The sequence below is a fragment of the Novosphingobium lentum NBRC 107847 genome, from assembly GCF_001590965.1.
In the GTDB taxonomy this organism is placed as follows: Bacteria; Pseudomonadota; Alphaproteobacteria; order Sphingomonadales; family Sphingomonadaceae; genus Novosphingobium; species Novosphingobium lentum.
Genome location: NZ_BCTW01000008.1, coordinates 165,172 through 210,624, shown reverse-complemented (window position 1 = coordinate 210,624; position 45,453 = coordinate 165,172). Strand labels below are relative to the sequence as shown.

Sequence of the window (45,453 nt, the reverse complement as noted above, 5' to 3'; positions counted from 1 at the left end):
TCCCCGCCGGTGGCCGACGGAACCGGAGCCGCCGTGGCGGGCGGAACGGCGGCACCCACGGCGGGCGGCGGCACGTTCGCTGGCCCGGGCACGGTCTGGCTGACCGGCGGCGCGTGCTGCAACTGCTGCGGCGGCGCGGTCACGGGACGGTCGGTCTCGTCGGCCATGCCTTCCTTGAAGCTTTTCACGCCCTTGCCGAAATCGCCCATCATTTCGGAAATGCGACCACGGCCGAACAGCACCAGCACGACAAGCGCGACGATGATGAGGTGCGGCAGGGAAAGGCTACCCATGTCAAACTCCTGAATGTCCCGTCGCCGCCCGCTCCTCTGTCAGACCACTTTCCGGCTGCTGCGCGTCATCGCGTGAAAGCCAGGATGCAGTCCGTCGACAGGCTCGGGACAGGCGTAATAGTTTACCAATGTAGGAGATAACCGGCGCGATGGCCAGTCAATCGCTCTCGTCATCCGTCATGGCCGCTTCGGCTAACCCTTCAGGGCCAGCCGCGTGGCCTTCGGTGTCGTTCGGGCTCAGTTCGGTGCCGGTCAGCGTGGCATAGGCCTCGTCCACCGGATCGAGCAATCCGGCGGCGCGCAGCTCGTCGATACCCGGCAGGTCGCGGCGCGAGGCGAGGCCGAAATGGCTGAGAAATTCGGGCGTGGTGGCATAGATCACCGGCCGACCCGGCGCCTCGCGCCGCCCCGCCACGCGCACCCAGCCCGCCTCGAGCAACACGTCGAGCGTGCCCTTGGCGGTCTGCACGCCGCGGATCGCCTCGATTTCGGCGCGGCTGACGGGTTCGTGGTAGGCGATGATCGCCAGCGCCTCGGTCCCCGCGCGCGACAGGCGGCGCGTGTCGTCGCGTGTCCGCCGCAGCAGGTGCGACAGGTCGGGCGCGGTCTGGAAGTGCCAGCGCCCGCCACGTTCCACCAGCTCGATCCCGCGCCCGGTATACGTTGCCGCAAGCTCGGCCAGAGCATCTGTCACCAGCGCACCGCCGAGGTGGGCCGAAAGCGCCTGCGCGGTCATCGGCACTTCGGCGGCAAACAGCGTCGCCTCGACCGCGCGGACGAGGTCGTCCGGTGTACTCACCGCTTGATCCCGCGCAGCATCAGCGGGCCGAACACATCGTCCTGCGACAGTTCGGCGCGGCCCTGCTTGGCCAGTTCGAGCGCGGCGACGAAACTCGACGCCAGCGCCGAGCGGCGCAGCTTGGGATCGTCCCACCCCGCATCCTCGCGCGATGGCACGAAACTGCGCAGTTCCAGCCAATCGAGCGAGACGCCCAGCATCGCCGAAACCCGCGCCAGCGCCGATTCGAGCGTCATCACCGCGCGATCGCGTACCATGTGCACCACCGGGCGGGTGCGCGCCTTGACCTGGCCATAGGCGTGCACCAGCGCGAACCAGTCGCACTGCCAGGCGTTGCGCCGGTCCACCCGCAAGCCCTCGGGCGCACCGCGCAGGAACACGTCGCGGCCCACGCGATCGCGCGCCATCAGCCGCGCGCCCGCCTCGCGCATCGCGCCCAGCCGCTGCAGCCGCAACTGCAGCCGCAGCGCCAGTTCCTCGGGGCTGGGTTCCACCCCTTCCTCGCGCGGAAGCAGCAGCAGCGATTTGAGGTACGCCAGCCACGCCGCCATCACGAGGTAGTCCGCCGCCAGTTCCAGCTTCAGCGCGCCCGCCCGGTCGATATAGCCGAGGTACTGGTCGACCAGTTCGAGGATCGAGATCGTGCGCAAGTCGACCTTCTGCCGCCGCGCAAGATCGAGCAGCAGGTCGAGCGGCCCCTCCCAGCCGTCGAGCTCGAGATAGAGCGCGGCATCGTCGGTGACTGCCGTGGCGACGCCATCCCAGCCGTCGTCGCCCGAAAACAGCGCGGCGGCGGCGGCGGCATGATCCATCAGGCGCGCGCCACGTGCGCCAGCAGCGCGTCGCGCGTGGCGAACAGCGCGGCCTGCCGCTCGATCGGCGCGGGTTGCGTAAAATCGCTGGTGAGCGCCAGCGCGCGGTCCAGCCGTTCGTGCGCCTTGGCGGTCATCGCCGGGAGGGCCCTGGCCATATCGACCATGTCGCGCATCTCGGCCCAGCAGTTCAGCGCGATGTCGCAGCCTGCCGAAATGGCGCGCAGCGCGCGTTGCGGCACCGATCCCGACAGCGCGTCCATGTCGAGATCGTCGGTCAGCAGCAGCCCGTCGAACCCGATGGCCTTGCGGATGACCTCGCGAATGACCTTCGACGACAGCGTCGCCGGGTTGCGTGCATCCCACGCGGTGAACAGCAAGTGCCCGGTCATCGCGATCGGCGCGTCGGCGAGCCGGCGAAACGGCGCGAGATCGATCTCCAGTTCGGCAGCAGAGGCGGTCACCGTAGGCATCGCCTTGTGCGTATCGGTGTTGGTGCGGCCATGGCCGGGCATGTGCTTGACCACGCCAGCCACCCCGGCGCGCGCCAGCCCGTCGAGCGTGGCGCGGCCCAGCGCGGCGACACGCAACGGTTCGGAACCGAGCGCGCGATCGCCGATCACGTTGTGTGCGCCGGGCTGACGCACATCGAGCAGCGGCAGGCAATCGACCGTGATCCCCGCTTCGGCCAGATCGAGCCCCAGCGCCTCGGCATTGGCACGCGCGGCCTCGATCGCGCTGGCAGGCGCAATGTCATAGAGCCGGTCGAACACTTCGCCCGGCGGATAGGCGGCCCACACCGGCGGCTTCATCCGCGCGACGCGGCCGCCTTCCTGGTCGATGCAGATGAACGTGCGGTTCCGCCCGTGAAGGCCTCGCAGGTCATCGGTCAGCGCGCGCAGCTGTGCGCGGCTTTCCACGTTGCGCCCGAACAGGATGTAGCCCGCAGGATCTGCATCGCGGAAGAACGCGCGCTCGTCGGCAGTCAGCGTGTGGCCCGAAAGCCCGAAGATGGCGGGAAGCATGGCGCGAATCTGGCGAATTCAGCGCGGCGGGGCAAGTCCGCAGGTCCACGGACGTGTGGATAGGGCGATGCGCGCAGGGCTGGAACGCGATCACCTTTCCCCAAACCCGACTGTGCTGAGCCTGTCGAAGCACTGCCCTTTTCTGCTAACGAAGCTGAAGGGAAGGACATTCCTTCGACAAGCTCAGGACGAAGGGGATTTGAAGCAATCCCAAACCATCAAATCAGCGCTTTACCTGGCACTTGAGCCCGGCGCCCTGCAGCTTGCCGCACAGCGCATCCGCCGCCGCGCCATCGGGTGCCAGCGCCTGGAGCCGGAACACGGTGCCGATGTCGGCCTTGCCCTCGACCACGCGGTGGCTCACGCCTTTCAATGCATCGTAGTGGCCCGAAAGCTTGGACCAGGCGGTCTGCGCCGCGCCCTCGCTCGAGAACGCACCGACTTGCACGCCGACGCCACCGCCAGAAGCAGGCGCGGCCGCTGCCGGAGCCGCATGGCCCGAAGCCGCCGCCGCGTTGGCGGCTGCCGCTGCTGCCGCGCCCGAGGCAGACGCTGCCGTCGACGACTTGCCATCGTGTGCTGCCGCAGTGCCGCTGCCCGCAGCGCCCGCGCCAGCCGCCGAAGATGCCGTGCCTTCGCCAACTTTGCCGGTGGGGTGCTGGCCTTCGCTGACCTTGAAGCTGGAATCGCCGGTGCCTTCGAAGGTCTTGCCGCCGGGATTGGCGGGCGCGACCTTGTAGGGTTCGTTGCTCGCTTCGATCAGACTGCCGTCGGCGTCGCGCCCCAGGCTGCCGCGATGGGTGAACCAGTACAGGCCGCCGACCAGCAGCGCCAACGCGACCAGGCCGAGCACGACGAAGCCGACGATGCGGCCCGAATCGACGCCGTCATCCTCGCTATCGACATCGTCGGCGGATTCGAGCCACGGCAGTCGTTCCTCGTCACCCAGCGCAAGACGATCGGTTTCAGCCGCGACATGATCATGCGCCACGTCGAACGGCGTCGTTTCCAGCGGCTCGCCACCGGCGGCGTGCTCGACTTGTTCGGCGGGTGTTTCCGGCTGATCGCCGTTTTCCCATTCCTCGCGACCATCTCCGCCGCCGACCCCGTTTATCATTTTTACAGCTCCTGTGCCGCGATCACCCCCAACAGGGCGAGCCCGTTTGCCGCAACCTGCCCGATGCGCGCGGCAAGATAAAGCCTCGCGCCGCTGAGTTTACCATCCTGTGCCACGATGAACCGCTTTTCCGGGCGATCGTTGCCGACATTCCAGTAACCATGGAACGCAGCAGCCAGATCGTCGAGAAACGTGGCGATGCGATGCGGCTCGCGCGCGGCGGCAGCGCTTTCGACCACGCGCGGGAACTGCGCGGCAATGCGGATCAACGCCAGTTCTTCTTCGCCCAGCAGCTCCAATGCTCCGGCATCGGGGGCAAAACCCTCGACCGCACCCTTGCGCAATGTCGAACAGATCCGCGCGTGGGCGTACTGCACGTAAAACACCGGGTTCTCCTTGGACGCTTCCACCACTTTGGCGAAATCGAAGTCCATCTGCGCATCGGGCTTGCGCGTGAGCATGGTGAAGCGGACCACGTCCTTGCCCACTTCATGCACCACGTCAGCCAGCGTCACGAAATTGCCCGACCGCTTCGACATCTTCACCGGCTCGCCATCGCGCAGCAGCTGGACCATCTGCACCAGCTTGATCTCGAATGGCTTGGGCTTGTGCCCGTCCGCCCCGGTCAGCGCGGCGACCGCCGCCTTGATCCGCTTGACCGTGCCGGCATGGTCCGCGCCCCAGATGTCGACCAGCGCATCGGCGCTTGCGGCTTTCTGGAAGTGATAGGCGAGGTCAGCGCCAAAATACGTCCAGTTGCCGTCCGACTTCCTGATCGGGCGATCCTGATCGTCGCCGAACTTCGTCGAACGGAACAGCGGCAGTTCCACCGCCTCCCAATCCTCGAGCGTCTTGCCCTTGGGCGCCTCGAGCACACCGTCATACACCAGATCGTGCGCGCGCAGCCATTTCTCCGCCGCCTCGGGCTTGCCCGCTGCCTGCAGTTCCGCCTCGGAGCTGAACAGATCGTGGTGAATGTCGAGCAGGGCGAGGTCGGCGCGGATCATCACCAGCATCGCGGCGACGGCGCGGGTGCGGAACAGGACGAGCCAGTCGCCTTCCGGCGCGGCGGCGTATGCGTCACCGAACTCGGCAGCGAGCGCCTGCCCGACCGGCACCAGATAGTCGCCGGGGTAGAGGCCTTCGGGGATTTCGCCGACCGCCTCGCCCAGCGCCTCGCGATACCGGATGTGGACCGAGCGCGCGAGCACGTCGACCTGGGCGCCGGCATCGTTGACGTAGTACTCGCGGATCACTTTGTGTCCGGCGAATTCGAGCAGGCTCGCCAGCGCATCGCCCACCACCGCGCCGCGGCAGTGCCCCATGTGCATCGGCCCGGTCGGGTTGGCCGAGACATATTCGACGTTCACGACCATGCCGCCGCCCATCGCCGAGCGGCCATAGTCCGCACCCGCCGCCTCGATCGCGCGCAGCTCGGCGAGCCATGCCGCATCGTCGAGCCGCAAGTTGATGAAGCCGGGACCGGCGATGTCGGCCGAAACGACCTGCGGCGCGGTGCGCAACTGCTGCGCCAGCGCCTCTGCCAGCGTGCGCGGGTTGGTGCCGGCGGGCTTGGCCAGCACCATCGCGGCATTGGTGGAAAGATCGCCATGGCTGGGATCGCGCGGCGGTTCGCACGTGACCGCGCCGCGCGGCAGGCCTGCGGGCAGCGTGCCGGCAGCGACGAGCGCATCGAGCGCGCCGTCGATCACCTTGGCGAACGCGGCGTGAAGGTTGGCGGGAACTTCGGACAGGGCGGTTTCGGACATGGATCGCTCGCAGAAACGGGTGCGTCCCCGCGCAAGCGGGGAAGAAGTTGGCGGCGCTCCCGCGAAGGCGGGAGCCTCAGGCCTGGGGTCCCCGCCTTCCGGCTTCAAGCCGGGAGTTTACCCCGTGCTGGTCGAGGGGCGGGGACGCAAGGACTATACCTAGCGCGTGGCGTTGTAAGCCAGCTGCTTGTCATCGAGCTGGAAGCCGACGAGCAGTTCGAAGCTGGCCTTGGCGATCGCGGTGCGCACCTCGGGCTGGGCCAACGGATCGATCGCCGCATCGGCATCGCCCGCGCGTCGCTTGCGCGAGAGCTTCTGGCGGATTTCCTCGGGCAGCGTGGCTTCGGCGCGATCGACATAGGCGGCGGCCTCGGCCTTGCCGGTCGCGCGCGCCTGGCCGTCGGCGAAATCGATCGCCACGGTGCCCACGCGCTTGGAAATCACGGCCGAGCCGCCACGGATGACCGACGAGAAGAACGGCAGCTCGACATGGCGCGCGCCGCGCGTATCGGCGCGGCGAGCCAGCACATCGAACGTGGCGACGGTATAGAGCTTGTCGGTGGTGTCCGAACACGTGCTGCGCAAGTGCGTCATCGCCGCCACCACGTCGATCGCGGCGGCGTCGGTGCTGCCGGGCACGGTGAACGTGGTGATGTCGCCGGTATAGTCGGGAATGCCCACGGTCGGGCACGGATTGCGCAGCGCGGTCACGCCGACGCTGTCATCGACCACGAGATCGCCCTTCTTGTTCGCGCAACCGGCCAGGGCCGCAGCGAGCAGCGGAACCCCGATCAGGGCCCCGATCAGGGCAGGACGGCGATGGCGTGCGATCATCGAAAGAAATCCTCCAAGCGGCGGTGCGCAAAGCTGGCCACCCTCTAGCCAGCGCGCACTACCTGTAGCAAGGCCGTTCGGCAATGGTTCCAAGCCGCGCCGGTCGCTGCTAAGGGCTGGGCGATGAACCCCAGCTTTCCAGACTCCGCCCCAGCCCCTGCAGCAGACTCCGCCGAGTCTGCCCACCCCGCCGCGTTGCCCGCGCTGCGCCTGCTGATCGCCGCCCCGCGCGGTTTCTGCGCCGGCGTCGATCGCGCGATCGAGATCGTGGAGCGGTCGATCGACCGGTTCAAGGCCCCGGTCTATGTCCGCCACGAAATCGTGCACAATCGCTTCGTGGTCGATGCGCTGAAGGCCAAGGGCGCAGTTTTCGTGGAAGAACTCGATGAAGTGCCCGACGGCGCGCCCGTGGTGTTTTCCGCGCATGGCGTGCCCAAGGCGATCCCGGCCGAGGCGACCAAACGCGGGCTGGACTGGCTCGACGCCACGTGTCCACTGGTGAGCAAGGTGCACCGCCAGGCCGAACGGCAGGTCGAGGCGGGCCGCCACATCATCTTCATCGGCCACGAAGGCCACCCCGAAGTGATCGGCACGTTCGGTCAGGTTCCCGCCGGATCGATGACGCTGGTCGAGACGATCGATCAGGTCGAATCGATCGAATTCGCCGATGACCTGCCGCTGGCGTTCCTGACCCAGACCACGCTATCGGTCGATGACACCGCCGAGATTGTGAAGGCGCTGCAGGCGAAGTTCCCGCGCATCGTCGCGCCGCGCGCCGAGGACATCTGCTATGCCACGTCCAACCGCCAGGCGGCGGTCAAAGCCATCGCGGCGGATTGCGACCTGCTGCTGGTGATCGGCGCGCCCAACAGTTCCAACTCGCTGCGGCTGGTCGAGGTGTCCGAACGCAACGGCACGCCGTCGCGGCTGATCCAGCGGGCGAGCGAAATCGACCCGGCCTGGCTCGACGGGATCTCCACGCTGGGGCTGACCGCAGGCGCTTCGGCCCCCGAAGTGCTGGTGCGCGAGGTGATCGACCGCATCGCGCTGTGGCGCAGCGTCACCGAGGAAACCGTGACCACCACCGAAGAACACATGACCTTCAAGCTGCCGCGCCAGCTGGCCGGCTAGGACTTCGTTCAGGCCATGGCGGTGTATACGCAGATCGGCGCGGAGGAGATGGCCGCGCTCGTCGCCGAATTCGGCGTGGGCACGCTGGTGTCCGCCAAGGGCATTGCCGAGGGAGTATCCAACAGCAACTGGCTGATCGAGACCACCGGAAGTCCCGCGCAGACCGGAGCGGCGCATGCGGGCGGCTCGCGCTTCATCCTGACGATGTACGAATTCCGCATCGAGATCGAGGACCTGCCGTTCTTCCTCTCGCTGCTCGATCATCTCGCCGCGCGCGGCTGCCCCGTGCCGCGCACGATCCACGATACCGCAGGGCGTCTGTTCCGCCTGCGCGGGGAAAAAGCGCTGGCGCTGATCGAATTCCTGCCCGGCGTCTCGGTCAGCCAGCCGTCACCCGCGCAGGCCCACGCAGTCGGCGCGGCGCTGGCGCAGATGCATCAGGCCACGCGGGATTTCGCAGGGACGCGCGCCAATGCGATGGGCCTTGCCGAATGGCGGCGGCTGGCAGAAGCCTGCGGGCACGACGGGCTGGAACGCATCGATCCGACGCTGGCCGGACTGGTCGAGCGCGAACTGCCGCTGCTTTCCGCCGCATGGCCGCAAAACCTGCCGGCGTGCGTGATCCACGCCGACCTGTTTCCCGACAACGTGCTGATGCTGGCCGACCGCGTGACCGGGCTGATCGACTTCTACTTCGCCTGCACCGATCTGGCCGCTTACGATGTGGCCGTAACGCACGCCGCGTGGTGCTTCGATGCCGATGGCCGCAACTTCCGCCGCGACTTGTCCGACGCGCTGATCGCAGGGTACGAAAGCGGGCGACCGCTTGATCCGCAAGAGCGCGCTGCCCTGCCGCTGCTGGCGCGCGGCGCGGCGCTGCGCTTTACCATGACCCGCGCCTACGACTGGCTCAACACGCCGCCCGGCGCGCTGGTCACGCGCAAGGATCCGATGGCGTTTGCCCGGCGGATCGATTTTTACGCCGATCCGGCCAACGCAGATTGTTTTTCATGACCGACGCAGCGACCACCGTGCTCAAGCATGTCGAAATCTTCACCGACGGCGCGTGCAAGGGCAACCCCGGCCCCGGTGGCTGGGGCGCGATCCTGCGCATGGGCGAAAACGAGCGTGAGTTGACCGGTTCGGATCGCGCCACCACCAACAACCGCATGGAGCTGATGGGCGCGATCCGCGCGCTGCAGGCGCTGAAGGCACCATGCCGGGTCTCGCTGCACACCGACAGCAAGTACGTAATCGACGGCATCACCAAATGGGTGTTCGGCTGGCAGAAGAACGGCTGGCGCACCGCCGATCGCAAGCCGGTCAAGAACGACGACCTGTGGCGCGAACTGGTGACGGCGGTGCGGCCGCACAAAGTCGAATGGATCTGGGTGCGCGGCCACGACGGCCACCCCGAGAACGAACGCGCCGACAAGCTGGCAAGCGACGCCGCACTGGCCGTGGCATGAAACGGCGTTGCACGGTCTCGTCGTTCCGGACTTGATCCGGGACCGCAGGCGAGAAAGCGCCGGCCGGCCAGCGGTCCCGGATCAAGTCCGGGACGACGCCGACTTCGACAGGTGGCGGGCCTACTCGGCCGACTTGTCGACCACTTCGGCGCCGGGGCCGTTCTTCAGGATCGATTCGATCGCGCTCTTCGCGCTGGCCTTGCTGGAGTAGCCTTCGGTCCAGAAAATTGATTCCGCATTGTAGCAGAAATAGGCGACGAACTCGCCCTTCTTGTTTTTCCTGATTTCAAAACGATGCGCCATCGGACGATCCCCTTTCTGTGTGTTCCAAGAAGCCGCAGAATAGCAGCCGCGTGGCTGGATGGTAGAGGGAAATCAGGGCTGCCGGGGCATCAAACGAACCGGTTCGGTGCATAAGTCGCCGCATCGAGCGGTGCGGTCATGGCATCGCGCGGGGCGCTCAGCAGCAGCTGTGCCGCCAGTCTCGCCGCTGCCGGAGCCGTCTGGATGCCGAAGCCCCCCTGGCCTGCAAACCAGAACAGGCCTTCGCGATCCGGATCGAAGCCATAGACCGGCAAACGGTCCGGGGCGAAGCTGCGCAAGCCCGCCCAGCGCCGCTCGACCGCCTCGATCCGCCAGTCGACCACCTGTTCCATCCGCGCGATCGCGGTGGCGACGTCCCATTCCTCGGGTGCGGCATCGCGCGGCACGTCGGGGGTTTCATCGTGGGGCGACAGCCACAGCCGCGCGCCTTGCGGCTTGAAGTAGAAGTCTTCGTTGATCCCCAGCGTCAGCGGCAGGGTCGATGGCGGCGCCGGATCGCAGCGCAACTGCACCACGGTGCGGCGCAAAGGTGCGATACCCAGCGGCCGTGCGCCTGCCAGTTTCGCCACCGGATCGGCCCACGCGCCTGCCGCGTTGACCAGCAGCGCCGCGCGCACGGCGCCCTCACCGGCAGCGCCGCCGTTCCAGCCCAGCCGCCACATGGCGCCTTCGCGGTTCGTTTCCGTTACGCGGGCGCGCGTCTGCAGGGTGACGCCAAGGCGGCGGCATTGCGCAAGGTAGTGCTGGTGCAGCCCCGCCACGTCGATGTCGGCGCAGCCCGGCTCCCACGCCGCACACGTCCATTCGGGCCGCAGCCCCGGCACCCGCGCTTCCATTTCGGCGCGAGACAGCAGCCGGATGTCCGCACCCACGGCGGCAAAGCGCGCGACGAACGCCTCGACCTTGGCCCGGTCGTCCGCGCGTCCGATGTTGAGCGCGCCGCGCGGACTGAGAAAGCCGTTGTCGGCCAGCCACGGGCCCGAAGCCATCGTCAGCGGGAAGACGCCGGGGCCGCCGTAGCTTTCCTCCCAGAACGCCGCCGATCGTCCGGTGGTGTGATAACCAGGCGCATCCTCGGCTTCGAGCAGCACGATCCGCGCCGTCTGGCCAAGGTCGGAGGAAATACCGGCGATTTCCGCAGCGATGCTCGCCCCGGCAATCCCCGCCCCGACGATCGCGATGTCGCAGGTTTCGGCCACGCGCCGGATCAGCGGGGCGTAGCCGGTTGCGCGGCCCGCTTGCGTGCCGGCTTCTTGCGGCCCGACGTCTGTGCCAGGGCACCGGATGTCACTGCAGCGGCCGTTGATCCGGAATCCGGCGCTGATGCCAGACGATCGAAGAAATCGTCGATCGTGTGCAGCACGCGGTCGCGCACCTCATCGACTTCGCGCAGCAGTTCGTGGCGCGCTTCCTTGCCCCATATGACCAGCTGTGCGCGCGGCAGACGGCGCGCCGCACGCTTGATCGCGGAAAACCCGACCAGCCCGTCGTTGCGCGTGGCCAGCATCAGCACCGGCGTTTCGACCGCTTCGAGCACGCCGGGCGCGTCCAGCCCGCGCATCGAGGCATAGGCCCGCTCGACCCAGCGCCAGCTACCGGGGCCCATCGCCAGCTCGGGCCGCGCCGCGCGCCAGGCGATCTCATCGGCATAGCGATCGGCATCATGCGTCAACAGCGCATGGCGCCGCGACGGATCGGCACCGGGCTTTTCGCTCGATTTCCAAGCCACGCGTTCGGGATTGCCCAGCCGCGCCATCATGCGCGCCACGCCGTGAAGCAGCGCTGCGGGGCCAGGCGTCAGGAACCCCAGCATCGGCGCCACGAGCACGGCCACCATCGGATCGATGCGTTTTTCGGCCAGCGCGCGCAGCACCAAGTGTCCGCCCATGGAATGACCGACAATCACTTGCGGGCCGGGCGCCGTGGCGGACCATTCCGCCCAGAACGCCGCCAGATCGGCGATCCACACCGAAAAGTCTGGGACATGGCCCGTCAGCGGATCATCGATGAAGCGGCCCGAACCGGCTTGTCCGCGCCAGTCGAGCGCGGTCACCCGCCAGCCGGCGCGATGCCAGTGATCGAGCGTTTCGAGGTACTTCTCATAGAAATCCCCGCGCCCAGGCACGAACAGCAACGATCCGCGCGTGCCACCCGAAACGGGCGCATCGTCCGCCCCCAGCGATGCCATGGCCGATGCGGCGCGCGCAGGCACCCCCGGCCAGTCGATCCGTCGGATGAGCTCGCCATCGGGGGCGACCCATCGCGTCTCGCTCGCCTCGGCGGGAATGGCCCGACGGTCGAATATGCCTTTCATGCCCTTGCGCGTCCCCGTGGCTGTTGCGCCTTAGATGCCTTGGTTACCGTTTGGTAAGTCATCATCGCTATTGCGTCCCCATGCATGGGGGAAATCTCGTTTACGGGTTGGTCTGTGGCTTGGCAATCGCGCTGCTGATTGCTGCCTTCACCGACTTGCGTCGCCGCCAGATAGACAACTGGCTGAACCTCGCTGTCGCGCTGGGTGCGCCGCTATTCTGGTGGGCCACCGGGTTGTCGTTATGGCCCGGGGTCGCGTTCCAGGTCGGCATCGCCTTCCTCGTGTTCCTCGCGCTCGCAGCCATGTTCGCGCTGCGCGTGATGGGTGGCGGCGACGTCAAGCTGCTGACTGCGCTGGCGCTGTGGCTGCCGTGGCAGCCTTACGTGAAATTACTGGTGCTCATGTCGCTGCTCGGCGGCGCGCTGACCATCATCCTGGCGGCCTGGCACCTGATGCACCGCCGCACCGACAAGCTGAAGATCCCCTACGGCGTGGCGATTGCCACAGCCGGGCTGTGGATTCTGGGCACGACGGACTGGACCGCGCTGCATTCTGTAGTCGGCTCGGTTGGGTAAACGCTAATTTAACCATTTTGCCCGAAGGATGCGGGCTGTTCTTCAAGGGGCGGGAAGTTAAGCCATGGACAAGAAAAAGCTGATGCTGCTGTTGGGGGCGCTGATCATCGCGATCGGGACCGGCATTGCTGCACGTAGCCTGTTTCTGGGTGCATCGTCGCCGCAGGCGGAAGCCGCGGCGAAGGCAGCCAAGGGACCCAAGGTCATGGTGGCGCAACGTGCGCTGCCGGTGGGCACCATCATCACTGCGGACGCCATCGGCTTCCAGGAGTGGCCGAAGGAAATGGTCCAGGACGCCTACTTCATCGAAGGCCAGGCCGACATGTCGAAAATGCTCGGCACGGTTGTACGCTTCCCGATCACCGCCGGTGAGCCGGTAACGCAAGGCTCGCTGGTCGCGCCGGGCGACAGGGGCTTCCTGGCCGCTGCGCTGTCACCGGGCATGCGGGCCGTGACCATCCCGGTTTCGGCGCGCACCGGCGTCGCCGGGTTCGTGTTTCCGGGTGACCATATCGACCTCGTGCTCACACAGTCGGTCAAGGCGACCGATTCGGGCATGCCGCTCAAGGCATCGGAAACGATCCTCAAGAACCTGCGCGTCCTCGCCACCGATCAGTCGACCGAACAGGAAACCGTCGAAGGCAAGACCCGCGTCCGCACCTTCAGCACGGTGACCGTCGAAGTCACGCCCAAGATCGCGGAAAAGATCGCGGTGGCCCAGACCATCGGCACGATCAGCCTGTCGCTGCGCTCGATCTCCGACAATTCGGCCGAACTGGAACAGGCGCTCGCCACCGGCGAGGTCAAGATCCCGGCCGGCACGAGCAAGGCCGACGAAGAAAAGCTGCTCAAGGCCGCGATGAACAAGCCGATCGACAAGAGCACCACGTTTGTCACCGGTGGCGATGTGTCGCGCTTCCAGCGCAGCTCGGTGCCCACGATCGTCCCGGCGGCGGCACCTGCGACTTTCTCGCCGCCCACCAACTACCCGACGCCATCGTTCCGTGGCGGCGCTGGCCCGGTCACGGTCGCTCGTGGACCCATCGTCCACGTCACCCGCGGCAAGACCACCGAAGACGTCGCGGTCGGGGGAAACTGAGATGACTGACCACAGCAACGCGCTTGCAGGGGGCAAGACAATGAAACGCCGACTGACCCATACGATGCTCACTGCGGCCCTGGTCGCAGCGCCCCTGGCGCTGCTGCCCGCCCTGGCTCCGGCCAGCGCCCAGACCGTGCAACGCCCGGCCCGCGACATCGTCCTTTCGATCGGACGCGGCGAACTGGTGACGGTGCCCGGCAAGATGAGCGACGTGTTTGTCGCCAACGAGCAGATCGCCGACGTCCAGGTGAAGTCCACCAACCAGCTCTACGTGTTCGGCAAGGCCGGTGGCGAAACCACCGTCTATGCCAGCAACAGCCACGGCGATGTGGTGTGGTCGGCCAACGTCCGCGTCGGCTCGAACATCGACAGCGTGGACCAGATGCTGCACCTGGCGATGCCCGACGCGAAGATCAACGTCGCCACGATGAACGGCACCGTCCTGCTGACCGGCATCGTTGCCGCGCCCGAAGACGCTGCCGAAGCCGAACGCCTGACCAAGGCTTTCGTCGGCGACAAGACCAACGTCATCAGCCGCCTGAAGATGGCGACGCCGCTGCAGGTCAACCTGCAGGTGCGCTTCGCCGAAGTCAGCCGCTCGCTGGTGCGCGATCTCGGCGCCAACCTGGCGACGCGCGATACCTCCGGCGGCTTCCTGTTCGGCGTATCTCGCGGAACCCGGGCGCCCACCATCACCGGTGGCAACACCGCCGGCCTGCCGCTGCTCGATCCGTCGAAGACGCTGGGTTATCCCGCCGGTACGTTGCCGTTGACCCCGTTCAACCCGGCGACCGGGCAGTTCATCGATCCGCGCACGACGTTTGGCTTCACCGGCAACTCGGCTGGCACCACCGCGCTCAACCTGGCGGGTCACCTGCTGGGCATGGACGTGGCGACCGCGCTCGACATCGGTGAGAAGATCGGCCTGGTGACCACGTTGTCGCAGCCCAACCTGACCGCGCTTTCGGGCGAGACCGCCGATTTCCTCGCGGGCGGTGAATATCCGATCCCGATCAGCCAGGGCCTTGGCACCACCGCGATCGAATACAAGCGGTACGGCGTCAGCCTGTCCTACACGCCGACCGTGCTGGCCAACGGCCGCATCTCGATCCGCGTGCGGCCCGAAGTGTCCGAACTGTCGAGCCAAGGGGCGGTCACGCTCAACGGCTTCCAGGTTCCGGCGCTGACCATCCGCCGCGCCGAGACGACCGTGGAGCTGGGTTCCGGCCAGAGCTTCATGATCGCGGGCCTGATGTCGAACAGCGCACAGCACACCATCGAAAAGGCGCCCGGTCTTGGCGACATGCCGATCCTGGGCACGCTGTTCCGCTCGACCAACTTCCAGAAGGGCGAAACCGAACTGGTGATCGTGGTGACCCCGTACCTGGTCAACCCGGTCAACGCGAACGACATCAAGCTGCCGACCGACGGCTACCAGTCGCCCAACGAGATCCAGCAGGTTCTCGGCGGAATGGACAGTGACGGCAAGTCCGGCAGCGATCGGCCCAAGCCGACGCAAAAGGAAGGCACCGTGCAGGGCGGCCCCAAGGTCGGCGTGCTCGATACGCCGCCTTCGCCCAGCACGCCGCAGCAGTCGGCCGATGCCAAGCCCGATACCAAGAAGGGCAAGCGCTCGCGCGGGTCCGATCGCCAGGCCAGCGCCGCCGATGCCGCCGCGCCCGGCTTCAGCCTGAACTGAGAAAGGGAAAGACCATGCCCAAGACCTTCCTCAACACCGCCAAGACGGCGACATTGGCCAAGCCACTCGGCGCCGCGCTGCTGCTGTCGCTGGGCCTGTCGCTCGGCGGCTGCGGCGGATTGCCGCAGAACCGCACGCTCGAAAGCGTCCACCAGCCGGTGGTCCAGCGCGACAGCTACGTGTTCGACGTGAACACCCTGCCCGGCGGTGGTGTGTCCGGCCCCGAGCAGGGCCGCCTCGCCGGCTGGTTCGATGCGATGGACTTGCGCTACGGCGATCATGTTACCGTCGATGACCCGATGCAGTCGGCCGTCACGCGTGCCGCGATCGAAGCGGTGGCCTCGCGCCACGGCATCCTGCTCGGTGATACCGCGCCGGTCACTGCAGGTTACGTCAACGCCGGCAGCGTCCGCGTCGTCGTCTCGCGCCTGACCGCCGAAGTGCCGCACTGCCCCGACTGGTCGGGCAAGAGCGACACCAACTTCAACAACGCGACGTATGGCAACTACGGCTGCGCGTCCAACAGCAACCTGGCCGCGATGGTCGCCGACAAGGAGCACCTGATCCGTGGCGCCACCGGTAACGGCGAAACCTCGATCATGAGCTCGACCAAGGCGATCGATTCCTACCGGACGGCCAAGCCGACCGGCGAAGGTGGCCTGAAGGCGCAATCCAGCCAGAGCGGGGGTAACTAAGTCATGAGTGCGCACTGGAAAAATGGTGGCAACCGCGACACGTTCGCCGCCTTCATCTGCGACGAGGCATCGCTCGATACTCTGCGCCCGGTCGTTGTCGACATGGGCTGGCAGCCGGAAAAGTGCAACAAGGGCGGATTGCGCAACGCGATCCAGTCCCTGTCGATCGCGGCCAGCCCCAACATCCTGCTGGTCGATCTTTCGGAAAGCGGCGATCCGCTGAACGACATCAACGCGCTGGCCGAAGTCTGTGAGCCGGGCACCGTGGTGATCGCGGTGGGCCAGGTCAACGACGTGCGGCTGTATCGCGACCTGATCGGTTCGGGCATCCACGATTACCTGCTCAAGCCGCTTTCGGCCGGGCAGATCCGCGACACGCTGGTCCAGGCCCAGGCGATCTTCGCCGCGCCCAAGAGCCATGATGCCGGCGTGGCCAAGCGCCACATCTCGACCGCCGTGGTCGGAACGCGCGGTGGCTGCGGTGCCTCGACACTGGCGACCTCGCTCGCCTGGCTGTTCAGCACCGAACACAAGCTGCCAACCGCGCTGCTCGATCTCGACGTACATTTCGGCACCGGCGCGCTGGCGCTCGACCTCGAGCCGGGCCGCGGCCTGACCGACGCGATCGAGAACCCCAGCCGCATCGACGGGCTGTTCATCGAACGCGCGATGATCCGCGCCAACGACCATCTGGCGATCCTGTCGGCCGAAGCGCCGATCAGCTCGCCGCTGATGACCGACGGCAGCGCGTTCATCCAGCTGGAGGAAGAATTCCGCCACGCGTTCGAGATGACGATGATCGACCTGCCGCGCAACATGCTGATCAACTTCCCGCATCTGCTGGCCGATGTGAACGTCGTGGTGCTCAGCACCGAGATGACGCTGGCCGGCGCGCGCGATGCGATCCGCCTGCTGTCGTGGCTCAAGGCCAACGCCGGCCATGCGCGCGCCATCGTGGTCGCCAACAAGGTCCACGCGGGCATCGCCGAAATCAGCAAGTCCGATTTCGAGGCCTCGATCGAGCGCAAGATCAACTTCACCGTGCCTTATGACATCAAGGCAGCGGCCAATGCGGCCAAGCTGGGGCAGACGTTTGCCGAAGCCAACCGCGGCGCGAAGTCGGCGCAGGCCATCCGCGATGTGGCGCAGGCCGTGCTCGGTTCGGTCGATGCCGAAGGCGCGACCGTGATCGACAAGGCAGGTACGGGACGCAAGTCGTTGCTGGGCAAGTTCGATCTCAAGAAGATGATGCCGAGCAAGGGCAAGGCTGCGGCAACGGCCCAGTGACGGGACCCGTGGCCTCTGACGGAACCGAGCGCGCCGCCTTGCGGCCTGCCCGGCCCGATGGTGAACCGGTAACAAGGCAGGACCACCGATGAGCATTATCCAACTGCCGCTGATGATGGCCGGCATCTTCGCGATGCTGATCATGGGCTACCTGGCTTTCGCCGGACCGTCGGTGAAAAAGGAAGGCAACCGGCGCCTGCAGGCGGTACGCTTCCGGCATTCGGACAGCGCGACCGACAAAGTCGAGGCGCAGTATCGCAAGGCCATCGCCTCGCGCAAGCCGAGCGCCTACCGCATTGCGGGCTCGGGCAGCCGGATGGAGGCGCTTGAACTGCGCCTGCACCGGACGGGCAAAGGCTGGACGGTGTCGCAGTACATGTACGTCTCGGGCGGCATCGCCACCGCGCTTACGGCCATCATCTACCTGAAGACCGGCGCGCCGCTCCTCGGTCTTGGCGCAGGCTTGCTGGTGGGCCTTGGCCTGCCGCATTTCATCGTCAACAAGGCGATCGCCCGGCGCATCAACCAATTCAACGTGCGCTTCCCCGATGCGCTGGAGCTGCTGGTACGCGGCTTGCGCTCGGGTCTGCCGGTGACCGAGACGCTAAACGTCGTCGCCTCCGAACTGCCCGGCCCGGTGGGCCAGGAGTTCAAGCTGGTGACCGAACGCATCCGCATCGGCAAGACGATGGAAGAAGCGCTGCAGAACACCGCCGACCGGCTCAACACCGCGGAATTCAACTTCTTCTGCATCACCCTTGCGATCCAGCGCGAGACGGGCGGCAACCTGGCCGAAACGCTCTCGAACCTGGCCGATGTGTTGCGCAAGCGCGCGCAGATGAAGCTGAAGATCAAGGCGATGAGCTCTGAATCCAAGGCTTCGGCCTATATCGTCGGCTCGCTGCCGTTCATCGTCTTCGGGCTGATCTATTCGATCAACCCGGTCTACCTCGGCAAGTTCTTCATCGATGACCGGCTGATCATTGCCGGCTGTGGTGGACTGACGTGGCTGGCGATCGGCGCATTCATCATGGCCAAGATGGTCAGCTTCGAAATCTGATCGACAGGGAACGTTCGAAATGGTGCAGACTCCGCCCCATCCCACGCTGCTAGGCGTCGACGTGATCCTGGTGGGCACGTTCCTGGTCGCGATCGCTGCCCTGGCCGTGATGCTCGCGGTCTATGCCGCGGTCACCGTGCGCGATCCGATGACCAAGCGCGTCAAGGCGCTCAACGACCGCCGCGAACAGCTGAAGGCGGGCATCGTCACCGCCAACGCCCGCAAGCGCGCGAGCCTGGTTCGCAAGAACCAGACCACCGACGCGATGAAGGACTTCCTGTCCAGGCTGCGCGTGCTGCAGGACAGTCAGGTAACAACCGTCACGCAGCGGCTGGCGCAAGCCGGCATCCGCAAGAAGGAATACGCCGTCGCGGTCATCTTCGGCCGCCTGATCGGACCGATCGTGCTCGGCATCCTGGCGGGCACCATGCTCTACTGGGTGCACTTGTTCCCCACCTGGGGTGCATTCAAGCGCTTCATGGCGTTCGCTGTCATGGTCATCGCCGGATACAAGGCGCCCGACTTGTTCGTGACCAACCTGGTCAACAAGCGCACCGGCATGATCCGCAAGGGCCTTCCCGACGCGCTCGACCTGCTGGTCATCTGCGCCGAGGCCGGCCTGACCGTCGATGCCGCGTTCGGGCGCGTTGCCCGCGAACTGGGGCGCGCCTATCCCGAACTGGGCGACGAATTCGCCCTGACCGCGATCGAGCTGGCCTTCCTGACCGAGCGGCGCTCGGCGTTCGAAAACCTCGCCTATCGCGTCAACCTCGATTCGGTGAAGGGCGTGGTCACCACCATGATCCAGACCGAACGCTACGGCACGCCGCTCGCCTCTGCGTTGCGCGTCCTCTCGGCCGAATTCCGCAACGAACGCATGATGCGCGCCGAGGAAAAGGCCGCGCGCCTGCCGGCGATCATGACGATCCCGCTGATCCTGTTCATCTTGCCGGTGCTGTTCATCGTGATCCTTGGCCCTGCGGCCTGCGCGATCAGCGATCAGTTCATCAACCGCAAGGTGTGAGGAACGGGTTGGAGCCGAACCCCTGCCGCGACGATGTCGTGGCGGGGGGACAGCCTTACTCCCCACCGTCGTCCCGGATCAGGTTCGGGACACGTCATCCGGCATAGCCCGGCCCAAACTCACCCCTTCACGACTTTCTGCTCGATCGCGCCAAACAGGCTGTGGCCCTTGGCATCGCGCATCTCGATGCGCACCGTGTCGCCCCAGTGGAGGAACGGCGTGGTCGCCGCTCCGCCCGCGATCTGTTCGACCGTGCGCAGTTCGGCGATGCAGCTGTAGCCCCGCCCGCCTAGCGCCACCGGCCGTCCGGGCGATCCATCGGGATCGCGGTTCGACACCGTGCCCGATCCGATCAGAGAGCCCGCACCGATCCGGCGCGTCCTGGCCAGATGCGCGATCAGCGTGCCGAAATCGAACGTCACGTCCTCGCCTGCCTCGGCCCGGCCGAACGGCTTGTCGTTGAGATCGACACTGAGGGGCAGGCTGAGCTTGCCGTCGGCCCAGGCGTCGCCCAGCACATCCGGGGTGACGAACACCGGCGAGAAATGGCTGGCGGGCTTGGACTGGACGAAGCCGAAACCCTTGGCGAGTTCGCCCGGGATCAGGTTGCGCAAGCTGATGTCGTTGACCAGCCCGACCAGCCGGACCGCGCCAAGCGCCTCGTCGCGGCCGGCGCTCTGCGGCACGTCGCCGGTCACCACCACGATCTCGGCCTCGAAATCGCAACCCCACGCTTCATCGGCCAGCACGATCGGATCGCGTCCGCCGCGCAAGTCGTCACTGCCGCCCTGGTACATCAGCGGATCGGTCCAGAAACTGTCCGGCAGTTCCGCCCCGCGTGCCTTGCGCACCAGTTCGACATGATTGACGTAGGCGCTGCCGTCGGCCCACTGATAGGCGCGCGGCAGCGGCGCGGCCGCCTCGCGTTCGTGGAACCGCCGCATCGGGATCGCCTCGTGCGCAAGGTCCACAGCCAACGCTTCGACCGCGGGCGCAAAGCGCTCCCACTCGTCGAGCAGGCCCTGCAGCGTGGGAACGATGTGATCCGCGTCGGCGTACCAGGCCAGGTCGTCGGATACTACGATGAGCCGGCCGTCGCGCCCCTGGGGCAACGAGGCCAGCCTCACTTCGACGGGCCTTCGATCGACCGCACCGATTCAAGAAGTTTGTCGAGCATGGTTCGCAACTTTTCCTTCTCCCGCTGGCTCAGGCAGGCGAAGATGCGTTCTTCCATCTCCACTGCCTGCGGCCAGATCTTGCCGTGCATATCCTTGCCGGCAATTGTCAATTCGAGGTGGTGCGAGCGCCCGTCGGCATCGTTGGGACTGCGCTGCAGCAGGCCCCGATCCTCCAGCACCTTGGACGCGCGGTTGACCGCCACTTTGTCCATCAGCGTGGCGCGCACCAGCTGGCGCTGGGTCAATGGCCCGGCATCGCCCAGCACCGCCATGATTCGCCATTCGGGAATCTTGAGGCCGAACTGCAGTCGATAATCATCGGCGATCAGGCCACTTACCGTGTTGGACGTGATCGCAAGTCGGTACGGAATGAAATCGGCGAGGCGGGTGTCGGTTCCGGGCATGGAATCGTTACTAGTGTAACTTTGTCCGAGCGCAAGTGTAACTTTGCCGTAGCGGAAACGCCTCGATGTGAAATTATGTTACCCCGGACGCACGGCCTCAGGCGTCGCTGCCGCGACCGCCGCGATCTGACGCATTTCGGCATCGATGCGGGTCAGCCGGGGATAAGGCTGAAGGTCCATCTCGAACCGCCGCGCATTGTACATCTGCGGCACTAGGCACACGTCGGTCAGGTCGGGCGCATCGCCACCGAACAGGCCGTCTTCCGGCGCCGCTACCTCCAGCGCCTCGAAACCCGCCGAAATCCAGTGGTGGATCCAGCGTTCGACCTGCTGCTCGCTCGCGCCGTAATCCTCGCGCAGCGAACGCAGTACGCGCATGTTGTTGATCGGGTGAACGTCGGCGGCGATCACCAGCGCCAGCGCCAGCGTGCGCGAACGGCGCAGCGGATCGGCCGGAACCATGTGCGGGCGCGGGAACTTCGCGTCGAGATAGTCGATGATCGCCAGGCTTTGCGTCAGGATCGCACCGTCGATCTCGAGCGCGGGCACCAGCCCTTGCGCATTGAGCGCGAGGTAATCGTCGCGCGCCTGCGCGCCTTGCGTCAGGTCGACCGGAGCAGCGCGGTAAGTCACGCCTTTCAGGTTCAGCACGATCCGCACGCGATAGCAGGCCGAACTGCGCCAATAGTCGTGCAACACCACGCCCGGATCGCCCTGAAGATCGTTCTGGTCGGTCATCGCAATACTCTTCCTGCCACCGCGTCGAGCATCGCCACCGCTTGCAGATCGCGTTGGGCCGGCGCGGTCATGATCGCACCGTCAAGCGCGCGGTCGATCGGGCTGGGATCGCGCGAAGCGGGCAGCATCGCGGCCAGCCGGGCCACCGTGGCGCGCGCCAGCGCCGCATTCGCCGCCATCACCTGCAGCACTTGCGCCACTTCGACATGGTCGCCCTCGCGCCAGCTGTCGTAGTCGGTGACCATGCCGAGCAGCGCATAAGGCAGCTCCGCCTCGCGCGCGAGGCGCGCCTCGGGCAGCGCGGTCATGCCGATGACATCGGCACCCCACTGGCGGTACATCCGGCTTTCGGCGCGGGTGGAAAACTGAGGCCCCTGCATCGCCAGGTAGCATCCGCCGCCATGGACCGTCGCGCCTGCGTCGCGCGCTGCCTCTGCCGCCAGTGCGGAAAGGCGCGGACAGGTCGGATCGGCCATGCTGACATGCGCGACCAGCCCGCTGCCGAAGAAGCTTTGCGCGCGGCCGTGGGTGCGGTCGATAAACTGGTCGACCGCAACGAAGCTGCCCGGCGCGAAATCCTCGCGCAGCGATCCGATCGCGGAAATGGCAACCACGTCGGTCACCCCGCAACGCTTCAGCACGTCGATGTTGGCGCGATGGGGAATGGCTTCGGGCGGAAGCCTGTGCCCGGCGCCATGACGCGGCAGGAACACACAGCGCACCCCTGCGATCGTGCCGATGGTGACCGGCCCCGACGGCGCGCCGAAAGCCGAGGACACCGCAATCTCCTGCGCGTCCTCGATCAGCGACAGGTCGTACAGCCCCGAGCCGCCGATCACGCCCAGGCACCAGCGTGCGGGATCAGGCTTTGCGGGCAAGGATCCCGGCCATGATGATGTCGATGGTGTGTTCGCGGTAGCGATCGCGCAATTCCTCGGTCAGCGTGTCCTGGTCGAAGCAGTGTTTGAGCACCAGCCGCGCCGAAAAGAAACGATCGATCGCGCCCGTCACGGTGAAGTAGAACAGTTGCGGGTCGATAGGGCGGAACACGCCGGCCTTGACCCCATCGGTGATGAGCCGTTCATAAGCATTGTACAGCGGAGTGAGATACCGTTCGGCAATCCGCCGCGCCTCGGCCTCGTCGCTGTCGCGTACCAGCCGCATCGTCAGCCGGTTGAGGTAAGGCACCGCGTAGAACGTATCGATGACCTTGGAGATGTGCCGCTTCAGCTTGGCCTCCGGGTCCATGTCGTCCTTGGCGACCAGCGCATCGACGCTGGTGACGATCGTTTCCATGTCGCGATCGAGCAGCGCTTTCAGCAGCCCGGCCTTGTTGCCGAAATAGTATTTCACCAGCGCCGAATTGAGTCCCGAGCGCAGCGACAGCTCGGACAGCGAGATATCGACCAGATCGCCTTCGCGCATGATCTGCGACGCGGTTTCGAGCAACATCGCGCGCGCGCCGGCAGGGACGCCAAGCTCATCGGTGGTGTTTGCGCCCGTGGTCATTTTTTTCGGTCTTGCTCTCGTTCCGGCCAGCTCATCCCCAGTCGGGTTCGTCCCACCACGGATAGAAATCGGGCATATCCGAGGAAACCTTGCCCGGATAGGTGGGCGCGCGCTTTTCCAGGAAGCTGGCCACACCTTCCTTGGCATCGACGCCCTTCGACAGGCGATAGATCGCGCGGCTGTCGATCCGGTGCGCGGCCATCGGATGGCCCTGCGCCGAAAGCCGCCACAGCATCGCGCGGGTCATCGCGACCGACACCGCGCTGGTGTTCTGGGCAATTTCGCGCGCCAGTGCGCGGGCCGCGCCGATCAGGTCTTCTGGCGCGTGGAGCGATCGCACCAATCCGCCGCGCAAGGCTTCCTCGGCATCGAACACGCGACCGGTCATGCACCATTCCAGCGCCTGCGGCATGCCGACGATGCGCGGCAGGAACCAGCTCGACGCGGCTTCGGGCACGATCCCGCGCCGCGCGAACACCAGCCCGAACCGGGCGGAGGTGGACGCCAGGCGGATGTCCATCGGCAGTTGCATGGTCACGCCGATGCCCACCGCCGCGCCGTTGATCGCACCGATCACCGGCTTGGCCGAACGGTAGATGCGCAAGGTGACGAGCCCGCCCGTATCTCGCACGCGGATGTCGGACAGGTCGGCCACCGCCTCGCTGCTCGCGAATGGATCGTGGCCGTCGTCGGGCGTGAGATCGGCGCCAGCGCAGAAGGCCCGCTCGCCCGATCCGGTGACGATGACCGCCCGCACCGCGTCGTCGGCATCGGCAAGATCGAACGCCGCGACCAGCTCGCGCTGCATCGTCCCGGTGAAGGCATTCATTTTCGCCGGGCGGTTCAGCGTGATCGTGGCGATGCCCTCGGTCACATCGTAGAGGATCTGGGTGAACTGGGTCATCAATGGTTCTCCCCCCTCCTCGTCAGAGAAGGGGCCGGGGGTGGTGCCTCACCGCAAACGCGGCATTGGGGAACGGCACCACCCCAACCCCTCCGCTGAAGAGGAGGGGCTGTTTTTCATCACCGTGGCGGCATGCGGATCGCGCCGTCAAGGCGGACGTCCTCGCCATTGAAATAGCCGCACTCGATCATGGTCAGCGCCAGCTGGGCGTATTCTTCCGGCTTGCCGAAGCGCTTGGGGAACGGCACCGACGCGGCGAGCACTTCCTTCACCTTTTCGGGCGCGCCCAGCATCAGCGGGGTGGCGAAAATGCCGGGCAGGATCGTGTTGACGCGCACGCCCTCGGTCATCAGGTCGCGCGCGATCGGCAGGGTCATGCCGACGATGCCGCCCTTCGACGCGGAGTACGCCGCCTGGCCGACCTGGCCGTCCTCTGCCGCAGCGCTGGCGGTGTTGACGATCGCGCCACGCTCTCCGTCGTCCAGCGGATCGAGGCTGAGCATCCCGGCCGCCGATTTGGCGATGCAGCGGAACGTGCCGACGAGGTTGACCTGGATCACGACATTGAACGTATCCAGGGGGAAGTGGCGGATCGATCCGTCCTCGCGGCTGCGGCTGGCGGTCTTGACCGCGCTGCCGATGCCCGCGCAGTTGACCAGCACGCGCTCCTGCCCGTGCGCCGCGCGCGCCTTGGCGAACCCGGCATCGACGCTGTCATCGCTGGTGACGTTGACTTCGCAGAACGTGCCGCCGACTTCGGCGGCCAGCGCCTCGCCCAGATCCTTGTTGAGATCGAAGATCGCCACTTTCGCGCCCTTGGCGGCCAGCGCGCGCACGGTGGCGGCGCCAAGGCCCGATGCGCCGCCGGTGACGACGGCGGAGACGGTGTTGTCGATGATCATGCCAGGTACTCCCTAGGTCGTCCCGCGTTCAAACCGGGACGACGGTGTTCTTACAGCGCTTCGACGTTGTTACAGCGCCTCGACGATGGTCACGTTGGCGACGCCGCCGCCTTCGCACATCGTCTGCAGACCGTACTTCAGGCCCCGCGCGCGCAGCGCATGGATCATCGTGGCCATCAGCTTGGTGCCCGATGCGCCGAGCGGGTGGCCCAGCGCGATCGCGCCGCCGTTGACGTTGAGCTTGGCCGGATCGGCGCCGGTGTGCTTGAGCCACGCCATCGGCACCGAAGCGAACGCCTCGTTCACTTCGAACAGGTCGATATCGCCCAGCTTCATGCCCGCGCGCTGCAGGGCGCGGTCGGTCGCGAACAGCGGTTCCTCCAGCATGATCACCGGATCGCCGGCGGTAACGGTCAGGTTGTGGATGCGTGCGATCGGAGTCAGGTTGTAGCGTTTCAGCGCGGCTTCGGACACGACCAACGCCGCGCTCGATCCGTCGCACATCTGGCTGGCGGACGCGGCGGTGAGCGATCCGTCGGGCATCATCAGCTTGACCCCGGCGATGCTGTCCAGCGTCGCGTCGAAGCGGATGCCTTCATCGACCATATGCTGTGCCGGGCCTTCGGGCGTTTCGATGGTGATCGGCACCAGTTCGCGGTCGAACGCATGGGCCTGCGTCGCCGCGATCGCCTTGTGGTGGCTGTTCAGCGCGAACCGGTCGAGATCGTCCTTGGAGAAGCCGTGCTTCTTGACGATCATCTCGGCGCCCACGAACTGCGACCACATGATCCCGGGATATTTGGCAGCGAGCCCTGGCGACATGTAGTTGCCCAGCCCTTCCTTCATGTGGAACGTGGCGTTGCTGCCCATCGGCACGCGGCTCATGCTTTCGATCCCGGCAGCGATGACCACGTCCTGCGTGCCCGACATCACTGCCTGCGCCGCGAACTGCACCGCCTGCTGCGATGAACCGCACTGGCGGTCGATCGATACGGCGGGGGTCGATTCGGGCAGATACTTCGACGCCAGCACCGCGTTGCGGGCGACCTGCGTGGCCTGCTCGCCCGCTTGCGTGACGCAGCCCATGATCACGTCTTCGACCGCGGCGGGGTCGAGCCCGGTGCGGCTGATGATCGCATCGAGGCTGGCCGCAGCCAGATCGACCGGATGGACGCCGGCCAGACGCCCGCCGCGCCGGCCACCAGCGGTACGCACCGCATCCACGATATAGGCTGTCGCCATGATTCCCGTCCTCTCGCTCGATTTAATCGACCGGTTAAAGCTCTGTCGGGGACGGGTCAAGCGCCGCCTCGGGCACCTGACAATTCGACCAGCGCCACGCGGCGGCGGCCACCAACGATCAGGCCGGCGCGATCTGCCGGTCGGACCGCGCGGTCATTTCGTGCCACAGGCCCTTGCCACCCATCCGCGCCACTTGCGCGCCCAGCCGTTCGGCCCAGAACGCGTCGCTGCCGTATTCGCTGTGCCAGCCCATCAGCCGCCGGGTAAAGCGGTTCAGCGCATACTCCATGGTGAAGCCGATCGCGCCGTGCAGGCGGTGGGCCACGGGCACGCCCGCGTCGATCGCGAGGTTGGCGCGCAGCTTGGCCGCCGCGATTTCGAAACCGGCCTCGCCGCAATCGAGCGCCGCTGCTGCGGCCTGCCCGGCCACGTTGACCGCCGCCGCTTCTTCCGAGAAACCCGCGAGTGCCTGCTGGACCGCTTGGAATTTCGCCAGCGGTTTGCCGAATTGCACGCGATCGTTGACGTGGCCGATGGTCAGCGCAAACGCCGCGTCGAGCGCCCCGGCGGCTTGCGCCACCCGCGCGAACGCACCCAGCGCCAGCAGATCGGCAGAGCATGGCGCACTGGCCACGGCCCCGCCGGTAAAGCGCACTGCGTCGCGCGGCTCGCCCGCCGGGGACACGCCCTCGTCGAACGCACAGGCATCCGCTGCATAAAGTGACAGAACGCCGCCGCTGACCGCTACGACGGCATCGGCATGGCGGCCCCATGGCACGCGCTGTCCCTCGGCGGCGATTGTCACCAGCCCATCGGGCGCCGCGATCCCAGCCTGAGCCAACAAGTGGTGCGCGATGATCGGCTCGGCCAGCGGAGCATCGAGCGCGAACAATCCGGCAAGCCTGAGCACCGCGAACAGATCGCCCCAGTCCCCGCCAAAGCCGCCCGCGTCTTCAGGCACGAGCAGCGCGGCAAAGCCCGCCTCGGCCACGCGTGGCCCGGCCATGGTAAAATCCTGCCCGGCCAGATCGCCGAACAGCCCCTCGGCCATCTCGGTCAACAGTTGGCGCGAAACGCTCATCGGGCTTTCCTCATCTCAGGCCCAATCCCTTGGCGATGATCCCGCGCAGCACTTCGGGCGTGCCGCCACGCAGCGAGAAGCTGGGGCTGGCCAGCAGCACCCATGTCAGCAGCCGCGACAGGTCGCTGTTTGCGGCAAGATCGGCATCGAGCGCGGCTTGCACCAGCCGGGGCATCGCCTGTTCGAACGCGTTGCCCAGATCCTTGACGATCGCCGCCTCGACCATCGGATCGTCGCCCGCAGCCAGCTTGGCGGCGGTGGACATCGACATCTGGCGCAAAGTCCACATCTCGGCGGTCAACCGCCCGATCAGCTGCGCGATGGCAGGCGCAGGATCGGGCCCAACCGCATCGATCAGCGCGACCAGCAGCGCATGACTCGACAGATAGCGTTCGGGGCCGGAACGTTCGAGCGCAAGTTCGGCGGTGACCTGTTTCCAGCCCTCGCCCTCGGTCCCGACCAGCGCGTCGAGCGGGATCAGCGCATCGTCGAAGAATATCTCGTTGAAATGGTGCGTGCCGGTCATGTCCACGATCGGGCGCACGGTCACGCCCGGGGTATCGAGGTCGATCATCAACTGGGAAAGCCCGGCGTTGCGCTGGCTGCCTTCCTCGGTGCGCAGCAGGGTCAGCGCGGCGTGGCTGCGGTGCGCGCCGCTGGTCCACACTTTCTGCCCGTTGACGCGCCAGCCCTCGGGCGTTTTCCTTGCGGAGGTGCGAACGCTGGCAAGATCGGACCCGGCGTTGGGTTCGGACAGGCCGATGCAGGCATAAATCTCGCCCGCCGCCATCCCCGGCAGGTATTTGCGCCGCTGGTTTTCGGTGCCGTAGCGCAGCAGCAGCGGCCCGGTCTGCCGATCGGCGATCCAGTGCAGCCCGACCGGCGCACCGCCCGCGAGCAGTTCCTCCATCACCACGTAGCGTTCGAGCGGGTGGCGTTCGTGCCCGCCATATCGCTTCGGCCAGGTCATGCCGAGCAACCCTTCCCGACCGAGCACGCGCGAAAACGCGGCGTCGAACGTGAACCAGTTGTTCGATCGGCCTTCCAGCGGCCAGCCGGCTTCATGCCCGGCAATCAGCGCGCGCACCCGGGCACGCAACGCGGGCACATCGCCGGGCGGATCGAACGGATGGATCGCGAATATTTGCATCGCCGTCCTCCCTATGGCAGCGCATGTCCTTCTGCAAATGCCGCATGGAGGATGCCGCCCGTGACCCCGTTTCTGTCCGTCGAACGCCGTGGCCGCATCGCCATCCTGACCATGGATCGCGCCGATTCCATGAACGCCATCGGCACGATCGAGGATTGCGACAACATCGTCGACACGTTCTTCGCGCTGGGCGACGATCGCACCTACAGCGCCATCGTGCTAACCGGCGCGGGCCGCGCGTTCTGCACCGGCGGCAACATCAAGGGCATCCGCGACCGGGTCGGCATCGGGCCGCTCGACCAGCCGGATTCGACGCGGCTCAATTATCGGCGCGGGGTGCAGCGTGCGACGCGCGCGATGCTCGATTGCGAAATCCCGATGATCGCCGCGATCAACGGCCACGCCATCGGGCTGGGGCTGGACCTCGCGTGCCTGTGCGACATCCGCGTGGCGGCGCAAGGCGCGAAGATGGCCGCCAGCTTCATCAAGGTGGGGATCGTGCCGGGCGATGGCGGCGCGTGGACGCTGCAGAAGATCGTCGGCTATTCCAAGGCGGCCGAACTGTTCCTGACCGGCGAGACGTTCGGCGCGGACTTTGCGCGCGAGATCGGGCTGGTCGGCAGCGTGGTGCCCGATGGCGAGGCGCTCGACGCCGCGCTGGCGATCGCTGAAAAGATCGCCGCCAACAGCCCGCGCGCGCTGCGGCTGACCAAGCGCCTGTTGCGTGAAGGCCAGCACGGCCGCGCGAATGACGTGCTCGAACTGTCGGCCGCCTATCAGGCGATCGTCCACGAAACGCAGGACCACAAGGAAGCCGTCAGCGCGCTGATCGAAAAGCGCGCGCCGGTGTTTACCGGAGACTGACGGGTGCCATGACCGGCGAACCCGGCTTCATCGCCGCCTTGCGCACCATGGCGCCGCACCCCGCGGCGCGCGGTCTGGCCGATGACGCGGCGGTGCTTGAACTGGGCGCCGTGGAACTCGTGCTGACCCACGACATGATGGTCGAAGGGGTGCACTGGCTGCGCGGTCAGGACATGACCGACATTGCGTTCAAGCTGGTCGCGGTCAACCTGTCCGACCTGGCCGCCAAAGGCGCGGAACCGCTGGGCGTGCTGCTGGGCTTCATGCTGGGAGAAAACGACGCGCAGTTCCTGCACGGGCTGGAACAGGCGCTGGCCGAATTCGGCGTGCCGCTGCTGGGCGGGGATACCGTGGGCGGCGGGGGCGGCGGCGCACGCGCCATCGGCCTCACCGCGATCGGCCGCGCCACCTGCCACCCGGTGCCGTCGCGCAGCGGCGCGCAACCGGGCGACGGCGTGTGGCTGACCGGTACGATCGGCGCAGCGATGCTGGGGTTCGAGGCGCTGCGCGATGCCGACGAATGGGGCGAAACCGCTGCGGCCGACACCCGCGCGTTTCGCCGCCCTTGCCCACGCCTGCGCGAAGGGCAGATGATCGCCCCGCTCGCCACCGCGATGATGGACGTATCGGACGGCCTGCTGCTTGACGCGTCGCGCATGGCCGACGCCAGCGGGGTGACCATCGCGCTCGACAGCATCGCGATTCCCTTTGCCGAGCGGCTCCCGCTAGATCGCCGCCGCGACGCGCTGGGCTGGGGCGACGATTACGAGCTGCTGTTCACCGCGCCGGAAACGTTCGCCCCGCCCTGCCCGGTCACACGCATCGGCACCGTCCTGCCACGGCGCGAAGTGCCTCTGCTGCTCGACGATGCGCCGGTCGAGGGCCGGTTGGGCTATCAGCACGGCGCTTAACCGCTATTTTGCAGGCCATGTGACGACTCTTGGGGTTGCAGCGCCCGATTTGTGCGCTAGCCTCTGCGCTTACCCGCACAAATGACGGGACCCGGCGCAAACGAGGCCCGGAAAAAAGGGGGACGATGTCGTGAATTTATTGATGATACCCATTCTATTCGGCCTGCTGGCCGTGGTCTACGGGTTCGTGACCAGCCGGCAGGTGCTCGGCGCAGACGCTGGCAATGCCCGCATGCAGGAAATCGCCGCCGCTATCCAGGAAGGCGCGCAAGCTTACCTCAAGCGCCAGTACACCACCATCGGCATCGTCGGCGTGGTCATGGCGATCATCGTCGCGCTGTTGCTCGGCCCCGTCTCCGCCACCGGCTTCGTCATCGGTGCGATCCTGTCGGGGCTGGCCGGGTTCGTCGGCATGAACATTTCGGTCCGCGCCAACGTGCGCACCGCTGCCGCCGCCCAAAAGGGCCTGCAGCAGGGCCTGACGCTGGCCTTCCGCGCCGGTGCGATCACCGGGCTGCTCGTGGCCGGGCTCGCGCTCCTCGCGATCTCGGTGTTCTTCTGGTATCTCACCGCCGTGGCCGGACACACGGTCGGCGGCACCGACCGGACCGTGGTTCAGGGCCTTGTCGCGCTGGCCTTCGGCGCCTCGCTGATCTCGATCTTTGCGCGGCTTGGCGGCGGCATCTTCACCAAGGCGGCCGACGTCGGCGCAGACCTTGTCGGCAAGGTCGAGGCCGGCATCCCCGAGGATGACCCACGCAACCCCGCCGTGATCGCCGACAACGTGGGTGACAATGTCGGCGATTGCGCCGGCATGGCCGCCGACTTGTTCGAGACGTACGTCGTCACCGTCGGCGCCACGATGGTGCTCACCGCGCTGCTGGTAAAGGGCATGGGCGATGGCTTGCTTGCGCTGATGACCATGCCGCTGCTGATCGGCGGCGTGTGTATCGTCACCTCGATCATAGGTACCTATTTCGTCCGTCTAGGTGGCGGCAAGAACATCATGGGTGCCATGTACAAGGGCTTCCTCGTCACCGCGATCCTGTCGGTCCCGGCGATCTGGTTTGCGATGACCATGGTCCTGAAAAACATGGGTGCGCCGATCGGCGATGGTGCCGCCAACGGCGGGATCACCGGCTATTCGCTGTTCCATTGCGCGCTGGTCGGCCTGGTCATCACCGGGCTGATCATCTGGATCACCGAATACTACACCGGCACCAACTACCGCCCGGTCCGCTCCATCGCCAAGGCTTCGGAAACCGGCCACGGCACCAACGTGATCCAGGGCCTGGCGATCAGCCTGGAATCGACCGCACTGCCTACGCTGGTGATCTGCGCGGGCATCATCATCGCCTATCAGCTCGCGGGCCTGATCGGCATTGCCTATGCCGCCACGGCGATGCTGGCGCTGGCCGGCATGGTCGTCGCGCTCGACGCCTATGGCCCGGTGACCGACAACGCGGGCGGCATTGCCGAAATGGCCGGCCTCGACGATGCGGTCCGTGAAAAGACCGACGCGCTCGATGCCGTGGGCAACACCACCAAGGCCGTGACCAAAGGCTATGCGATCGGATCGGCCGGGCTCGCCGCGCTGGTGCTGTTCGCCGCTTACACCAACGATCTCAAGGAGTTCTACCCGGACCTGTCGGTCAACTTCAGCCTTGAGAATCCTTACGTCATCGTCGGGCTGCTGCTCGGCGCACTGCTGCCGTACTTGTTCGGCGCAATGGGCATGACCGCCGTGGGCCGCGCTGCGGGCGACGTGGTCAAGGACGTGCGCGAGCAGTTCCGCGAGAATCCGGGCATCATGGCGGGCACATCGAAGCCCGACTATGCACGCACGGTCGATCTCGTCACCAAGGCGGCGATCAAGGAGATGATCATCCCGTCGCTGCTGCCGGTGCTTGCGCCGATCGTGGTGTACTTCGTGATCACCGCCGTTGCGGGACAGGCCAACGGCTTCGCCTCGCTCGGCGCGCTGCTTCTGGGCGTGATCGTCAGCGGCCTGTTCGTGGCGCTGTCGATGACCTCGGGCGGCGGCGCGTGGGACAACGCCAAGAAGTACATCGAAGACGGCAACCATGGCGGCAAGGGCTCCGAAGCCCACAAGGCCGCTGTCACGGGAGACACCGTGGGCGATCCCTACAAGGACACCGCCGGACCTGCCGTGAACCCGATGATCAAGATCACCAACATCGTCGCGCTGCTGCTGCTCGCGGCGCTGGCGGCACACGGCGCGGGGTAATTCCTGAGCCTCGCCGTCGGTGAAACGAACACCCCGTCCGGAGCAATCCGGGCGGGGTGTTCCGTATCCATCCCGTCGTCCCGGGCTCGACCCGGGACCGCTGGCAAGTATGCGCCCGCCCGCCAGCGGTCCCGGCTCAAGTCCGGGACGACGTTTTGCTTTCCAGCCTGACGGCTGGGGCGGCGGAGTCCTTTTTCCAGCCTCACGGCCGGCGCCGCACGGATCCGGCATTCGTTGGATCCGCAAACAACATTAACCGAACTTTCGCGCCTCGCCGCTACAAGCCGGTGACGTGACTGCCGAAGCCCTTCCCGACCGCCGCATCGAACGCCGGCTCCAGCCTGCTGCGGCGCGTGCCATGGCCGCTGGCGACTGTGCGCTGATCGCCAGCAGCTGGAAAAACTGGGCCGATGCCGAAAGCACCGCCCGCTGGGACATGCTGGCGCTGCACGCCGCGACGCCCAACCCGTTCTTCGAAAGCTGGTATCTGCTGCCCGCGCTGCGCCGCTTCGATCCCAAGGGCGAGGTCGAGATCCTGCGGCTGGAACACGGCGGCGAACTGGTCGCGCTGATGCCGCTGGCGCGGCGCTGGCGCTACACCCGCTGGCCGCTGCCGCATCTGGCCGCGTGGATGCACCCCAACTGCTTCCTCGGCGCACCGCTGGTCGCACCGGGGCATGAGCGTGCGTTCTGGCGCGCGTTCCTCGACTGGGCCGATGCCCACGGCGGACCTGCGCTGTTCGCGCATATCGCGCAGCTGCCGCTGGGCGGCGCACTGGCCGACAGCCTGTTTGCGCTGGGCAACGAGCAGGGTCGCACCGTGGCGCTGGTCCATCGCGAAGAGCGCGCGCTGCTGCAATCTGCGCTGTCGCCGCAGGACTATCTGCAACAGGCGGTCAACGGCAAGAAGCGCAAGGAATACCGCCGCCAGCACGCGCGCCTGTCCGAACAGGGCACGTTGCGCGTTGAACGCCATGCCGATTGCACCGGGCTGGCGGTGTGGATCGACCACTTCCTCGCGCTGGAAAAGGCGGGCTGGAAAGGCGAGGCCGGCAGCGCGATGGCCTGCGCTGACGAGACCGAACTGCTGTTCCGCGACGCGCTGCTCGCCGCCGGCAAGCGCAACCGGCTCGAACGGCTGAGCCTGACGCTCGACGGCCGGCCGATCGCGATGCTCGCCACGTTCGTGGCGGGTGTCGGCGCGTTTTCGTACAAGACCGCGTTCGACGAACGCTTTGCCCGCTTCTCGCCCGGCGTGCTGCTCCAGCTTGAAAACCTCGATCTGCTCAATCGCAACGGGCTCGACTGGTGCGACAGTTGCGCCGCCGCTGACCATCCGATGATCGATTCGCTGTGGACCGAACGCCGCGCCATCGGCCGCGTCTCGATCGCCATCGGCGGAGCCGCCCGGCGTGGCGCGTTCGAACGGCTGGTCGGGCTGGAACTGGCGCGCAACCCCACCGGGATCGCAGCACCGGCGACCTGACCACCGAGTTGACGCGTCCGGTCACGCGCCGCATGGACCGGCCATGACCGAACCTGCCGACACCCCCGCCCCCGCCATCACCCCGGAACGCCTGGTCTCGGGCCTGCTCCACCTGCTCGATGTGCAGGACCTCGGCGGTGACCGCTTCGAAGGGCGGCGCAAGCCCGGCGGGGTGGGCCGCGTGTTCGGCGGACAAGTCGTCGGCCAGGCGCTGGCCGCCGCCGAGCGTACCGTGGCGGCCGACCGCTCGGTCCATTCGCTCCACGCCTATTTCCTGCGCGGCGGCGATGAGGATCACCCGATCGACTTCCGGGTGGAGCGCGATCTCGACGGCGGCAGCTTTTCCAACCGCCGCGTGGTGGCAAGCCAGCTGGGCAAGCCGATCCTCAACCTCACCGCCTCGTTCCACCGCGTCGAGGACGGCGTCGCGCACCAGGACGCGATGCCGCACGTCCCCCCGCCCGAAGACCTGCCGAGCGAGGACGCGCTGCTCCGCCAGTACATCCACCTGATCCCGGAAGCGCGCCGCGAGATGCTGCTGCGCCCGCGCGCGATCGAGATCCGCCCTGCCGAGGCGCGCCACTGGATGGGCGCCGAGCCCGCCGCGCCGGTCTCGCACAGCTGGTTCCGCGCGGTCGCCCCGCTGCCCGACGATCCCAAGATCCACCGCGCGATCCTGGCCTATGCCAGCGATTTCAACCTGCTCGGCACCTGCACGCTGCCGCACGGCTTGAGCTGGACATTGGGCAACGTGATGGGCGTCAGCCTTGACCACGCGCTGTGGTTCCACGAACCGTTCCGCGCCGACGACTGGCTGCTCTACACCACCGACAGCCCGTGGGCCGGCCACGCCCGGGGCTTCAACCGCGGCAAGATCTTCACCCGCGACGGGCGGCTGATTGCCGACGTGGCGCAGGAAGGGCTGATCCGGCGGCTGCGCGGGTCCTAGAGGCCCGGCGATCGGGGTTCGCTATCTTCTCTATCTTTGCCCAAGTGGGTCTCGAATGATTCGTCGGGCGAGTCGCTTCGACCGGCACGATTGCCCATGCTAATCAAAGGGTTACGACAATGTCAAAGATCGCGCCGAGTCTAGGCGCGGCCGGGGCGTGTAGGACAGGGAAAACCGTGCCGCCGTCGCGGATCGCCAGCGCGCGACGAACCGCCCCTGACCCGCATCGGCGAAGCGACAAGCGGGCCAATCGCGATCGGAGCCAGCCGAACAAAAATGGTTAACCATTCCGCAATTCGATGCTGTTAGATCGAAAATCAGCTTCCACCCCTGGCTATTTTACGGACTGCTGCACCATATGGTCAACCTCACGACGATCCGAACAACGCGCATGCCATGGGTTGAAGTCGCTCGGTCGATCACGCCTCCTGTCATCTGGAGTTGGTTGTTCAGCCGCCTTGTCGTTCGCGATATTCCGGATTCGAACATGTACAAGCCCGGTTTTTCGCCGTGGCTGAATCCGTCGTTCCAGGACTTTTTTCACCAGCATGTCGAGCCGCATACCGTTGTGACCATGCCGCGAGCGTGGACACTTTGGCAGGGCCTCGGGCAGGCGCTGAATGTCCCGGGAGCGGTAATGGAGGCGGGCGTCTTCCAGGGCGGCACGGCTCGGCTTCTTCGCGAGGTGCTGGGCAAGCGAGCCGATCGCACGTTGTACCTGTTTGACTCTTTCGAAGGCATGCACAGCGTAACAGAACACAATGATCGCCACCAAGTGGGCGACTTTGCGGATACTTCAGTCGAAAGCGTTCGCAACGTGGTTGGAAGCGATCCATTCATCGACTATCGCAAAGGCTGGGTCCCTGACACGTTTGCGGGACTTGAACATGAGACATTCTGCTTCGCCCATATCGACCTCGATCTTTACCAAGGCGTAGTTGACACCTTGAATTTTGTTTACCCGCGGCTGTCGCGGGGAGGCATCATCGTGCTTGATGACTATGGCTTCGCATCATGCCCGGGCGCCCGTCGGGCGGTTGACGAATTCTTCGCCGACAAACCCGAACGGCCATTGGCCCTCCAAACGTGCCAGGCGTTAATTCACAAACTGTGATGGTACTGCGCGGGAGTCGGCGGCGCAGGCGGTCGACAAAATTGTCGTGTCCGGAAAGGCAGCCCTTGGCGTAACATCGCGGTTGGCTTCCGTTCGGTTAGGGCTGAACCGACGGCAGGTTTCGGCGCAGCGCACGCAAGGGCGTGATCGGCGGAAAATGGGACAAAGTTGTCGTCTAAGCAAGTCTGCTGAACGACAGCTACCGCTAGATCCGGCCGCTCGTCAGGCGATTTTCCGTCCTACCGCCCGCGGCGCAAATGGCGTGGGGTCCGGAACGTCTGAAAATAGTTTCAGGACTGGCAAACCGGAAATTGAACGGAGCGGGTTCAACTTGTCTTGGACGGTGCTCAGAAGCGAGCGTTTGCCGAAACCGGTTGATCCGCCGCCCTCCGAGAGATGCAACTGGCCGCGCCCATCGCTATCTGACAAGCCCATCCTATTGGGCCAGCGGTCTCTTTCAGACCTATGTGGCGTCGCGAACAAACGGCTGTAGCAGACCAGATGCCGCGCAAATCGTGACAAAGCCCGCCCGTCCTTTTTTTTGAGAAAGAAGGAAACAACCGGAACATCGCGATGGCGCGCCAAATGAGATTGTCCGGAAAGATGTCATCGCTTCTTATTCGACCGGGCATCCCTAAGCTTGAGCTCAATCAGTTTCTTTTTGCTTTCAGATGAAATCACGAAGTCTTGCACACTGTCTAAATCACGAAAACACGATCCAACCTTGAGAAGGTGGCTCAAAATATGATTTTCAAGATCGACAGTTATGCCATTATCTTTTTTACAGCGATACAAATGATCAAATGCGGTCAGGAGAACGAGGTGAAATCCTGGAACATCCTTAAGTAATCTTAATGATCCTTCCGACATTAAGTGCCGAAAGGCATATGGAGTAAGTATCCACGATTTATCTTTAGCATTCCAATCAGATTTTTTCAGATCGCAGCAGCGAATCATGGAAACCAGTGCCGAAAGATAATACGATGATATTTTACTGGAGCGAGCCAGGGAGGAGTAACAAGATGATATTAAAGAATCGACCAGCCTCTGCTGACCTGAGTATTGTGGAATGCCTTCATCCTCGCTATCTCCTACTTCAAAAGAGGAGTAAGAAAAATCAAAGGTAGCAACCGCATTTACTTTCTTCCCGTTTGCCGAAATGTAGAAGCTATCTACCAAATATTTACGGCAATCTTGCTGAAACTGCACCTCTAGTGAATCGATATTCTTCGACAGCTCTTCCTTCTTTGTCGCAGATTTTTCGCTCTTTAACCTTTCTCGCACTTCTTCATGTCTGGGCTTTTTGAGATCTACGACGCCGCCCACTCCCTTGAACACAGATTCTGCCTGATAGGCCTCTGGGGCGACTCCTGCGAACTTGTAGGTAACAAAAGTGCCGAGAGGCTTTATCTTTAGCTCATTACCGTCATCGACGACGATTTTCCCTGGCAGAAATGAGCAACGGAAATATGCATCTGCCTGGAATAACTGGTTCCTCACTCTGATAAAAAATGGATAAAAAGAATCGAATTTCCGACAAGTAAAAAATGCACCATCGCTGAAAGCAAAGCAATCGCCATCAAATTCATGTATGAAATCAGCAAGTGCCGAATGAAAGCTGTCGAGATATATCTGAAGGTCCTGAGAACTTAGTCGAGCAATATCTCGGGTTCCCAGAAGATCTATATATCCAGACCACGACATCATATTTCTCCGCTTGCGATGTCGATATTAGTCGAGCCGATTGTTAGCCAAAACGCTTTGAAATGACCTGACTTCAGAATGGGCCGGATGACGCTTTGCCTTGCCTCAAATTCCTTCGTCGTCAGAAGAGCGAATGCGTTGCGCCTGGCCCTCTCTCCAACCACCGACTTTATCCGATCGCGTAGTGAGGGGGATTTTCGGGTCACAGACGCAGACGCAAGGACTATGAGGACATAGGTTCCGTCCGGCAATCTGGCCAGGGCCTTCTCGATCTTGGCGAGCGGTAGTTGACCGCCCAAACCTGGAGCCGTTCGCAGATTTGCAACCGCTCTCTTCGTCTTCACCGAGGGCAACTGGGATTGCGGTTTGAGCCACTGACTGAATGCAAACCATCTTTGATACGCTGCTTGCGCTCTCCTGGCAGTATCTGCCAAAGGCAGCCTATCGAGGGAGGATAGCGTTACGTAGCCGGCAGAGCGGGTCACATCATCAAGCCAAGCCGCTGACATATTCTGACGGAAGTAGGTCACCTTTCGCTTGTAGAGGCCTGAAACGCCTTCGCGAGCGACGATCAACCCGACAGGCCCGGTCTGCGAGAAGAAATTCCCCAGGGTCACGTCGATGATCAAATCCTCAAGCAGCCGCTCGGCATTTTCCTCCGCAATGGTAAAGGATGCTCGAACGCCCCCTCCACTGCCGCGAACGATGTTCTGCGTGGAAGTGCCAGCTTCCGTGATCAGGACGCAGAGCTTGGAGCCTTCGAGGGCTGGCGCAAGTTTTTTGGCATTCAATGCCGCCCGAGAGAAAATAATTCTGAGCTCGGGGAGGAGGCTCCCTGAAAACAGGGCTTCGGCCACCTTCGCCTCTGAGCGGCCTCCAAGCGAAATCGGTCGGAGTTGAAACTCGATCCGCGGGATCGTAGGCTGCTCAGCGGTAATGGCATCTATGACGCCTTTTGCCCTCGCCTCGATCTCCCGCACCTTGGATGTCGGAAAAAGGCGGTGGTCGTTAGAAATGATCATATAACCTTGACGTGGCATTCTTGGCCCTTCTTTTCGGGTGTTCTGACAATGGCGAAAGGGGGGATTGGCGCAGTTGGTAACGCCTACGCGAACGCATCGCCAACTTTGGGGCGTTAAGTCACTGAAGCGAAAACCATGAGAGCGATCACGGAAACCGCCTATAGTCTGGCTCAACAAATCATAGCCCCCCAGCCACGACTCAAACCCTCGCAAGGAGATTTCGTGAATTTGTCACGATATCTTTCGCCAAGCAAGTGCGCGAGCGAGAGATTGAAGAGAATGGTCGAACCTGACCAAAAAAATAGTTAAGCTCTTTGCTCCAGCACCTTTTCTTGGTGCGATTCGCTTCGAGAATGCATTGCAGTCGCGGCGGCTCGGGCACAACGCCATGGTCGGTCCTGCGCCTGCGCAGATAGCAATCAAACTTGGCCGTAACGTCTCATGAACGAGCGGAAAGTTTCGATGGCTCAATTCGACACTCAGAACCGCTGCTTTGGCGGCTGCTACAGACAGACAGCTTCATGACCCTCGGTCGGCGGCTCCTGTCAGATTCGGACATTCGCGCCGTCATCGGGGAACGGCGATTTCTGGTCGCAAGCAGCCTTACGGGCAATGGTTCCCTTTGTGATCTTGTCCGGAAAGGCCGCTTCCGGCTCGGCAATTCGCATGGCTGACGTTCGGGTGCACCGGTTGCAGACCCTTGGCCTGTCCGCCATCCGTCGCCCCAGCGCAGGCTGGGGCCTATCCGGGCTCTCGGGCTTGCATGACGGCCGCGCGCGTTCGTGAGGGGGATTGGGCCCCAGCCTGCGCTGGGGCGCCGGGAGCGGTTCCTGCCGGTCCTGCTCCCGATTTCGTCATGCTGAACGTATTGCAGCATCTATCGGGCAGAACAGCATGCCAGCGATCGGGCGGCGCTGGCAGAACTGGCGGGAACCCGACCGAAGGGCTCGGCAAGACAGCGGTGTGCGGGCGGAGAAATGGATCCTGACCCACGTTCAGGATGACGCTGGAATGGGCAGGTCCGTTCCTGTCCGGTTCCCTCCCTCATCCAGGAAGGTTCACGAACTTTCGTCCCCTCACCCGCCCGGGTGGTAGAAATCGTACACCGTCTGCGCCACCGCCGCGCTGACGCCGGGCGATTTCTGCAGGTCTTCCAGACTGGCGGCGCGCACCTTGCCGGCGGTGCCGAAGTGCAGCAGCAGCGCGCGTTTGCGTGCCGGGCCGATGCCGGGAATTTCGTCCAGCGGGCTGGCGGTGATCGCGCGGCTGCGCTTGGCGCGGTGCGCGCCGATGGCGAAGCGGTGGACCTCGTCGCGCAGCACCTGCAAGTGGAACAGCAGCGGCGAATTGACCGGCAGCGTCTTTTCGCGCCCGTCGGGGAAATGGAACACCTCGCGCCCCTCGCGCCCGTGGTTCGGGCCCTTGGCGATGGCGATCAGCGGCACATCCTCGATGCCGAGTTCCTGCAGCGCATCGCGCACCGCGCTCATCTGGCCCTTGCCGCCGTCGATCAGCACGAGGTCGGGCCAGGTGCCGCCCTGCCGGTCGGGATCTTCGGCCTGTGCGCGGCTGAAACGGCGGTCCATGACCTCGCGCATCATCGCGAAATCGTCGCCCGGCGCGGTCTCGTCGCGCTTGATGTTGAACTTGCGGTACTGGCCTTTCATGAACCCGTCGGGGCCGGCGACGACCATCGCGCCCAGCGCATTGGTGCCCTGGATGTGGCTGTTGTCGTACACCTCGATGCGCTGCGGCACTTCGGGCAGTTCGAAGAATTCGGCCAGTTCGCGCATGGTGCGCGCCTTGGTGCCGCTTTCGGCCAGCCGCCGTTCCAGCGCCTCGATCGCATTGCGCGAGGCCTGTTCCATCAGCCGCTTGCGATCGCCGCGCTGGGGCATCGAAATCTCGACGCGTCCGCCCGCACCCTCGCGGAACGCCTCGGCCAGCAGCTCCGCCTCGGGCAGCACGCGATCGACCAGGATGCAGCGCGGCGGCGGCACTTCCTCATAGAACTGGGCGAGGAAGCTGGTCATCACCTCGTCCTCGCCCAGCCCTTCGGTGTGGCTGGGGAAGAACGCGCGGTGGCCCCAGTTCTGGCCGCCGCGAATGAAGAACGCCTGGATGCCGATGGTCCCGCCCTTGGCCGCCATCGCGAAGATATCGGCATTGCCCAGCCCTTCGGCGTTGATCGCCTGGCTGCCCTGGATGAACGTGGCCGCGCGCAGCCGGTCGCGCAGCATCGCCGCACGCTCGAAATCGAGCGCGGTGGCGGCGTCCTCCATCTGCGAGGCGATCTTGGCCTGCACCGCGCCGGACTTGCCGCCGAGGAAGTCCTTCGCCTCGCCCACCAGCTCGGCATAGTCCTCCTCGCTGATCCGCCCCACGCACGGCGCCGAGCAGCGCTTGATCTGGTAGAGCAGGCACGGCCGGTCGCGGCGGCTGAAGAACCCGTCGTTGCAGCTGCGCAGCAGGAACAGCTTCTGCAGCGCGTTGATCGTGGTGTTGACCGACCCGGCGCTGGCGAACGGGCCGTAATAGTTGCCCTTGGCGCGCCGCGCACCGCGATGCTTGGTGATCCGCGGGAACGCATGATCGGCGCGCAACAGGATGAACGGGAACGATTTGTCGTCGCGCAGCAGCACGTTGTACGGCGGGCGGTAGCGCTTGATCAGCTGCGCTTCGAGCAGCAGCGCCTCGGCTTCGGAATTGGTGGTGACGATCGTCAGGCTGCGCGTCTGGCTGACCATGCGCCGCAGCCGGCTCGACAGGCGATCGACCTGCAGGTAATTCGCCACGCGGTTCTTCAGCGCGCGCGCCTTGCCGACATACAGCACATCGCCGCGCGCATCGTGCATGCGATAGACGCCGGGCTTGGGCTTCAGCGTCTCCACCACTTCGCGCAGCGCGGCGACGCCCGCGTCGAGGTCGGGTGTGCCCGACCCGCGCACGGTGTACGTCGCCGCATCCTCGTGGAAGCGATCGTCCTGGCGGTCGGGAGGGGAGTGCGGATCGCGAGCCATTGATCGCCCCAGATAGTGCGGCCGGAACGGTTTGGGGAGTGGGCTGTGACACGCAGCCGTGGGCAAGCGGTCAGAACTGCTTGCGGAACTCCACGCTGATCACCCGTCCGCGCGGATCCTCGTAGCCCGGCTGGTAGGCCAGCGGCACCACGCCGTTGCCGTCGGTCACGCGCTGCTGGGCATCGAACACGTTGTTCAGGCGCAGCGACAGGCGGGCGCCCTTGAAGAACGGCACGGCCTCGACCAGCTGTTTCTTCTGGCCGAGATCGGCGAACACCCGCAAATCGAACGTGGCGATCGGCGCGAACGTGAGGCGGGTCGATCCGGGCAGCCCGCTGGCCTCGATATGGCTGCCGCCGGTGTAGTTGCCCGACAGGCGCAGGCCCAGCCCGCGATAGAACCCGCCGCCTTCCATCGTGATAGTATGCCGCGCCACGCCGCCGCCGCTCAGCGCGTCGCCGTTGAGCAGGTCGAGCACCGGGCCGCCGGGGGTGAGCTGCGCCGTGCTTTGGAACTGGATGGTGTGATAGAGCGACAGGTTCCAGCGCCCACGACCATCGCCGCCGCCGCCGGGGCCTCCACCACCGGGACCGCCCGGACCGCCGCCGCCAAAGCCGCCGCGTCCCCCGCCGCCGCCACCGCCGCCGAAACCGCCACGCGGTCCGCCGGCGCCCCCTCTGCCCCCACCACCAGCCCCCATGGCACCGCCGAAGCGGCCCTGGCGGGCGTTGGGATCGGGCTTTCCGAACGAGCCCGACAAGTTGATCCCGTAGCGCAGCCGCGAGCCGGTGGTGCCGGCATACGTCACCGAGCGTTCGTCGATCGATACGATCTGCCCAGCGGCATCGCGCACCACCCGACCCGGGAACGCCGCCTCGACCGCCGGGGTCAGCAGCGGAAAGCCGTTGGTCGTGTTGCTGCTGCGATTGCGGAAGTACTCGGCGATGAAGTTGGAATTCTTGAGGAACGGCAGCTGCCAGTTGACCGCGAACTTCCAGTCGCGCTGGCTTTCCTTGAGCAGCGCCGCATTGCCGCCGGTGGTCACCGTGGCGAGCACGGTCTGGCCGCGCGTGAAGTCGTACACCGCCACGCCGGGCGTCACCACCACCGGCCCGCCCAGCGCGGTCAGCGAAGGCGCGGCGTCGCTGGCGATGTAGGTCGCCTGCAGCGACAGCGTGGACGTGGGCGACCAGGTCAATCCGGCGCCGTAATCGTACAGCGTGCCGAAGTCCGACAGATGGTGGGCCTCGCCATTGAAATTGAGCGAGATGTCCCCGGCCCCGGCCAGGAAACCCTCGCGCCGGCTGGTGATCGGCACGTCGAGGCTGAACCCGGCTTGCGCATCGCCGCGCTTGAGGTTGGTCGCCACGCCGGGGTTGCGCGTGTCGTTGCTGGCGATCGCCGAGTAGGCGAACCCGGTCTTCACCGTCAGCGACAGCTCGCCACCGGGCAGGCGTGCGGGTCGCCCGGTGAGCGTGACGAGGCTGGTGGCGGTGTCGGTGCGACTGCGCGCGATGTCGGCGGGGGCAGCGACGATCGCGCCGGCCGGCAGCGCACCGTTGGCCGCCAGCGTGCCCGCGCTGACCAGCCCCTGCAGCGCCGAAAGATCGGCGCGCCGGTCGATCGTGCTGTCGGTGGCAACGTGCGTGTAATCGGCGGTGGCCGCCAGCTGCCAGCTGCCCAGCGGCTTGTTAAGCGCCGCGCCGGTCTGCGCCGTGGTCGAGCGCACCACGCGGCCAAGCGGCGTCGGCGCCAGCGTGGTGCGGGTGACCGCCGATCCATCGCCGCCGACCAGCGTCACCGTGTTCAGCCCATTGAGCGTGCGCGCCACGTCGCGGGTGAGCGCCGCGTTGACGCTGATCGATCCGCCGCCGCCGATCCCGCGCGAGATATTGCCGTTGAGCGAGGCCGACTTGTCATCGGCGACGAGCGTGCGGTAGGCGGCCGGATCGGGATCGCCCGCCACCAGCGCGCCGGCAGTGCCGGTCTGGATGATGCCGCGCTCTGCCTCGGTCAGCGGAGTCGTCCGCTCGACATGGCCGGTCAGGTTGATGCGCGAACTGCCCGCGATCTTGACCAGCGAGGCCTCCAGCTCGGGGTTGCTGGTCCCGCCGCCGGTGGCGATGGCGTCCTGCGCTTCCACCGTGATGCTGCGGAAATTGTCCTTGAGGATGAAGTTGACCACACGCTGGTCGGGCCGGAAGCCGTATTTCAGCGCCACTTCCTCGGGCAGCACCTCGACCTTGCGGATCGCTTCGGGCGGATAGTTGCGCAATTCGCGGAAGCTGGAAATCCGCTGGCCGTTGAGCAGCACCACCGGCGCGCCGTCACCGCGTCCGCGGCCCGAACCCGTCTGCGGCGAGATCGCGGTCAGCAGGTCCTGGATCGAGCTGGCGCCGTAGGACGCGACCTGCTCCTCGTCGATCTCCACCACCGGCGGCTCGGCGGAGTTGACCTGCCCCTTCAACCGCGTCGCGACGACGAGGATTTCGTTGGGCTTGGCGGTGAGGCTTTCATCCGGCGCATCGGCAGTGGGCGGCACGGCCGATTCGCCACTGGCAGGCGCAGCGGTGGTCTCCTGCGCCATAGCGGGCGCGAACGGGACGGCGAGGGCCAGCGCCGCGAGCGACACCGAAGAACGGATCATGACGATTTCAAGCCTTTAACATGGGGCGCCGTGCGACACCCGAACGTGCCCCCGACAACTTTCTGCTGGCCGCATGGGTCCCGCCGCTCAATCCGCAAAGGGTAACAAATTGTCGCTGCGCACCGCCGCCGTTGCCGGTTTCGACCACATATGCGGACAGGCTTTCCTTTTCGCGCTTGCGCCGCTATGGGCCGGGCGCGCGCTGGCTTGCGCGCCGTATGAAAGGCTACCTACCCCGCCTATGGCGAAAGAAGAACTCCTCGAGATGCGCGGCACGGTCGTTGAACTGTTGCCCAACGCGATGTTCCGCGTGCGCCTCGAAAACGATCACGAGATCCTGGGCCACACCGCCGGCAAGATGCGCAAGAACCGCATCCGCGTGCTGGTGGGCGACGAAGTGCTCGTCGAGCTGACCCCTTACGACCTCACCAAGGGTCGCATCACCTACCGGTTCATGCCCGGCCGGGGCGGCCCCGGCCAGTTCTGAGGACTGAACCGTGACCGGGAGCCACACCGCTCCTGCTCCGCCGCTGATCCTCGCCTCTGCCAGCCCGCGACGGCTGGACCTGCTGGCGCGCCTTGGCGTGACGCCCGATCGCGTGCTGGCCACCGACATCGACGAGAGCCCGCGCCAGGACGAGCAGCCGCGCGCCCACGCCATCCGCCTCGCCGCCGAGAAAGCGCGCGCCGCCGCCGGCCAAGTCCCCGGCGCGATCGTGCTGGCGGGTGACACCGTGGTCGGCGCCGGCCGCCGCATCCTGCCCAAGGCGGAGGACGCCCAGACCGCGCGCCGCTGCCTCGAACTGCTCTCGGGCCGCCGCCACCGCGTGTTCTCCGCGCTCGCCCTCATCACCCCCGACGGCCAGCTGCGCGAGGCGCTGAGCGAGACGATCGTGCGCTTCAAGCGGCTGACCACCGACGAAATCGATCATTACATCGCGGGCGACGAATGGCGTGGCAAGGCCGGCGGCTATGCCATCCAGGGCAGCGCCGAAGGCTTTTGCGCCTGGCTTGCGGGCAGCCATTCGGGCGTGATGGGCCTGCCATTGTA

42 protein-coding genes (1 of these 42 only partly in view) are annotated in these 45,453 nt (G+C 65.8%); 18 read left to right on the top strand and 24 right to left on the bottom strand.

Going from position 1 to position 45,453, the window contains the following annotated elements:
* From NL2_RS09255 to NL2_RS09225, 7 genes are all read right to left on the bottom strand, one after another.
* Positions 1-293, bottom strand: a 293-nt coding sequence (locus NL2_RS09255; RefSeq protein WP_068073973.1) for a twin-arginine translocase TatA/TatE family subunit, incomplete at its 3' end; no start/stop codon positions are given.
* A 157-nt stretch (positions 294-450) separates the two neighbouring features.
* On the bottom strand, positions 451-1,092 hold the full coding sequence (gene scpB, locus NL2_RS09250; RefSeq protein WP_084356001.1) for an SMC-Scp complex subunit ScpB: 642 nt from the start codon (positions 1,090-1,092) through the stop codon (positions 451-453).
* The gene (locus NL2_RS09245) at positions 1,089-1,904 is read right to left on the bottom strand and encodes a segregation and condensation protein A (protein ID WP_068073971.1); all 816 of its coding nucleotides are present in this window, start codon (positions 1,902-1,904) and stop codon (positions 1,089-1,091) included. Before NL2_RS09245 ends, scpB begins: the two co-directional genes overlap by 4 nt.
* Positions 1,904-2,929, bottom strand: a complete 1,026-nt coding sequence (gene nagZ / locus NL2_RS09240; RefSeq protein WP_068073969.1) for a beta-N-acetylhexosaminidase — start codon at positions 2,927-2,929, stop codon at positions 1,904-1,906. Before nagZ ends, NL2_RS09245 begins: the two co-directional genes overlap by 1 nt.
* A 223-nt stretch (positions 2,930-3,152) precedes the next feature.
* On the bottom strand, positions 3,153-4,046 hold the full coding sequence (locus NL2_RS09235) for an SPOR domain-containing protein (protein ID WP_084356000.1): 894 nt from the start codon (positions 4,044-4,046) through the stop codon (positions 3,153-3,155).
* Positions 4,047-4,048: 2 nt separating this feature from the next.
* Entirely contained in the window at positions 4,049-5,815 is a 1,767-nt protein-coding gene (gene argS, locus NL2_RS09230) for an arginine--tRNA ligase (protein ID WP_068073967.1), read from the bottom strand.
* Positions 5,816-5,974: 159 nt separating this feature from the next.
* Positions 5,975-6,649, bottom strand: coding sequence for a hypothetical protein (locus NL2_RS09225; RefSeq protein WP_068073965.1), 675 nt, complete (start codon positions 6,647-6,649; stop codon positions 5,975-5,977).
* 123 nt (positions 6,650-6,772) lie between these two features.
* On the opposite strand from NL2_RS09225, the gene ispH reads away from it, so the two are divergent.
* The 3 genes from ispH to rnhA are packed head-to-tail and all read left to right on the top strand — an operon-like array spanning position 6,773 to position 9,249.
* The gene (gene ispH, locus NL2_RS09220) at positions 6,773-7,780 is read left to right on the top strand and encodes a 4-hydroxy-3-methylbut-2-enyl diphosphate reductase (protein WP_084355999.1); all 1,008 of its coding nucleotides are present in this window, start codon (positions 6,773-6,775) and stop codon (positions 7,778-7,780) included.
* A gap of 15 nt (positions 7,781-7,795) precedes the next feature.
* Complete coding sequence (thrB, locus tag NL2_RS09215; RefSeq protein WP_068073961.1) at positions 7,796-8,794, top strand: homoserine kinase; 999 nt, start codon at positions 7,796-7,798, stop codon at positions 8,792-8,794.
* Positions 8,791-9,249, top strand: coding sequence for a ribonuclease HI (gene rnhA / locus NL2_RS09210; RefSeq protein WP_068073959.1), 459 nt, complete (start codon positions 8,791-8,793; stop codon positions 9,247-9,249). The genes thrB and rnhA overlap by 4 nt, the downstream gene beginning before the upstream one ends.
* 120 nt (positions 9,250-9,369) lie before the next feature.
* Here rnhA and NL2_RS09205 read toward each other — a convergent pair whose 3' ends face one another.
* From NL2_RS09205 to NL2_RS09195, 3 genes are all read right to left on the bottom strand, one after another.
* The gene (locus NL2_RS09205; RefSeq protein WP_068073957.1) at positions 9,370-9,552 is read right to left on the bottom strand and encodes a YegP family protein; all 183 of its coding nucleotides are present in this window, start codon (positions 9,550-9,552) and stop codon (positions 9,370-9,372) included.
* Between the two features lie 89 nt (positions 9,553-9,641).
* Positions 9,642-10,772, bottom strand: coding sequence for an NAD(P)/FAD-dependent oxidoreductase (locus NL2_RS09200; protein WP_068073955.1), 1,131 nt, complete (start codon positions 10,770-10,772; stop codon positions 9,642-9,644).
* An 8-nt stretch (positions 10,773-10,780) separates the two neighbouring features.
* Positions 10,781-11,887: an alpha/beta fold hydrolase gene (locus NL2_RS09195; protein WP_084355998.1), complete on the bottom strand. Its 1,107-nt coding sequence runs from the start codon at positions 11,885-11,887 to the stop codon at positions 10,781-10,783.
* Positions 11,888-11,967: 80 nt separating this feature from the next.
* On the opposite strand from NL2_RS09195, the gene NL2_RS09190 reads away from it, so the two are divergent.
* From NL2_RS09190 to NL2_RS09160, 7 genes are all read left to right on the top strand, one after another.
* Positions 11,968-12,462, top strand: a complete 495-nt coding sequence (locus tag NL2_RS09190; RefSeq protein WP_068073953.1) for an A24 family peptidase — start codon at positions 11,968-11,970, stop codon at positions 12,460-12,462.
* Between the two features lie 64 nt (positions 12,463-12,526).
* Positions 12,527-13,561: a Flp pilus assembly protein CpaB gene (gene cpaB, locus NL2_RS09185; protein ID WP_068073952.1), complete on the top strand. Its 1,035-nt coding sequence runs from the start codon at positions 12,527-12,529 to the stop codon at positions 13,559-13,561.
* A 1-nt stretch (position 13,562) separates the two neighbouring features.
* Positions 13,563-15,263 carry a type II and III secretion system protein family protein gene (locus NL2_RS09180; protein WP_068073949.1) on the top strand — a complete coding sequence of 567 codons (1,701 nt, stop codon included), beginning with the start codon at positions 13,563-13,565 and terminating at the stop codon, positions 15,261-15,263.
* A gap of 14 nt (positions 15,264-15,277) precedes the next feature.
* Positions 15,278-15,958 carry a CpaD family pilus assembly protein gene (locus tag NL2_RS09175; RefSeq protein ID WP_068073947.1) on the top strand — a complete coding sequence of 227 codons (681 nt, stop codon included), beginning with the start codon at positions 15,278-15,280 and terminating at the stop codon, positions 15,956-15,958.
* A 3-nt stretch (positions 15,959-15,961) separates the two neighbouring features.
* Positions 15,962-17,245, top strand: a complete 1,284-nt coding sequence (locus NL2_RS09170) for a P-loop NTPase family protein (RefSeq protein WP_068073945.1) — start codon at positions 15,962-15,964, stop codon at positions 17,243-17,245.
* A gap of 88 nt (positions 17,246-17,333) precedes the next feature.
* A complete protein-coding gene (locus tag NL2_RS09165) occupies positions 17,334-18,305 on the top strand; it encodes a type II secretion system F family protein (protein WP_068073943.1) in 972 nt (323 codons plus the stop codon).
* Positions 18,306-18,324: 19 nt separating this feature from the next.
* The gene (locus tag NL2_RS09160; RefSeq protein WP_068073941.1) at positions 18,325-19,329 is read left to right on the top strand and encodes a type II secretion system F family protein; all 1,005 of its coding nucleotides are present in this window, start codon (positions 18,325-18,327) and stop codon (positions 19,327-19,329) included.
* Positions 19,330-19,448: 119 nt separating this feature from the next.
* On the opposite strand, the gene NL2_RS09155 is transcribed toward NL2_RS09160, so the two are convergent.
* The 10 genes from NL2_RS09155 to NL2_RS09110 form a co-directional block, all read right to left on the bottom strand.
* Entirely contained in the window at positions 19,449-20,456 is a 1,008-nt protein-coding gene (locus NL2_RS09155; RefSeq protein ID WP_068073940.1) for a fumarylacetoacetate hydrolase family protein, read from the bottom strand.
* Positions 20,453-20,911 carry a MarR family winged helix-turn-helix transcriptional regulator gene (locus NL2_RS09150; RefSeq protein WP_068073938.1) on the bottom strand — a complete coding sequence of 153 codons (459 nt, stop codon included), beginning with the start codon at positions 20,909-20,911 and terminating at the stop codon, positions 20,453-20,455. Before NL2_RS09150 ends, NL2_RS09155 begins: the two co-directional genes overlap by 4 nt.
* 78 nt (positions 20,912-20,989) lie before the next feature.
* On the bottom strand, positions 20,990-21,649 hold the full coding sequence (maiA, locus tag NL2_RS09145; protein WP_068073936.1) for a maleylacetoacetate isomerase: 660 nt from the start codon (positions 21,647-21,649) through the stop codon (positions 20,990-20,992).
* A complete protein-coding gene (mtnP, locus tag NL2_RS09140; RefSeq protein WP_068073934.1) occupies positions 21,646-22,527 on the bottom strand; it encodes an S-methyl-5'-thioadenosine phosphorylase in 882 nt (293 codons plus the stop codon). The genes maiA and mtnP overlap by 4 nt, the downstream gene beginning before the upstream one ends.
* Positions 22,511-23,158 carry a TetR family transcriptional regulator gene (locus tag NL2_RS09135; protein WP_068073932.1) on the bottom strand — a complete coding sequence of 216 codons (648 nt, stop codon included), beginning with the start codon at positions 23,156-23,158 and terminating at the stop codon, positions 22,511-22,513. The genes mtnP and NL2_RS09135 overlap by 17 nt, the downstream gene beginning before the upstream one ends.
* A gap of 31 nt (positions 23,159-23,189) precedes the next feature.
* Complete coding sequence (locus NL2_RS09130) at positions 23,190-24,062, bottom strand: crotonase/enoyl-CoA hydratase family protein (protein ID WP_068073929.1); 873 nt, start codon at positions 24,060-24,062, stop codon at positions 23,190-23,192.
* A 119-nt stretch (positions 24,063-24,181) separates the two neighbouring features.
* Positions 24,182-24,964: an SDR family NAD(P)-dependent oxidoreductase gene (locus NL2_RS09125; protein ID WP_068073927.1), complete on the bottom strand. Its 783-nt coding sequence runs from the start codon at positions 24,962-24,964 to the stop codon at positions 24,182-24,184.
* A gap of 69 nt (positions 24,965-25,033) precedes the next feature.
* Entirely contained in the window at positions 25,034-26,206 is a 1,173-nt protein-coding gene (locus NL2_RS09120) for an acetyl-CoA C-acetyltransferase (protein ID WP_068073925.1), read from the bottom strand.
* A 118-nt stretch (positions 26,207-26,324) separates the two neighbouring features.
* Positions 26,325-27,287 (bottom strand): acyl-CoA dehydrogenase family protein, encoded by a 963-nt coding sequence (locus tag NL2_RS09115; RefSeq protein WP_068073923.1) that lies wholly within the window; start codon positions 27,285-27,287, stop codon positions 26,325-26,327.
* 10 nt (positions 27,288-27,297) lie between these two features.
* A complete protein-coding gene (locus NL2_RS09110; RefSeq protein WP_068073921.1) occupies positions 27,298-28,437 on the bottom strand; it encodes an acyl-CoA dehydrogenase family protein in 1,140 nt (379 codons plus the stop codon).
* Positions 28,438-28,497: 60 nt separating this feature from the next.
* Here NL2_RS09110 and NL2_RS09105 point away from each other — a divergent pair, with 60 nt between their 5' ends.
* The 6 genes from NL2_RS09105 to NL2_RS09080 all read left to right on the top strand — a co-directional run bounded on the left by NL2_RS09105 (position 28,498) and on the right by NL2_RS09080 (position 36,009).
* Entirely contained in the window at positions 28,498-29,301 is an 804-nt protein-coding gene (locus NL2_RS09105; protein ID WP_157083114.1) for an enoyl-CoA hydratase-related protein, read from the top strand.
* An 8-nt stretch (positions 29,302-29,309) separates the two neighbouring features.
* Complete coding sequence (gene thiL / locus NL2_RS09100) at positions 29,310-30,212, top strand: thiamine-phosphate kinase (protein ID WP_068073916.1); 903 nt, start codon at positions 29,310-29,312, stop codon at positions 30,210-30,212.
* Positions 30,213-30,354: 142 nt separating this feature from the next.
* The gene (locus tag NL2_RS09095; protein WP_439646889.1) at positions 30,355-32,460 is read left to right on the top strand and encodes a sodium-translocating pyrophosphatase; all 2,106 of its coding nucleotides are present in this window, start codon (positions 30,355-30,357) and stop codon (positions 32,458-32,460) included.
* 292 nt (positions 32,461-32,752) lie between these two features.
* Positions 32,753-33,946 (top strand): GNAT family N-acetyltransferase, encoded by a 1,194-nt coding sequence (locus tag NL2_RS09090; RefSeq protein WP_245647631.1) that lies wholly within the window; start codon positions 32,753-32,755, stop codon positions 33,944-33,946.
* A gap of 43 nt (positions 33,947-33,989) precedes the next feature.
* Positions 33,990-34,895 carry an acyl-CoA thioesterase gene (locus NL2_RS09085; protein WP_068073912.1) on the top strand — a complete coding sequence of 302 codons (906 nt, stop codon included), beginning with the start codon at positions 33,990-33,992 and terminating at the stop codon, positions 34,893-34,895.
* A 358-nt stretch (positions 34,896-35,253) separates the two neighbouring features.
* Positions 35,254-36,009, top strand: coding sequence for a TylF/MycF/NovP-related O-methyltransferase (locus tag NL2_RS09080; RefSeq protein WP_084355996.1), 756 nt, complete (start codon positions 35,254-35,256; stop codon positions 36,007-36,009).
* A 606-nt stretch (positions 36,010-36,615) separates the two neighbouring features.
* On the opposite strand, the gene NL2_RS21140 is transcribed toward NL2_RS09080, so the two are convergent.
* From NL2_RS21140 to NL2_RS09065, 4 genes are all read right to left on the bottom strand, one after another.
* On the bottom strand, positions 36,616-37,713 hold the full coding sequence (locus NL2_RS21140) for a hypothetical protein (protein ID WP_157083113.1): 1,098 nt from the start codon (positions 37,711-37,713) through the stop codon (positions 36,616-36,618).
* Complete coding sequence (locus NL2_RS09075; RefSeq protein ID WP_157083112.1) at positions 37,713-38,753, bottom strand: hypothetical protein; 1,041 nt, start codon at positions 38,751-38,753, stop codon at positions 37,713-37,715. Before NL2_RS09075 ends, NL2_RS21140 begins: the two co-directional genes overlap by 1 nt.
* 1,058 nt (positions 38,754-39,811) lie before the next feature.
* Positions 39,812-41,755, bottom strand: a complete 1,944-nt coding sequence (gene uvrC, locus NL2_RS09070) for an excinuclease ABC subunit UvrC (protein WP_068073904.1) — start codon at positions 41,753-41,755, stop codon at positions 39,812-39,814.
* A gap of 70 nt (positions 41,756-41,825) precedes the next feature.
* Positions 41,826-44,402, bottom strand: a complete 2,577-nt coding sequence (locus NL2_RS09065) for a porin family protein (protein WP_084355995.1) — start codon at positions 44,400-44,402, stop codon at positions 41,826-41,828.
* A gap of 241 nt (positions 44,403-44,643) precedes the next feature.
* Between NL2_RS09065 and infA the strand changes: the two genes are divergently transcribed.
* Together infA and NL2_RS09055 are read left to right on the top strand one after the other, a co-directional pair.
* Positions 44,644-44,889: a translation initiation factor IF-1 gene (gene infA, locus NL2_RS09060; RefSeq protein ID WP_068073902.1), complete on the top strand. Its 246-nt coding sequence runs from the start codon at positions 44,644-44,646 to the stop codon at positions 44,887-44,889.
* 10 nt (positions 44,890-44,899) lie between these two features.
* Positions 44,900-45,453 carry the 5' portion of a Maf family protein gene (locus tag NL2_RS09055; RefSeq protein ID WP_068073900.1) on the top strand. The gene runs 46 nt beyond the window's last position, so only the first 554 of its 600 coding nucleotides appear in the window; the start codon lies at positions 44,900-44,902; its stop codon lies beyond the right edge, outside the window.

What these genes read in the sequence shown, in the direction of transcription:
- infA (WP_068073902.1), top strand. Translation starts at nt 44,644, where the DNA reads ATGGCGAAAGAAGAACTCCTCGAGATGCGCGGCACGGTCGTTGAACTG.
- thrB (WP_068073961.1), top strand. Translation starts at nt 7,796, where the DNA reads ATGGCGGTGTATACGCAGATCGGCGCGGAGGAGATGGCCGCGCTCGTC.
- NL2_RS09080 (WP_084355996.1), top strand. Translation starts at nt 35,254, where the DNA reads ATGGTCAACCTCACGACGATCCGAACAACGCGCATGCCATGGGTTGAA.
- NL2_RS09175 (WP_068073947.1), top strand. Translation starts at nt 15,278, where the DNA reads ATGCCCAAGACCTTCCTCAACACCGCCAAGACGGCGACATTGGCCAAG.
- NL2_RS09245 (WP_068073971.1), bottom strand. Translation starts at nt 1,904, where the DNA reads ATGGATCATGCCGCCGCCGCCGCCGCGCTGTTTTCGGGCGACGACGGC.
- NL2_RS09150 (WP_068073938.1), bottom strand. Translation starts at nt 20,911, where the DNA reads ATGCCCGGAACCGACACCCGCCTCGCCGATTTCATTCCGTACCGACTT.
- nagZ (WP_068073969.1), bottom strand. Translation starts at nt 2,929, where the DNA reads ATGCTTCCCGCCATCTTCGGGCTTTCGGGCCACACGCTGACTGCCGAC.
- thiL (WP_068073916.1), top strand. Translation starts at nt 29,310, where the DNA reads ATGACCGGCGAACCCGGCTTCATCGCCGCCTTGCGCACCATGGCGCCG.
- rnhA (WP_068073959.1), top strand. Translation starts at nt 8,791, where the DNA reads ATGACCGACGCAGCGACCACCGTGCTCAAGCATGTCGAAATCTTCACC.
- NL2_RS09135 (WP_068073932.1), bottom strand. Translation starts at nt 23,158, where the DNA reads ATGACCACGGGCGCAAACACCACCGATGAGCTTGGCGTCCCTGCCGGC.
- NL2_RS09160 (WP_068073941.1), top strand. Translation starts at nt 18,325, where the DNA reads ATGGTGCAGACTCCGCCCCATCCCACGCTGCTAGGCGTCGACGTGATC.
- NL2_RS09095 (WP_439646889.1), top strand. Translation starts at nt 30,355, where the DNA reads ATGATACCCATTCTATTCGGCCTGCTGGCCGTGGTCTACGGGTTCGTG.
- cpaB (WP_068073952.1), top strand. Translation starts at nt 12,527, where the DNA reads ATGGACAAGAAAAAGCTGATGCTGCTGTTGGGGGCGCTGATCATCGCG.
- NL2_RS09115 (WP_068073923.1), bottom strand. Translation starts at nt 27,287, where the DNA reads ATGAGCGTTTCGCGCCAACTGTTGACCGAGATGGCCGAGGGGCTGTTC.
- NL2_RS09130 (WP_068073929.1), bottom strand. Translation starts at nt 24,062, where the DNA reads ATGACCCAGTTCACCCAGATCCTCTACGATGTGACCGAGGGCATCGCC.
- maiA (WP_068073936.1), bottom strand. Translation starts at nt 21,649, where the DNA reads ATGACCGACCAGAACGATCTTCAGGGCGATCCGGGCGTGGTGTTGCAC.
- NL2_RS09180 (WP_068073949.1), top strand. Translation starts at nt 13,563, where the DNA reads ATGACTGACCACAGCAACGCGCTTGCAGGGGGCAAGACAATGAAACGC.
- NL2_RS09205 (WP_068073957.1), bottom strand. Translation starts at nt 9,552, where the DNA reads ATGGCGCATCGTTTTGAAATCAGGAAAAACAAGAAGGGCGAGTTCGTC.
- NL2_RS09110 (WP_068073921.1), bottom strand. Translation starts at nt 28,437, where the DNA reads ATGCAAATATTCGCGATCCATCCGTTCGATCCGCCCGGCGATGTGCCC.
- NL2_RS09225 (WP_068073965.1), bottom strand. Translation starts at nt 6,649, where the DNA reads ATGATCGCACGCCATCGCCGTCCTGCCCTGATCGGGGCCCTGATCGGG.
- NL2_RS09065 (WP_084355995.1), bottom strand. Translation starts at nt 44,402, where the DNA reads ATGATCCGTTCTTCGGTGTCGCTCGCGGCGCTGGCCCTCGCCGTCCCG.
- NL2_RS09075 (WP_157083112.1), bottom strand. Translation starts at nt 38,753, where the DNA reads ATGCCACGTCAAGGTTATATGATCATTTCTAACGACCACCGCCTTTTT.
- NL2_RS09165 (WP_068073943.1), top strand. Translation starts at nt 17,334, where the DNA reads ATGAGCATTATCCAACTGCCGCTGATGATGGCCGGCATCTTCGCGATG.
- NL2_RS09125 (WP_068073927.1), bottom strand. Translation starts at nt 24,964, where the DNA reads ATGATCATCGACAACACCGTCTCCGCCGTCGTCACCGGCGGCGCATCG.
- NL2_RS09190 (WP_068073953.1), top strand. Translation starts at nt 11,968, where the DNA reads ATGCATGGGGGAAATCTCGTTTACGGGTTGGTCTGTGGCTTGGCAATC.
- ispH (WP_084355999.1), top strand. Translation starts at nt 6,773, where the DNA reads ATGAACCCCAGCTTTCCAGACTCCGCCCCAGCCCCTGCAGCAGACTCC.
- NL2_RS09170 (WP_068073945.1), top strand. Translation starts at nt 15,962, where the DNA reads ATGAGTGCGCACTGGAAAAATGGTGGCAACCGCGACACGTTCGCCGCC.
- uvrC (WP_068073904.1), bottom strand. Translation starts at nt 41,755, where the DNA reads ATGGCTCGCGATCCGCACTCCCCTCCCGACCGCCAGGACGATCGCTTC.
- NL2_RS09195 (WP_084355998.1), bottom strand. Translation starts at nt 11,887, where the DNA reads ATGAAAGGCATATTCGACCGTCGGGCCATTCCCGCCGAGGCGAGCGAG.
- NL2_RS09235 (WP_084356000.1), bottom strand. Translation starts at nt 4,046, where the DNA reads ATGATAAACGGGGTCGGCGGCGGAGATGGTCGCGAGGAATGGGAAAAC.
- NL2_RS21140 (WP_157083113.1), bottom strand. Translation starts at nt 37,713, where the DNA reads ATGTCGTGGTCTGGATATATAGATCTTCTGGGAACCCGAGATATTGCT.
- argS (WP_068073967.1), bottom strand. Translation starts at nt 5,815, where the DNA reads ATGTCCGAAACCGCCCTGTCCGAAGTTCCCGCCAACCTTCACGCCGCG.
- NL2_RS09085 (WP_068073912.1), top strand. Translation starts at nt 33,990, where the DNA reads ATGACCGAACCTGCCGACACCCCCGCCCCCGCCATCACCCCGGAACGC.
- NL2_RS09120 (WP_068073925.1), bottom strand. Translation starts at nt 26,206, where the DNA reads ATGGCGACAGCCTATATCGTGGATGCGGTGCGTACCGCTGGTGGCCGG.